Source organism: Sphingobium sp. IP1, from assembly GCF_002708645.1.
Lineage (GTDB): Bacteria > Pseudomonadota > Alphaproteobacteria > Sphingomonadales > Sphingomonadaceae > Sphingobium > Sphingobium yanoikuyae.
In genome coordinates, this window is record NZ_NOIW01000009.1 from 55,087 (window position 1) to 100,251 (window position 45,165).

43 protein-coding genes (1 of these 43 only partly in view) are annotated in these 45,165 nt (G+C 66.1%); 29 read left to right on the plus strand and 14 right to left on the minus strand.

The features are described from left to right. The 6 genes from CG471_RS04755 to CG471_RS04780 all read right to left on the minus strand — a co-directional run. Nucleotides 1-272, minus strand: the beginning of a protein-coding gene (locus CG471_RS04755; RefSeq protein ID WP_099230887.1) for an aldo/keto reductase family oxidoreductase. 625 nt of this gene lie to the left of the window's left edge; 272 of the gene's 897 nt are visible here — the first part of the coding sequence; it begins with the start codon at nucleotides 270-272; its stop codon lies off the left edge, out of view. Nucleotides 273-365: 93 nt separating this feature from the next. Beyond that, on the minus strand, nucleotides 366-914 hold the full coding sequence (locus tag CG471_RS04760; RefSeq protein WP_373562042.1) for a YkgJ family cysteine cluster protein: 549 nt from the start codon (nucleotides 912-914) through the stop codon (nucleotides 366-368). A 78-nt stretch (nucleotides 915-992) separates the two neighbouring features. Further along, nucleotides 993-1,745 (minus strand): peroxide stress protein YaaA, encoded by a 753-nt coding sequence (gene yaaA / locus CG471_RS04765; RefSeq protein WP_099230891.1) that lies wholly within the window; start codon nucleotides 1,743-1,745, stop codon nucleotides 993-995. Between the two features lie 66 nt (nucleotides 1,746-1,811). Further along, nucleotides 1,812-3,401, minus strand: a complete 1,590-nt coding sequence (locus CG471_RS04770) for an esterase family protein (RefSeq protein ID WP_099230893.1) — start codon at nucleotides 3,399-3,401, stop codon at nucleotides 1,812-1,814. After that, a complete protein-coding gene (locus CG471_RS04775; RefSeq protein ID WP_099230895.1) occupies nucleotides 3,401-3,886 on the minus strand; it encodes a hypothetical protein in 486 nt (161 codons plus the stop codon). The genes CG471_RS04770 and CG471_RS04775 overlap by 1 nt, the downstream gene beginning before the upstream one ends. 36 nt (nucleotides 3,887-3,922) lie before the next feature. Then, nucleotides 3,923-4,768, minus strand: coding sequence for an oxidoreductase (locus tag CG471_RS04780; RefSeq protein WP_099230897.1), 846 nt, complete (start codon nucleotides 4,766-4,768; stop codon nucleotides 3,923-3,925). A gap of 50 nt (nucleotides 4,769-4,818) precedes the next feature. On the opposite strand from CG471_RS04780, the gene CG471_RS04785 reads away from it, so the two are divergent. Continuing rightward, the gene (locus tag CG471_RS04785; RefSeq protein WP_099230899.1) at nucleotides 4,819-5,412 is read left to right on the plus strand and encodes a TetR/AcrR family transcriptional regulator; all 594 of its coding nucleotides are present in this window, start codon (nucleotides 4,819-4,821) and stop codon (nucleotides 5,410-5,412) included. A gap of 28 nt (nucleotides 5,413-5,440) precedes the next feature. Here CG471_RS04785 and CG471_RS04790 read toward each other — a convergent pair whose 3' ends face one another. Beyond that, entirely contained in the window at nucleotides 5,441-6,322 is an 882-nt protein-coding gene (locus CG471_RS04790) for a helix-turn-helix domain-containing protein (RefSeq protein ID WP_099230901.1), read from the minus strand. A gap of 151 nt (nucleotides 6,323-6,473) precedes the next feature. On the opposite strand from CG471_RS04790, the gene pobA reads away from it, so the two are divergent. Genes pobA through CG471_RS04805 form a run of 3 tightly spaced genes read left to right on the plus strand, consistent with a single transcriptional unit; the run spans nucleotide 6,474 to nucleotide 9,214 of the window. Further along, the gene (pobA, locus tag CG471_RS04795) at nucleotides 6,474-7,655 is read left to right on the plus strand and encodes a 4-hydroxybenzoate 3-monooxygenase (protein ID WP_099230903.1); all 1,182 of its coding nucleotides are present in this window, start codon (nucleotides 6,474-6,476) and stop codon (nucleotides 7,653-7,655) included. Between the two features lie 56 nt (nucleotides 7,656-7,711). Next, nucleotides 7,712-8,482 carry an NUDIX domain-containing protein gene (locus tag CG471_RS04800; RefSeq protein ID WP_099230905.1) on the plus strand — a complete coding sequence of 257 codons (771 nt, stop codon included), beginning with the start codon at nucleotides 7,712-7,714 and terminating at the stop codon, nucleotides 8,480-8,482. A gap of 3 nt (nucleotides 8,483-8,485) precedes the next feature. Then, entirely contained in the window at nucleotides 8,486-9,214 is a 729-nt protein-coding gene (locus tag CG471_RS04805; RefSeq protein WP_099230907.1) for an extensin family protein, read from the plus strand. A gap of 6 nt (nucleotides 9,215-9,220) precedes the next feature. Here the strand turns inward: CG471_RS04805 and trpE are convergent, their stop codons facing one another. Together trpE and CG471_RS04815 are read right to left on the minus strand one after the other, a co-directional pair. Further along, the gene (gene trpE, locus CG471_RS04810) at nucleotides 9,221-10,744 is read right to left on the minus strand and encodes an anthranilate synthase component I (protein WP_099230909.1); all 1,524 of its coding nucleotides are present in this window, start codon (nucleotides 10,742-10,744) and stop codon (nucleotides 9,221-9,223) included. 1 nt (nucleotide 10,745) lies between these two features. After that, nucleotides 10,746-12,695 (minus strand): peptidylprolyl isomerase, encoded by a 1,950-nt coding sequence (locus CG471_RS04815; protein WP_099230911.1) that lies wholly within the window; start codon nucleotides 12,693-12,695, stop codon nucleotides 10,746-10,748. 211 nt (nucleotides 12,696-12,906) lie between these two features. On the opposite strand from CG471_RS04815, the gene tpiA reads away from it, so the two are divergent. From tpiA to CG471_RS04830, 3 genes are all read left to right on the plus strand, one after another. Next, nucleotides 12,907-13,650, plus strand: coding sequence for a triose-phosphate isomerase (gene tpiA, locus CG471_RS04820; RefSeq protein WP_099230913.1), 744 nt, complete (start codon nucleotides 12,907-12,909; stop codon nucleotides 13,648-13,650). A 362-nt stretch (nucleotides 13,651-14,012) separates the two neighbouring features. After that, complete coding sequence (gene secG / locus CG471_RS04825; RefSeq protein ID WP_004211256.1) at nucleotides 14,013-14,390, plus strand: preprotein translocase subunit SecG; 378 nt, start codon at nucleotides 14,013-14,015, stop codon at nucleotides 14,388-14,390. 90 nt (nucleotides 14,391-14,480) lie between these two features. After that, entirely contained in the window at nucleotides 14,481-16,112 is a 1,632-nt protein-coding gene (locus CG471_RS04830) for a CTP synthase (RefSeq protein WP_010337427.1), read from the plus strand. 88 nt (nucleotides 16,113-16,200) lie between these two features. On the opposite strand, the gene CG471_RS04835 is transcribed toward CG471_RS04830, so the two are convergent. Then, on the minus strand, nucleotides 16,201-17,313 hold the full coding sequence (locus CG471_RS04835) for an NADH:flavin oxidoreductase/NADH oxidase (RefSeq protein WP_099230915.1): 1,113 nt from the start codon (nucleotides 17,311-17,313) through the stop codon (nucleotides 16,201-16,203). 202 nt (nucleotides 17,314-17,515) lie between these two features. Here CG471_RS04835 and CG471_RS04840 point away from each other — a divergent pair, with 202 nt between their 5' ends. Next, nucleotides 17,516-20,056: a TonB-dependent receptor gene (locus tag CG471_RS04840; protein WP_099230917.1), complete on the plus strand. Its 2,541-nt coding sequence runs from the start codon at nucleotides 17,516-17,518 to the stop codon at nucleotides 20,054-20,056. Further along, nucleotides 20,050-20,871, plus strand: coding sequence for a hypothetical protein (locus tag CG471_RS04845; RefSeq protein ID WP_099230919.1), 822 nt, complete (start codon nucleotides 20,050-20,052; stop codon nucleotides 20,869-20,871). Before CG471_RS04840 ends, CG471_RS04845 begins: the two co-directional genes overlap by 7 nt. Nucleotides 20,872-20,877: 6 nt before the next feature. Here the strand turns inward: CG471_RS04845 and CG471_RS04850 are convergent, their stop codons facing one another. Then, entirely contained in the window at nucleotides 20,878-21,564 is a 687-nt protein-coding gene (locus CG471_RS04850) for a pentapeptide repeat-containing protein (RefSeq protein ID WP_099230920.1), read from the minus strand. A gap of 8 nt (nucleotides 21,565-21,572) precedes the next feature. Continuing rightward, nucleotides 21,573-22,721, minus strand: a complete 1,149-nt coding sequence (locus CG471_RS04855; protein ID WP_099230922.1) for a PQQ-dependent sugar dehydrogenase — start codon at nucleotides 22,719-22,721, stop codon at nucleotides 21,573-21,575. Between the two features lie 162 nt (nucleotides 22,722-22,883). Between CG471_RS04855 and CG471_RS04860 the strand changes: the two genes are divergently transcribed. From CG471_RS04860 to rbfA, 8 genes are all read left to right on the plus strand, one after another. Then, nucleotides 22,884-23,999, plus strand: coding sequence for a GNAT family N-acetyltransferase (locus CG471_RS04860; RefSeq protein ID WP_099230924.1), 1,116 nt, complete (start codon nucleotides 22,884-22,886; stop codon nucleotides 23,997-23,999). A gap of 23 nt (nucleotides 24,000-24,022) precedes the next feature. After that, nucleotides 24,023-24,841, plus strand: a complete 819-nt coding sequence (locus CG471_RS04865; RefSeq protein ID WP_257211421.1) for a proline dehydrogenase family protein — start codon at nucleotides 24,023-24,025, stop codon at nucleotides 24,839-24,841. A 145-nt stretch (nucleotides 24,842-24,986) separates the two neighbouring features. Then, a complete protein-coding gene (gene rimP, locus CG471_RS04870) occupies nucleotides 24,987-25,511 on the plus strand; it encodes a ribosome maturation protein RimP (protein ID WP_099230928.1) in 525 nt (174 codons plus the stop codon). Nucleotides 25,512-25,524: 13 nt separating this feature from the next. Next, nucleotides 25,525-27,099, plus strand: coding sequence for a transcription termination factor NusA (nusA, locus tag CG471_RS04875; protein WP_004211271.1), 1,575 nt, complete (start codon nucleotides 25,525-25,527; stop codon nucleotides 27,097-27,099). Between the two features lie 6 nt (nucleotides 27,100-27,105). Then, nucleotides 27,106-27,339 (plus strand): 4-oxalocrotonate tautomerase family protein, encoded by a 234-nt coding sequence (locus CG471_RS04880; protein WP_037517753.1) that lies wholly within the window; start codon nucleotides 27,106-27,108, stop codon nucleotides 27,337-27,339. A gap of 63 nt (nucleotides 27,340-27,402) precedes the next feature. Further along, entirely contained in the window at nucleotides 27,403-28,116 is a 714-nt protein-coding gene (locus tag CG471_RS04885; protein ID WP_099230930.1) for a DUF448 domain-containing protein, read from the plus strand. Between the two features lie 9 nt (nucleotides 28,117-28,125). Beyond that, on the plus strand, nucleotides 28,126-30,735 hold the full coding sequence (gene infB / locus CG471_RS04890) for a translation initiation factor IF-2 (protein ID WP_099230932.1): 2,610 nt from the start codon (nucleotides 28,126-28,128) through the stop codon (nucleotides 30,733-30,735). Between the two features lie 150 nt (nucleotides 30,736-30,885). Next, nucleotides 30,886-31,284, plus strand: a complete 399-nt coding sequence (gene rbfA / locus CG471_RS04895) for a 30S ribosome-binding factor RbfA (protein ID WP_037517763.1) — start codon at nucleotides 30,886-30,888, stop codon at nucleotides 31,282-31,284. Between the two features lie 35 nt (nucleotides 31,285-31,319). Here rbfA and CG471_RS04900 read toward each other — a convergent pair whose 3' ends face one another. Continuing rightward, nucleotides 31,320-31,607, minus strand: a complete 288-nt coding sequence (locus CG471_RS04900) for a hypothetical protein (RefSeq protein WP_257211422.1) — start codon at nucleotides 31,605-31,607, stop codon at nucleotides 31,320-31,322. A 135-nt stretch (nucleotides 31,608-31,742) separates the two neighbouring features. On the opposite strand from CG471_RS04900, the gene CG471_RS04905 reads away from it, so the two are divergent. From CG471_RS04905 to CG471_RS04915, 3 genes are read left to right on the plus strand one after another with little or no spacing between them, the layout of a single operon-like run. Beyond that, on the plus strand, nucleotides 31,743-32,639 hold the full coding sequence (locus tag CG471_RS04905; protein WP_099230936.1) for a S9 family peptidase: 897 nt from the start codon (nucleotides 31,743-31,745) through the stop codon (nucleotides 32,637-32,639). A 9-nt stretch (nucleotides 32,640-32,648) separates the two neighbouring features. Beyond that, nucleotides 32,649-33,227 carry a thymidine kinase gene (locus CG471_RS04910; protein ID WP_004211282.1) on the plus strand — a complete coding sequence of 193 codons (579 nt, stop codon included), beginning with the start codon at nucleotides 32,649-32,651 and terminating at the stop codon, nucleotides 33,225-33,227. After that, nucleotides 33,224-33,775: a GNAT family N-acetyltransferase gene (locus CG471_RS04915; RefSeq protein WP_180275605.1), complete on the plus strand. Its 552-nt coding sequence runs from the start codon at nucleotides 33,224-33,226 to the stop codon at nucleotides 33,773-33,775. The genes CG471_RS04910 and CG471_RS04915 overlap by 4 nt, the downstream gene beginning before the upstream one ends. A gap of 66 nt (nucleotides 33,776-33,841) precedes the next feature. Here the strand turns inward: CG471_RS04915 and CG471_RS04920 are convergent, their stop codons facing one another. Beyond that, nucleotides 33,842-34,537 (minus strand): HAD family hydrolase, encoded by a 696-nt coding sequence (locus CG471_RS04920; protein WP_099230941.1) that lies wholly within the window; start codon nucleotides 34,535-34,537, stop codon nucleotides 33,842-33,844. A 62-nt stretch (nucleotides 34,538-34,599) separates the two neighbouring features. On the opposite strand from CG471_RS04920, the gene truB reads away from it, so the two are divergent. The 9 genes from truB to CG471_RS04965 all read left to right on the plus strand — a co-directional run bounded on the left by truB (nucleotide 34,600) and on the right by CG471_RS04965 (nucleotide 45,081). Next, a complete protein-coding gene (truB, locus tag CG471_RS04925; RefSeq protein WP_099230943.1) occupies nucleotides 34,600-35,508 on the plus strand; it encodes a tRNA pseudouridine(55) synthase TruB in 909 nt (302 codons plus the stop codon). Nucleotides 35,509-35,525: 17 nt separating this feature from the next. Then, complete coding sequence (gene rpsO, locus CG471_RS04930; protein ID WP_010337408.1) at nucleotides 35,526-35,795, plus strand: 30S ribosomal protein S15; 270 nt, start codon at nucleotides 35,526-35,528, stop codon at nucleotides 35,793-35,795. A 202-nt stretch (nucleotides 35,796-35,997) separates the two neighbouring features. Then, entirely contained in the window at nucleotides 35,998-38,313 is a 2,316-nt protein-coding gene (pnp, locus tag CG471_RS04935) for a polyribonucleotide nucleotidyltransferase (RefSeq protein WP_069336743.1), read from the plus strand. Between the two features lie 146 nt (nucleotides 38,314-38,459). Beyond that, a complete protein-coding gene (locus tag CG471_RS04940) occupies nucleotides 38,460-39,479 on the plus strand; it encodes a sensor histidine kinase (RefSeq protein WP_099230959.1) in 1,020 nt (339 codons plus the stop codon). Between the two features lie 67 nt (nucleotides 39,480-39,546). After that, on the plus strand, nucleotides 39,547-40,335 hold the full coding sequence (locus tag CG471_RS04945; RefSeq protein WP_037492082.1) for an outer membrane protein assembly factor BamD: 789 nt from the start codon (nucleotides 39,547-39,549) through the stop codon (nucleotides 40,333-40,335). Between the two features lie 52 nt (nucleotides 40,336-40,387). Beyond that, nucleotides 40,388-42,052, plus strand: coding sequence for a DNA repair protein RecN (gene recN / locus CG471_RS04950; protein WP_099230945.1), 1,665 nt, complete (start codon nucleotides 40,388-40,390; stop codon nucleotides 42,050-42,052). A gap of 92 nt (nucleotides 42,053-42,144) precedes the next feature. Further along, entirely contained in the window at nucleotides 42,145-42,519 is a 375-nt protein-coding gene (locus CG471_RS04955; protein WP_099230947.1) for a putative quinol monooxygenase, read from the plus strand. Nucleotides 42,520-42,540: 21 nt separating this feature from the next. Then, entirely contained in the window at nucleotides 42,541-44,652 is a 2,112-nt protein-coding gene (gene ligA / locus CG471_RS04960; protein WP_099230949.1) for an NAD-dependent DNA ligase LigA, read from the plus strand. Nucleotides 44,653-44,763: 111 nt separating this feature from the next. Continuing rightward, nucleotides 44,764-45,081 (plus strand): hypothetical protein, encoded by a 318-nt coding sequence (locus CG471_RS04965; protein WP_004211293.1) that lies wholly within the window; start codon nucleotides 44,764-44,766, stop codon nucleotides 45,079-45,081. The last annotated feature ends 84 nt before the right edge of the window (nucleotides 45,082-45,165 follow it).

Consider the following 45,165-nt stretch of genomic DNA (forward strand, 5'->3'; position numbering starts at 1 on the left):
GCGATGATCATGCGGTGCCGCAGTTCAGGGGCATCCGCCAATATCTGGCCGAACAGCGTTTCGGCCGATCCGAAACCGGCGGGTGTGTCGCAGCCATAGATGTCCGCCGTGTCGAGCAGGGTGATGCCGGCGTCCAGTGCCGCCTCCACCCTGGCGCGGGCCTCGGCGATATCCTCGCCGGCCAGGCGCCACATGCCCCAGGCGATCGGAAAGACGGAAATGCCGCTCTTGCCGAGCGGACGTGGTTCGGCGGAGAGGCGCAGCGTCGTCATGGATCGATCAATGGCACAAGCAATGTGCCGGCGGTAGGGGCCATCCGCGTCCCACATGACCGGCCGGGCGACCGGCGCTTGCCGGGGCCGGTGTCACGCCTTGGATGAAAAGCTCATGTAACGCGCGCGCCAGGCGGCGACTTCGGCGCGCAGGTGGGCGGGGGCGGCGTCCCCCGACAGGACGAGGGCGGCGACCTCATTGTCGGGATGCATCAACATCTTCCGCGATCCGTCGCTGAACCAGACGGGCACCAGCTGATCGCAAAGACTGTCGAGGATCGCGCCGGCCATGCCATTCTCGATCGCAGCGCTGCCGGGCAGCATGCGAACCATGATCGATACGCCTTCGAAGCAGTTGCGCGGTTCGCGGACGAAATCGATCGATGCCAGGATGCCGGACCGGTCCGGACGGGCTTCATCGGGCATGGCCTGGACCCGGCGCCATGCGCAAAACCATGTCCGGCAGATATGCGGGCGCACCGCATGGATGCTGCATCCCTGCTCGCCCAGATGCGCGCAGGGCGCGCCCGCCGCTTTCTTGAAATCGGGCGTGTCGACGGTCAGAATGGTGCAATCGCCGCAGGACCGGTCAGGGATGACAGGGCCCAGCAGAGCGGTTTCCAGATCTGTATCCATGTGCATCCGGGCGGCGTGCCTTGGCCTTGTCGGGAATGCAAGCGGCATCATGCGCGCCGCCTCGCGGCAGATGCCCTGCGCCGGTCAGGCGCGCATGAAGCGCCAATGATCGGCGTCGCTCTCGGCCGGATCGAAGCGATATCCGTCACTGTCGAACCCCTGCATGGCCTCGACATCGGCGACATGATGTTCGCACATCCAGCGCGCCATCATGCCGCGTGCCCGCTTCGCGTTGAAGCTCACGAAGCGCGGGCCGTTCGGCCCCGGCTCGCGAAAGTCGACATGGATCACGCGCAGGCCGTCCAGCCTGTTCTCGACCGCCGCGAAATATTCCTGGCTGGCAAGGTTGAGGACGACGCCCGATCCCTCTTCCGCGGCCTGTGCGCGCAGCAGCGCGGCGATGCGATCGCCCCACCAGTCGGTCAGCTTCTTGTGCCGCGGTGCCCAGCGCGTGCCCATTTCCAGCCGATAGGGACGGATCGCATCCAGCGGACGCAGCAGCCCGTAAAGGCCCGACAGCATGCGCACATGATCCTGCGCGAAGGCCACCGCCGCCTCGTCCAGCGTGTCCACTTCGAAACCGGAATAGACGTCGCCGGCAAAGGCATAGAGCGCCTGCCGTTCGGGCAATTCGGCAAATTCCCGGAACCGGTCGGCATTGAGCTTGGCCAGGCGCGGCGAGATATGCATCAGTTCTGCCAGTCGCTTCTGCGAGAGGTTGGCGGCCGACTTGGCGAGCCCGCGCGCTTCTTCGGCGAAATGCGGCGTGGTGACGGCAAGGGGCGGCAGCGCGCGCTCGAAGTCGAGCGTCTTGGCGGGAGAGAGCAGAACGATCATGCCCCGCGCGGTAGCCGCGCCTCGTCCGGGCGTCAAACACCCTCCCGCCCGCCGACGGATTTCGCTTCAGCGCCCGCCTGTGGCCCCTGATGGCCGCGCCACCGCATACATGGCCTGCGCCATTTCCCGGTAATAGGCGTTGCGATCGCCATCCCGCGCATAGACTTCGTTGATGCTGTGCGACGCGCCGGGGACATAGATGAATTCCGCACGACCTCCCACCTTGCGGAACGTGGCCTCCAGATCATGGACGGCGCCGTCGAGATAATAGGAATCGGCGGTCCCGACCACGACATGGACCTTGCCGTCCAGGTCATGGCGCAGGCGTGGCCATTGGGTCTCGATCCGGTGGCCGATATCATAATTGTCCCGCCAATAGGCCGCGACCTGCGCATCGACCGCGCCCGTCACCCGGTCGAAGAGTGGCGCCGGCGTCCCGTCCGCACGGCGCGGCGAGAAGGTCCAGTCGAAGGATCGCAACTGGCCGCCATCGCGGCCCAGCACCGTCTCGACCCCCGCCACCTGCGCGATCGTCGTCTTCACCTCGCCATGGGCGCGCTCCAGCGGACGGGCCGCGCCCTGGGCATCGCGATACATGTTCACGCCTGGCTGATAGAGGTCGACGCCGATGAAATGCCGGAAATCCACCGGATCGGGTGACGAGGCCCAACTTCCGCCGAAGAAGGCGGGATAGCGCACCATCGCCCAGAGCGCGAACCAGCCGCCCGAACTATGGCCGGTGAGGAACCGGCCCGAGGGCCTGGCATCCATCCGATAGCGGCTTTCGAGCGCCGGGATGATCTCGCGCGTCAGCGCTTCGCCCCAGGGGCCATTATTGACGCTGTCGGCAAATTCGGTCGTGCCGGTGGGCGAGGCAAAGTCCAGCGTCACCCAGATCATCGGCGGAATGGCCTTTGTCTCCATCAGGTGCCAGATGCGCGACAATTGCTGCCCGTCTACCCGGTGGTTCGTGCCGAACGCACCGGCGGTATAGACCGTGGGATAGGTGACGCGGCCGTTGGGATCATAGCCCGGCGGGGTCAGCACCCAGGCGGCGACGCTCTGCGGCATGCCGCGAAAGCGAGTCAGCACTTTCGATGCGACCTGTTCGTCGTGCAGATGCGGGCGCGACGCGGTGATCTGTTCGGCGGCGCGCGGCGGCAGGCCGGTGACGTCGAACTGCGCGGGCGCCGGCGGCAGCCTGTGATCAAGCGGAATTGAAGGCCTGGCGCCCAGCGGCAGGCGCAACGTCACCACCTTCGAGACCAGGTCGCCCGGTCCCCGCCCGCCATAATTATAGTCGCCGTCCCGATCGAGCACGACCTGTACCCGATAGTCCCCCGGCGCCAGGGCTGCGAGCCCCTTGGGGAAGGCGCTTTCCCCGGCATCGATGCTCACGGTGCGATCGGGCCCGAAACCGGCGACATCGCGACCCGCCACGAAGATGCGGGCGTCGTCGGGGCCATAGATGTCGATATCCTCGCTCTTGCCATTGTCGGCGCTCAGCGGCGCCGCAAAGAGCAGCAACCGCCCCGATGCGTCATCGCCCAGCGCAGCCGGCAGGCTGATATCGAAGCGCGTTTCGGGTGCAGCCGAGCCGATCAGCGCCAGCGCAGACAGGGGAAGTGCAAGCAAGCGGGCGATTGCGGTCGACATCAGGCGTCCCCGCCATTTTGCCGGCGCAGGGCAATGAACTGGGCGGCAAGGCCCAGGATCAGCATAGCCAGAAGCGCGGCCTGCGATCCCAGCAGCAAGGGCGACTTGAGGTCGGTGACGAGAGGATGACCGTCCGGCACGCGGCGCAGGATTTCGGTCACGGTCGGCACCATCAGCAGAAACGCCGTGAGACTGAGGAAGACGGTTTCCAGATAGCGCCGCGCCCGCCCGAGAAAGCGGATGCGGTCCACGCAATAGCCCGCGATCAGCAGCAGGAGCGTCACCGTGCCGATGCCGTAGCTGACCGGCTGATGCGCCACCAGGAACACGGTGCCGGCACCGATCAGCATGAAGATGAGATAGGCGATGCCCGGTGCCGTTCGCGGCATGATCCGGCCATGGCGCGCAAGCATATAGGCCGCCAGTGGAATGGCGGGCAGGCTGCCGAGCGTATGCACCCAGCCCAGGGGCGTTATTCCAAACATGGTCTGTGTCTTTCTGTTGGCGGGGGATCGCCGCGCTTATGCGGCAAAGCTGGTGGAGCGGGACAATGCGCGCCATTGCGCGATCTCCGCCTCCATGGCGGCCATCTTGCCTTCGACCAGGCCCAGCGCATCGTCGCCCAGGAACAGGCGGGTCGGCGGTGTCGACGCCTCCACCAAAGCCAGCAAGGCCTGCGCCGCGCGCGCGGGATCACCCGGCTGCTGCCCGCTCTTGGCCTGGCGCGCTGCCCTTATCGGGTCCATGACCGCGTCATAGTCGGCGATGCTGCGCGGCGTGCGGTCCATCGACCGCCCGGCCCAGTCGGTGCGAAACTGGCCGGGCGCCAGCGCCGTCACATGGATGCCGAACGGCGCCACTTCCTTGCCCAGCGCTTCGGAAATCCCCTCCAGCGCGAACTTGCTGCCGCAATAGAAGCTGATGCCGGGCATGGTGATGAACCCGCCCATGGAGGTGATGTTGACGATATGGCCATGCCGCCGTTCGCGCATGCCGGGCAGCACCGCCTTGATCATCGCCACCGGGCCGAACACATTGGCGGCGAACTGGCGCTGCAGATCGTCGATCGACGATTCCTCCAGCACGCCCTCATGACCATAGCCCGCATTGTTCACCAGCACGTCGATCGACCCAGCGCGGCGCTCGGCGTCCGCCACGGCCGCCGGAATCGCGTCCAGATGCGTCACGTCCAGCAGTAGCGGATGCGCGCGTCCGGGCGCGAGCGCCGCAAAGGCTTCGGCATCCTTGGGGTTGCGCACAGTCCCGACGACGGCATGGCCGGCGTCCAGCGCGCCCTCGGCAAAGGCCCGGCCCAGGCCGGAACTGACGCCGGTAATCAGGAAAGTCTTGGGGATCAGCGCCGACATGGCCTACTCCATGATTTGAACATCAATTATATCATGATATAGATATCGACATGACGTCCATCAAGCCCCCCTCGACCGGTTCGCGTGGTGAACCCGTGCGCAATCGTGTGATCGACGCGGCCGAACGCCTGCTGCGCGACGGCAAGGCGGAATTTTCGATGCGCGATCTGGCGACCGAAGCGGGCGTCAGTTTCGCCACGCCCTTCAACCAGTTCGGCAGCAAGGCCGCGATCATGCACGCTCTGTCGGCGCGGCGGATCGCCACCGCGACCCAGCGCTTCGCGGACAAGCCGCGGCGCGACGATGCCGGCCAGCGCGTGCTGCTGGCGGTCGCCACGGTGGTCGAGCTGATGCTGGAAGAACCGCGCGTGAACCGGGCGGTGATGGGGTGGCTCGGCACGCCGGGGCCGACCCATGGCGAAGTGCTGGCGCAGTCCACCGCGCTTTGGACCCTGGCGATCGGTGCTGGCGAAGGCCTGGTTGAAGGACACCCGGCGCTGCCCGCTCTGGCACGGCATCTGGCCTTCGGCTTTCGCGGTGTGCTGTCCTTCTGGACGGCCGGTGAATTGCCTGATGACGAACTTGCTGCCAATGCTCGCGACGTGGCGAACGCCTTGCTGGGCGGCGCAGCCAGCCAGTCCTGATCGTCATGCCTAGGGCGGGCGGCGTGTCTTATCCGTTCGCGCCCTGCTGCGCCTCGCGATAGGCGCGGGCGGACAGGCCCATGTTGCGCTGGAAGAAGCGGCTGAAATAGGCCGGGTCGGCAAAGCCGATCGAAAAGCCGATCTCGGCAATCGACAGGTTGGAATAGAGCAGGGCCCGCTGCGCTTCGAGCAGGGCGCGCTGGTCCAGCATCTGCGCCGGCGATCGTCCCGCCATCCGCGCGCAGGCGACGCGCAGCGCGGTCTGGCTGACGCCCAGCGCGGCGGCATGGACCGACACCGGTTCGCGCAGGCGGAAGCGCTGTTCGATCCGTTCGCGCAGCCGCGCGACGATCGTCGCATGCGGTCCGGCGCGCGGGGCGGCATGGACGGCGGCGCTGCGATGGCGCAGCGCGGTGACCAGCAATGACAGCATCGCCGCATCGACCGCTGCCCGGTGGCCCGGCGCCGACCAGCTGAGTTCGCGCATCAGATCGGCGACGAGCCGTTCGACCGGCGGCAATTGCGCCGCGCTCATCTCGATCGCGTCGGGCCGCTCGAACAGGCCGGTCAGTTCCGGGCCATGGCGGCCCAGATCCTGCAGATAGGCGTCGGCCATGGTGATGACGAAGCCGGCGGTTTCCTCCAGCCATTTGAAGCCATGCACGGCGGTGGCCGGCACCAGCAGGAAGCTGGGCGCGACGAAGCGTAGTTCCGCGCCATCCGCCTCCATCGCGCCGCCGCCCGAGGTGATGAGGAAGATATGGCTCAGCTCGCTATGGGCATGCGGTTTGATCGTCCATTCGCTGGGACGTGAGCGATCGTCCAGCGTTTCGACATGGACGAAGCCCTCCGCCACCAGCCTGTGGGGTTCCCCGTAAAGGTAGAAGGTCGGGAAGGACTGTTTCGACATCGGCTATGGTCCCGTCGGGGTGCGCTGGGGCTGATGAATTGTCCAATTAATAGGCTGGTGCGCCCATGTCCATCGCCGACCGTGCGGATAGGGTGGGCGCATCGGACAAACAGGGGCGCCATCAGCGCGCCCGGATCATGAGAGGATGCGAATGCGCACCAGCATAGCCATTATCGGCGCCGGCCCGGCCGGCATGTTCCTGGCCCATCTGCTCGCGGCGGAGGGCATTGCCGCCGTCGTGCTGGAACGGCGTGACCGGGCCTATGTCGAGGGGCGGGTGCGTGCCGGTGTGCTGGAACAGGTGACGACCGACCTGATGCATCGGCTGGGCCTCGGCAGCCGGCTCGATCGCGAGGGGTTGGTCCATGGCGGCACCCAGATTTCGCTCGACGGTTCGCTGTTCCGCATCGACATGGCCGCGCTGACCGGCGGCAGCGCCGTCACCGTCTATGGCCAGCAGGAGGTGATGCACGACCTGTTCGAGGCAGCGCCGGAGCGCGGCGTCGAGATCGTCTGGAATGCGCAGGATGTGACGCTGGAGGGGCTGGACGGCGATCACCCGGTGGTCCGCTGGCGCCAGGATGGCGTCGCGCAGGAATTGCAATGCGACTATGTCGTCGGCTGCGACGGCTATCATGGCGTCAGCCGCAACAGCATTCCTGCCCATGTGCTGCGCACGTTCGAGCGTGTCTATCCGTTCGGCTGGCTCGGCATATTGGCCGATGTGCCACCCGCCGACCATGAACTCATCTACGCCAATCATGAGCGCGGCTTCGCGCTCGCCTCGATGCGCTCGCCCACGCGCAGCCGCTATTATATCCAGTGCGGCCTCGACGAGCAGGTCGAGGACTGGTCCGACGATCGTTTCTGGGACGAGCTTTGCCTGCGCCTTGGCCCCGACGCGGCACCGCGCGTCACCCGTGGGCCGAGCTTCGAGAAGTCGATCGCGCCGCTGCGCTCCTTCGTGTCGGAACCGATGCGCTGGGGCCGGCTGTTCCTGGCCGGCGATGCTGCCCATATCGTGCCGCCGACCGGCGCCAAGGGACTCAACCTCGCCGCGTCGGACGTCATCATGCTGAGCGAGGCGCTGGTCGACCATTATCGCGGTGGATCGGATGTCGGGCTGGATGGCTATTCCGCCCGCGCTTTGGCCCGTGTCTGGAAGGCGGAGCGCTTTTCCTGGTGGTTCACCTCGATCACGCACCGCTTCCCCGACATGGACGGTTTCGCCCGCCGCATCCAGGCGGCCGAGATCGACTATATTCGCGGGTCGCAGGCGGCGCAGCGCACGCTCGCGGAAAATTATGTCGGCCTTCCGCTGATGGCCGCCTGACGCCTTTGGCCGGCGCGGGGCTTTACCACCCCGCCGGATGCGGCCTAGACCGGGGCATGAGCCAAGAGAATGACGCGGGGCGCCCCGCAGCGACGATCGTGATCGTGCGCGACCGGCCGGGGGCAGCGCCCGACCTGCTGATGATGGAACGGGCCGCGACCATGGCCTTTGCCGCCGGTGCGCTGGTCTTTCCGGGCGGCGGCGTCGACGATGGCGATCGGGCGCTGGCCGCCCGTATGTCCAGCGACCTTGCCAGTGACGAGGTCGCTGCACGGATCGCGGCCATTCGCGAGACGATCGAGGAAAGCGGTTTGGGCGTCGGTCTGGCGGGTTCTGTCGATGCCGCGACCGTGTCGGCGATTCGCGCGGGCCTGCTCGACGGAGCGCCGCTGGGCGATCTTCTGGCGCCGCGCGGCATCGCCCTGGCGCTGGATGCGCTGGTGCCGTTCGCCCGCTGGCACCCATCGGCGCGGGAAAAGGCGATCCGCGTCTATGATACCCGCTTCTATCTCGCCCGTGCGCCACTGGGGCAGGAGGCAAGCGTCGACGCGACTGAGAATGTCCGCCTGTTCTGGAGCAGCGCCGCCGCGACCATCGCCCGCGCCGATGGCGGCGACGGCCATGTCATCTTCCCCACCCGCCGCAATCTGGAACGGCTGGCGCAATATGACAGTTTCGACGCGCTCGCCGCCCATGCCCGCAGCATCCCCGTGGAAAAGGTGCGCCCCTGGTTCGAGGAGCGCGACGGCGAGCCGCATCTCTGCATCCCGGCGCATCTGGGCTATCCGGTCACGTCGGAACCAATGCGGCAGGTCCGGCGTGGTTAGGGGATGCGCCGCCTTCATCTGACCCTTCGTGCCTTTGTCATCATCGCTGTCATCCTTGGCCTGCTCTGGGTCGGATACGCGCTGCTGCGCCAGCGGCCGCAGGATCTGCCGTGGACCGGGCTGGACCTGTCGCAGCCGGTCGGCCTGTTCACCGGTCGCAAGCTCGCCACCCTGACCGGCGATCGGGCGCAATGCCTGGCGCTGCTCGACCGGGCCGGCATTGCCTATACGCCGATGAAGCCGGGCGGGGGCGGGGGGCAGTGCGGCTATGCCGACGCGGTCCGGCTGAAGGCGGAAAAGGGGATGATCGCCTTGTCACCCGCCGGGGTGGCGCCATCCTGCCCGGTGGTTGCCGCCCTGCGCGTCTGGGAATGGCAGGTGGTGCAGCCCGCCGCCCAGCGCCTGTTCGGCCAGCCGGTGCGCAGCATCACCCATTTCGGTTCCTATAGCTGCCGGCGCATGTATGGCCGCAGCCAGGGCGACTTCAGCGAACATGCCACGGCCGATGCGATCGATGTCGCGGGCTTCGTGCTGGCCGATGGCCACCGGATCAGCGTGGTCGGCGACTGGAAGGGGAAGGGCAGGGACGCCACCTTCCTGCGTGAGGTGCGCGATGGCGCCTGCGACCTTTTCTCGACCGTGCTCTCGCCCGACTATAATGCTGCCCATCGCGACCATTTCCACCTCGACCAGGCGGAACGCGGGGCGACGGGCTGGCGGGCGTGTCGCTAGCGGCGGTTACTGCCCGTAGCCGGCTTGCTTGGCCAGGCTGACAGCTTCGCGCGCGGCGGCGAGCAGGGCGCCGCTCTTGGCCTCGCATTCGCGCTGCTCATATTCGGCGGTCGAATCGGCGACGATGCCGGCGCCGGCCTGGACGTGCATCACGCCATCCTTCAGCACGGCGGTGCGCAGCACGATGCAGCTGTCCATATTGCCGTCCGGGCCGAAATAGCCGACGCCGCCGGCATAGGCGCCGCGCGTTTCCGGCTCCAGTTCGGCGATGATCTCGCAGGCGCGGACCTTCGGTGCGCCCGACACGGTGCCGGCGGGGAAGCCCGCGAACAGCGCGTCGATCGCATCCTTTTCGGGCGCCAGCCGGCCGACCACGTTCGACACGATGTGCATCACATGGCTGTAGAATTCGACCGTATAGCTTTCCGTCACGGTGACGCTGCCGGCGCTGGCGACGCGGCCGACATCGTTGCGGCCCAGGTCCAGCAGCATCAGATGCTCGGCGCGTTCCTTGGGATCGTCGAGCAGGCTGGCGCGGTTGGCGGCGTCTTCCACCGCATTCTTGCCGCGCGGGCGGGTGCCGGCGATCGGCCTGATCGTTACTTCGCCATCGCGGGCGCGGACCAGGATTTCCGGGCTGGACCCGATCAGCGCAAAGCCGGGCAGGTCGAGATAATAGAGGAAGGGCGACGGGTTGATCCGGCGCAGCGCCCGATAGAGCGCGATCGGCGGCAAAGTGAAGGGGCTGGTGAAGCGCTGCGCCAGCACCACCTGGAAGATGTCGCCCGCGACGATATAGTCCTTGGCGCGATCGACCATCTGGGCATAGCGGCCCGGTTCCAGCACCGGCGTCACGTCGATCTCGGCAATGTCGGCCGGGGCGGGCACGGCCGGCAGCGGCGCAGCCAGGCGCGCGGCGGTCGCGTCGATCCGCTCCAGCGCCTGCGCGATGGCCTTTTCCGCGTCGGCGGCCTGATCCTTCCACACCGGGGCGACCAGGAACAGGGCGTCGGCCAGGCGATCGAACACCAGGATGACGGTCGGCCGCACGAACAGCATGTCGGGCAGGGCGATGTCGTTGGCGGCCGGGCGGGGCAGCTTTTCGACCAGGCCCACCGTCTCATAGCCGAAATAGCCGACCAGACAGGCCAGCGCGGCCGGCAGGGCGGGGTCCAGATCGGCGCGGCATTCGGCGACCAGTGCGCGCAGCGCCTGCAACGCATCCAGTTCGGCGGGGATGAAGGCGTCGCGATCGGTCGCCCATTGGCGGTTGATCTCGCCCTTTGCCCCCTCGGCGCGATAGACGAGGTCGGGGGCCAGGCCGATCAGGCTGTAGCGGCCACGCACCGCGCCACCCTCGACCGATTCCAGCAGGAAGTCGCCGCGGTCCGGCTCGAACAGCTTGAGCGCAGCGGAGATCGGTGTGTCGGTGTCGGCAATCTGCCGCCGCCACACCAGACCCGAACGGCCCTGGGCCAGTGCCGCGCGAGCGACGGCCGTGCCGTCCGCCATTCCCCCCTGCGCCGCCATCTTACTGCTCGCCGCTATTGGTGGCGGACAGCGCCTTCCGGGCTTCGGCCACGGCGTTCGCCTTGCGGGTCACGCCCATGTCCTTCTCGATCGCGCGCTCGAACTGGGCGCCATATTCCTCGCCCACGACGTCGCCCAGCTGGGTGCGGACCTGGTTCAGCAATTCGGGCTGACCGGCGGCGTCGCCACGCTTGATGGCGTTCAATTGCACCACGAAGGTGCCGCGATCCTGGCCGATCGGCAGGGTCTTCACGCTGTTGGCCGCCATCGAGAAGAGGATGGCGATTTCCGCCGGCGGGCGCTGCTGGCCGCGCATCAGGTCGGCGCGACGCCCACCCACGACCTGCGGCGCCGGCAGCTTGACGCCGGCCTGGGCCAGCGCATCGGCCAGCTTGGTGCCCTTGGCGACCTTGGCGCGGATGTCCTCGGCGACCTTCTGCGCTTTCTCATAGCCCTGGCTCAGCTTGTACTGGGCCACGACCAGCGGCTTGATCTTGGCGAGCGGCGGCGGGGCGGGGGCGACGATGTCGCCCGGCGCGGCCAGCGCATAGCGCTTGTCGGCGGTGATCGGCACCAGCTGGGCGTCATCGTCGGCGCTCATCGCGAAGACGGGGGCCAGCAGCGGCTGCAGGTCGCTGTTGGGCTGATAGGTTTCGTCCTCGACCTGCTTGCCGGTCGACACCAGCAGCGGCGAGGTTTCCAGCTTCAGGCCATTATCCTTCGCGACTTCCTCGAAGGTGCCGCCATTGGCGATCTGGTCCTCGATCTTGCCGGTGAAGTCGGTCAGCAGCTGCTTTTCCTTCTGGGTGCGCAGCGTGGCGATGATCTCATCGCGCACCGACGCCAGCGCACGGGCCGGGACATTGTTGAGCGCGGTGACGCGCAGCACGATCCAGCCGAGCGAACCACGGACCGGGCCGACCAGTTCGCCCTGCTTGGCGGCAAAGGCGGCGTCGGCGATCGGCTTGGACGCGGTGGCGGCCAGCGCCTCGCGGCTCTGGTCGGTCAGGGTCGACACGGCAAGGCCAGCACCCTGCGCCGCAGCGGCCAGCGTCTTGCCGGCCTTCACCTGGTCGGCGATCGCCTTGGCAGCGGCCTGGGTCGGCAGCACCAGCTGTTCGACGCTGCGATTTTCCTTGGCGGCATAGGCCGCCTTGTTCTGGTTGTAGGCGGCGGTGATTTCCGCCTCGGTCGGCTGCGCCGCCTGGGCGAAACGCTCGCTGTCGATCACGGCATAGCGGATGCGGCGCTGTTCCGGGATGGTGTAGCGCGCGGCATTCTTCTTGTAGAAATCGGCGACCTGCGCGTCGGTCGGCTCCTTGGCGTCCAGGAAGGCGGCGGCCGGGATCGCGGCGATCGTGCCCTGGCGTTCCTCCAGCAGCAGCGACGCATAGGGCAGCGCCACGCTGTCGGGCAGCTTCACACCCAGGCCGACCGGGGCCAGCAGCTGGCGCTGCAGGATTTCACGGCTGATATCGTCGCGCAGCGACTGTTCGCTGATCCGCTCGCGCTGCAGCAGGGCGCGGAAATTATCCTGGCTGAAATTGCCGGCCGCGTCCTGGAAGGCGGGGATCTGCGCGATCTGCGCATCGACCAGCCGCTTGCTGATATGGACGCCCTGATCGCTGGCGAACTGCTTGAGCGTCAGCGCCGCGACCAGCTGGTCGAACACCTGCTTGCCGCCACCCTGGGCGAAGAAATCGCCGATCTGCATGCCGGGATTTTCGCGGCGCGCATTTTCGAACACGCGCTGGATGCGGTCCTGCAACTCGCTCATGCGCAGCTTGGAACCGCCGGCCTTGGCGACGGTGTCGCCGCCGCCCAGGCCGCTCCCGAACTTGCCGCTGGAAATGTCGCCCAGGATAAACGCCGCCGCGATCAACCCCAGAAAGAGGATCGCGAAAAAGGCGCCGAATTTGGAACGGATGAAACTGCGGAAGACAGAGAGCATGAGAATGTCCGGTTTTTATGCGGCGATATGGCGGCCCGCTTTAGGGGCGGATCGACCCGGCGGCAAGTGCGGCAGTGGCGGACGGTCTGGACAAATGCTGCATCGCCGTCCATCGGCTTGATTGCCTGAAAGCGGAACCAGGAGACGCGGCGCATGCCGTGGGGACCCGCTGCGGGCACGTGCAGCAATAATCACAAGGGGACATGGACCGATGAGCAGGCGCAAGCTGGTGGTCGGCAACTGGAAGATGAACGGGATGCGCGCGCATCTCGACGAGGTGGAGGCGATCGGCAAGCTCGCCGCGCAGCATCCGGCGGTGGAAGTCGGGCTTTGCCTGCCGGCCACGCTGATCATGGCCGGGTCGCAGCTGAAGGGCGCAGCCTTCATCGGCGCCCAGAATTGCCATATGGAATTGAGCGGCGCCTATACCGGGTCGCTGTCGGCCGAGATGCTGATCGAGGCGGGGGCGACCTGGGTCATCACCGGCCATAGCGAACGGCGCGAGACGCGCGGCGAGACCAACGCCGATGTCGCCGCCAAATCGGTCGCCGCCCATGCCGCGGGCATGAAGGTGATCCTGTGCGTGGGCGAAACGCTGGCCGTGCGCGATGCGGGCGATGCCGACGAAGTGGTCACCGCCCAGTTGCTCGCCTCGCTGCCCGAAGGCGCAAGCGCCGACTGGCTGGCCGTCGCCTATGAACCCATCTGGGCGATCGGCACCGGCCGCATCCCGACGCTGGAGGCGATCCAGTCGATGCACGCCACCCTGCGCGCCGCGCTCGCCAGCCGGATCGGCCAGGACCAGGCCGATGCCATGCGCATCCTCTATGGCGGATCGATGAACGGCGACAATGCCGCCGAGATCATCGCCCTGCCGGACGTCGACGGCGGTCTGGTCGGCGGCGCCAGCCTGTCGGCCGCCAAGTTCGAACCGGTGATCGCCGCCGCAGATTGATGCAGAACGCCCTCTCTTCGTGCGGAAGAGGGGGCGTCCTGGCTTGATGCGAGTCGGCGGTTGCTTGCCATACCCCTCCCGCAGGCGGGAGGGTGCAGCGAGACTTGCGCGCGCAGCGCGTTAGTCGCAGCGGGGTGGGCTTTCGCGACGTCCAGCCCACCCCCTGACCCCCTCCCGCAGGCGGGAGGGGGAATATGTCTGAAACCAATCGCAATCGACCCTGGAAGGCCAGCCGCGGCACCCTCTGCACGCGCCCTCATCCATGCCTTCGTTCATATCGACAGGCTCGCCGGTTGCCCCGGCGGCCCATCATCGCTATGTGCGCGCCAACGCATTCCTTCATTGGACAGAAAAGAACCCGCATGTTCACCTTCCTTCTCGTCGTGCAGGCGATCGTCGCTGCCCTGCTGGTCACCGTCATTCTGATGCAGAAGTCGGAAGGTGGCGGTCTGGGCGTCGGTGGCAGCCCGGCCGGGCTGATGTCGGCGCGCGGCGCGGCGGATTTCCTGACGCGTTCGACCACGATCCTGGCGACCATCTTCGTCCTGCTGTCGATCACCCTGGCGGTCATCGCCTCGGTCCGTCATGCAGGCGGCGACATCGACACCTCGCTGGTCAAGTCGGCCCCCGCCACGCAGGCCCCGGCGCCCGCGACCGGCAACGCCGACCCGCTGGCCGGTGCGGCCAGTGCCGCCGGCAATGGTTCGGCAGCGAACGGCGCAGTTCCGCTCGCTAACTGACCTTTTCGTCGTTCATCGCCATATTTTTTGCGAGCGTGCGGATTCGCGCGCTTGCTCAACTCGTTTGTATAAGGCTAAGCCTCTTCTCCCATGACGCGGTATATTTTCATCACCGGCGGCGTGGTCTCCTCGCTTGGTAAGGGCCTCATGGCCGCATCCTTGGCAGCGCTGTTGCAGGCGCGGGGCTATCGCGTGCGAATCCGGAAATTCGACCCCTATCTCAACGTCGATCCGGGCACGATGTCGCCCTATCAGCATGGCGAAGTCTATGTGACCGACGACGGGGCGGAAACCGACCTCGATCTTGGCCATTATGAACGCTTTACCGGCGTGTCGGCGCGCCAGTCGGACAATGTCACGCAGGGCCGGGTCTATCAAACCATCATCCAGCGCGAACGGCGCGGCGACTATCTGGGCGCGACCGTCCAGGTCATCCCGCACGTCACCGACGAGATCAAGGCGTTCGCAACGGCGGAGACCGACGATCTCGACTTCGTGCTGTGCGAAATCGGCGGCACCGTCGGCGACATCGAATCGCTGCCCTTCATGGAAGCGATTCGCCAGCTCCATAATGATCTGGATCGCGGCCAGTCGATCTTCGTCCATGTGACGCTGGTGCCCTATCTCGCGGCGGCGGGCGAACTGAAGACCAAGCCGACCCAGCACAGCGTGCGCGAACTGACTTCGCTCGGCATCCAGCCCGACATCCTGCTGTGCCGCGCCGAGCATCCGCTGCCCGAAAGCGAGCGCAAGAAGATCGCCCTCTTCTGCAATGTCCGTCCCGAGGCGGTCATTCCGGCGCTCGACGCCAAGAGCATCTATGCCGTGCCCGAGCAATATCATGCCGAGGGTCTCGACAATGAAGTGCTGCGCGCCTTCGGCATCACCGATGCGCCCGCGCCGTCGATGGACCGCTGGACCGACATCATGGATCGCCAGCTCAACCCCGAAGGTGAAGTGACGATCGGCGTGGTCGGCAAATATGTCGGCCTGCTCGACGCCTACAAGTCGCTGCACGAAGCGCTGCACCATGGCGGCCTCGCCAATCGGGTGAAGGTCAACATCAAGTGGATCGACGCCGAACTGTTCGAGAAGGGCGACGACCTTGCCGCCAGCCTCGAACCGATGCACGGCATTCTTGTCCCCGGCGGCTTCGGCGTGCGCGGATCGGAAGGCAAGATCGCATCGGTCAAGTTCGCGCGCGAACGCGACGTGCCCTTCTTTGGTATTTGCCTGGGCATGCAGATGGCCTGCATCGAAGGCGCGCGGAACACGGCGGGGATCGAGAATGCCTCGACCACCGAGTTCGGCGAAACCAGCGAGCCGGTCGTCGGCCTCATCACCGAATGGATGAGCAAGGAAGGCCTGCAGAAGCGCACCGCCGAGACCGATCTGGGCGGCACCATGCGTCTGGGCGCCTATCCGGCCAAGCTCGCGGGCAACAGCGTCGTCGCCGGCATCTATGGCAGCAACGACATCAGCGAGCGTCATCGCCACCGCTATGAGGTCAATGCCGGCTATCGCGAACCGCTGGAAAAGGGCGGCCTGATCTTCTCGGGCATGTCGCCGGACGGCACGCTGCCCGAAATCGTCGAGCGGCCTGACCATCCCTGGTTCGTGGGCGTGCAGTTCCACCCGGAACTCAAGTCCAAGCCGTTCGACCCGCACCCGCTCTTCGCCAGCTTCATCGAAGCGGCGGTCAAGCAGAGCCGGTTGGTATAAAGCGTTTTCGAAGCAGGCGGGATCGCCTGCTGACTCGGAAAACGCGAAAAAAAAGGATAAACGGGGCCGAAAGGCCCCGTTTTTCGTTTCAGTCCTTCGGCGCGTCGAACAGGTGCCGATACTGGCGCGGCTGGCAGCGCAGATATTGCGGCGCCGCCTTCACGCTTGCGCCCAGATGCGCGGCGGCATGCCAGGGCCAGCGCGGATCATAGAGGATGGTGCGGGCGATCGCGATCAGGTCGGCGTCGCCGGTGCCGATGATCGCTTCGGCCTGCTCGAAATCGGTGATCAGGCCGACGGCGATCACCGGCATATCCACCGCCTGCTTGACCGCGCGGGCCAGCGGCACCTGATAGCTTGGCCCCACAGGGATATCCTGCCGCGGGTCTAGCCCGCCGCTCGACACATGGATGGCGCTGCAGCCGCGCGCTTCCAGTGCCCTGGCGAAAGCGATCGTCTGTTCGATGTCCCAGCCGCCATCGACCCAGTCGGTGCCGGATACCCGCATCGTCACCGGCTTGTGCGCCGGGAACGCGGCGCGCACTGCATCGAAAATCTCCAGCGGCAGGCGCATCCGGTTTTCCAGGCTGCCACCATACTCATCGTCGCGCTGGTTGGAGAGCGGCGAGAGGAACTGGTGCAGCAGATAGCCATGCGCGCCATGCAGCTGGACCGCGTCGATGCCGATCGCGTCAGCCCGCTTCGCCGCCGCGACGAAGGCGTCGCGCAGCCGGTCGATCCCGACCTTGTCCAGCGCCATCGGCGCGTTGGTGCCCGGCGTGAAGGGCAGGGCGGAGGGGGCGACCGTCTGCCAGCCATTGGCCGCATCGGGCGCGATCTGCGCGCCGCCCTGCCATGGCACTTCGGTGGATGCCTTGCGCCCGGCATGGCCGAGCTGGATTGCGATGGGCATATCGCTGTGGCGCCGCACGCCGTCCAGCACGCGCTGCATCGCCGCCTGCGTCGCATCGTCCCACAGGCCGACATCGGCATGGCTGATCCGCCCCTCGGGCAGCACGGCGGTCGCCTCGATCGTCAGCAGCGCGGCACCGGACAGGGCAAGCTGGCCCAGATGAATGAGGTGCCAGTCGTTCATCTCGCCGTCGACGGCGGAATATTGGCACATCGGCGCGATCACGATGCGGTTGTCGAGGGCAAGGCCGCCGACATCGAAGGGCTGGAACAGCTTGGGAGCGCTCATGCAGGTCTCCAGATGAGGGAGAGGGAGGAGAAGGCCCGCAAGATAGGAAACAGGGCGGGCGGCCGAAAGGGGGCGTCTCTCGCGGTGGCAAGATGGTCCGGTCTTCAAAATGTCATCAATCGGTCATCGCGGTGCAGCGCTTCGGAAACGCCGCTGTCGCGCAGCTTTCCTAATCGCGACCCCGACCAGAGGGGACTCGATCATGACCAGGATTTTTGCGGCATCCATCAGCCTGTTCGCACTCGCGATCGCCGGCACCGCCCATGCGCAGCAGCCGCTGCCCGAGGAGGATGGCGGCATCGTCGTCACCGGCCAGCGCGCGCAGTTGCAGCGTTCCATCGACCAGAAGCGGGCGGCGCTGGGCATCGTTGATGTGACCGCGTCCGACGATATGGGCCAGCTTCCCGACAAGAATGTGGCCGAAGCGGCCGAACGCCTGCCCGGCGTCGGCGTCCAATATGACCAGGGCGAGGGGCGCTATGTCGCGGTGCGCGGCGTGCCCTCCAGCCTCAACGGCTATACCATCAACGGCTTCGAGATCGGCAATCCCGACGGGCTCGACCGGCGCCTGCCGCTCGACATCCTGTCGGGTCAGCTCCTGAAGCAGGTGGAGGTCGCCAAGGTGAAAACCGCCGACCTGACCGGCCAGGGCATCGGCGCGACCATCAACCTCGTCACCCAGACCGCCTTCGACTTCGACGATCGCTTCATCTTCCAGGCGAACGGGCAGGTCGGCTATCAGGAACTGCGCAAGGGCGACCAGCCGATCAAGGGCGATGTCACCATCGGCACCCGCTTCGGCGCGGACGAACAGTTCGGCATCCTGCTGGGCGCCAGCTATTCCGACCGCACCTATACCAGCTATGGCATCTATCCCGATGACTGGACGCCCGACGCCGATGCCGCGCGCGGCGCCGTGCCGGTCAACATCAAATATAACGACTATCGCCTCAAGCGCGAGCGGATCGGTGCGGCCGGCTCGTTCGACTGGCGCGGCGAGAGCGTCCAGCTCTATGTCCGCGGCATCTATTCCAAATTCTCCGAGGATGAATATCGCCAGCGCTTCCGGCTCGATTTCTCCGATATCGACTGGGACGCCAACGGCCTGACCGGCATTGCCTCCACCAGCGAGCAGCGTTCCGACCTGCGGCTGGAATATAAGGAAAAGTCGGTCCTGTCCTTCATGGCCGGCGGCACGGCGGACCTGACCGACAACTGGTCGCTCGATTTCGGCGCGGCACGCACCCGCAACGAAGTGATCGAACCCAATCAGCTCTGGCAGTTCCGGGGCAATCCCGGCGCGGTCGCGGTCGATTTTTCGGACAAGCTGTTCAGCGCCGTGCCGGTCGACGGCTATCTCGATCCGTCGGACCTGGGCTTCCGCCAATATTCGGCGCAGGATGAATATGGCCTGGAAAAGACCTGGCAGGGCCGGCTCGACCTGACCGGCAAGCTGCCGACGATCGGCCAGAACAGCTTCGTCAAGTTCGGCGCCAATGGCCGCTGGACCGACAAGCGCTTCGATTCCTCCAATGACGTCTATGGGCGCGGCAGCAGCGCCAACCGCTTCACCCTGGATGGCCTGTCTGGCGACACCGTCATCGTGAAGCTGGGCGATGGCCGCAATTATTTCCTCGGCCCGGTGATCGATGCCGACCTTGTCGATGCCTATACCCAGGGCAAGCTGGGCGGCGCGCAGTTCGTGCTCAACGAAGCGACCAGCCTGGCCAATGAAACGCTGAGCGATTTCGACCTCAGCGAGAATGTCTATGCCGGCTATGCCATGGCCAATCTGGACTTTGGCGCGCTGTCGGTCACGGGCGGCCTGCGGGTCGAGCGGACCGAACTGGACATTGACGGCTATCTGCTGGAAGGCGACGTCGTCCGCCCGACGTCGGGCCGCACCCGCTATACCAACTGGCTGCCCAGTCTGGTGGTGCGCGTGACCCCGTCGCACGACACCGTCTTCCGCCTTGCCTATTCGCGCAGCATCGGCCGACCCAGCTATGCCGACCTGTCGCCGGGCGGCACCGTCACGGTGGAGGGCGCGGACGAGATCAGCGTGTCGAGCGGCAATCCGGCGCTCAAGCCCTATGTCGCGGACAATCTCGACATGTCGGCCGAATGGTATTTCGCGCCCGGCGGCCTGATCAGCGTCGGCGCCTTCGCCAAGTTCATCCGCAACCCGATCTTCACGCAAAGCTATACCATCAATGACGGCAGCTTTGGCGGTGTCGCCTATGACCGGATCAATTTCAGCCAGACGCTCAACGCCGACAAGGGCGATATCATCGGCCTGGAAGCCGCCTGGCAGCAGCAGTTCACCTTCCTGCCGGGCCTGCTCTCGGGTCTTGGCATGAACCTCAACCTCACCCTGATCGACTCCAGCCTGCGCATGCCGGACCGTGGCACCGTTGCCTTCCCCGAACAGTCCAAGCTGCTCTGGGGCGCGCAGCTCTTCTACCAGAAGGGTATCGTCGAAGCGTCGGTCGCCTATCATCATACCGGCCGCGCCTTGCTGTCGGCGGGTGATATCCGCCTCAATGACCAGTATAATGACGATCTGCGTCGTCTGGACGCGAAGATCGGGGTGGATGTGACGAAGAATGTGCGCCTCTTTGCCGAAGGGCAGAATCTGACCGACGAGCCGACCCGCCAATATCAGGGCGGCGTGCGCGACTGGGTGATCCAGAATGAACGCTATGGTCGCACCTTCTACGTCGGGGCCTCGGTCAAATGGTAAGGGCGCTGCTTGTCGGCACCGCGCTGCTGGGGCTGGCGGGCGGGGCGATCGCCCAGGCGCCGGCGGAAGCGCCATCGCCGCCGCCATCCCCCGTCAGCCTGCGGATCAAGGCGCCGGAAGCGCATCAGGGTGCGGCGTCGGACGGCACTTATGTCTATGCGATCGATAATAACCGGATCGGCAAATATCGCATCGCCGACGGCCGGCGCGTGGCGCAGTGGCAGGGGGAGCGCCGCCTCTATCCGCACATGAACAGCTGCACCGTGGTCGGCGCCGAACTGGTCTGTGCCGCGTCCAACTATCCGGCCGTGCCGCAGACCAGCGCGGTCGAGATTTTCGACACGAAGACGCTGAAACATGTTCGCAGTGTCAGCCTGGGCTTTGGCCCCGGATCGCTGACCGTCATGGATCGGCATGCCGGCAAATGGTGGGCGGTCTTCGCCAATTATGAGGGCAAGGGCGGCGAGCCGGGCCGCGACTATCGCTATACGCTGCTGGTGCGGATGGACGACGCCTTCCGGGCGGAGGCAAGCTGGGCCTTCCCGGCCGACGTGCTGGCCCGTTTTGCCCCCAAAAGCTGTTCCGGCCTCAGTTGGGGCGCCGACGGGCTGATCTATGCCACCGGTCATGACCGGCCCGAAGTCTATGCGCTGAAACTGCCCGAGGCGGGATCGGTGCTGGAGCATGTCGGCACGATCGGGATTGCCACGCCGGGCCAGGCGATCGACTGGGATCCCAAGGCGCCCCGGCGCCTCTGGTCGATCGGCCGGGGTGCTGGCGAGATGGTGGCGAGCGAAATGCCGCCGGTCCGATAGGACGGCTCAGCACACCTTGAGCCCCAGTTCCGCGAGCAGTTCGCCGGCCTGGTCGCGGGAGATGGTGGCGCCGCGAAAGCGGCTGGCATCGCCCAGATGCACGCCGCCTATGTCCGCGCCGCGCAGGTCGGCGCCCTCGAACCGGGCGCCGTCCAGCATCGCCTCGCGCAGGCTGCAGCCTTCGAAACTGGCCATGCGGAAATCGCATTTGCGCAGGTCCGCCTGCGAAAAATCGATGCGGCTTAGCCGTTGCTTGCGGAAGGACAGGCCGGGCAGCCGTGCGTCGATCAGTAGGCATTCCGCCATGTCGATCTCCAGCGCGCGCAGGTCCGACAGGTCGGCGCCGGTCAGCTTGCACTGGGCCAGCTGGGCGCCCTCCAGCCGCGCCCGCCGCAGCACGACATTGTTGAAGTCGCATCCGGTCAGCACCGCGTCGCTAAGGTCGCAGCCGGTGAAATCCGCGCCGCCGCCCCGGCAGCCCTGCCAGCGCGTGCGCTCCAGCACGGCGCCGGCCAGATCGGCGTTGCGCAGGTTGCAGCGCTCGAACTGCCAACCGGTAAGGTCGAGCTGCGCCAGCTCCGCCGCCTCCAGGTCGCAGTCGATCAGGGCGTGGGGTGTTCCCGCCAGGGCAATGATGTCGGCGCGCGCCAGTTGCTGCCCGTTGCGCGCGGGCAGGGCATCCATATCGGTCATGCCGCCGTCTATGCCTTGGGCGTCAGCTTGAGCAGGCGGCCCTGCGACTTGCCGCCATCCTCCAGCAGCCACAGCGCGCCGTCCGGCCCCTGTTCGACTTCGCGGATGCGCGCGCCCATGTCCCACTGGTCGGCCTTTTCCGCATTTTCGCCGTCCAGCTTCACCCGCACCAGCGACTGGCTCGACAGGCCGCCGATGAACAGCGATCCCTTCCATTGCGGGAACAGGTCGCCCGAATAATAGATCAGGCCGCCCGGCGAGATCACCGGATTCCACCAGACCTTCGGTGCCTCATAGCCGTCGCCGGGCGTGTGATCGGGAATGTCGCGGCCGTCATAATGGCTGCCGTTCGACACGCGCGGATAGCCATAGTTGAGGCCGGGCTTGATCAAATTGACCTCGTCGCCGCCCTTGGGCCCCATTTCCTGTTCCCACAGGCGCCCGTCCTTGTCGAAGGCGATGCCCAGCAGGTTGCGATGGCCATAGGACCAGACCGCCGGGTTGAAGCCCTTGGCGCTGAGCGGATTGCCCGCCGCCGGCGTGCCGTCCAGATTGAGGCGCAGCACCTTGCCCAGGGTCGATTTGGGATCCTGCGCCGGCTCGAACTTCTGTCGCTCGCCATTGGTGAAGAACAGATATTTGCCGTCCGGCGAGAAGGCGATGCGGCCTGAATAATGGCCATTGCCCTCGACATAATCGCTGGCACGGAAAATGACCTTCACGTCGGCGAGCCTGGTCGTGCCGTCGCTCGCCTGGTCGAAGATGCCGGTGGCCAGCGCCACGCCCTTGCCGCCGGCGCGATCGCCCTGGCCGACTTCGGAAAAGCTGAAATAGACCTTCTTGTCCTGCGCGAATGTGGGCGAGGGGACGATGTCCATCAGCGCGCCCTGACCCTCGCTATCGACCTTGGGGATGCCGGCGACCGGGATCTTGGTGCCGTTCTTCGGATCGAACAGGATCATCTCGCCGGCCTTTTCGGTGATCAGCATCCGTCCGTCGGGCAGGAAGGTCATCGCCCAGGGCGATTCGAAATCGGCAATCACCGATGTCTTGAACGGCGTTTCCCCCGCGGTCGCACCAGCATTCTGGCCGGTCGCATCGTCGGCTGAACAGGCCAGCAGGGCGAGGGGGAGAGTGACGGCCATCACGCGCAGCATGGGAAACTCCTGTTATAATATTCGCGGGGGAAAGCCGATTATTCGGCGGGGGTTCCATGCCCGCATCCTCCACCGGATGCGGGCATGGATGCAAGCCTCATCGGCGATCTGCCGATTTCTTAAGCTTCTGCCGCTAGAGACCGGGGCGGCAAGAGGGGGAATATGGTGCTGCACGGCGTATCGGATTTCGATGCTGCGTGCGCGCAGGCAGGCGCCTTGCGCGTCGAGCCGCTATGCCTTGCCGACGCGCTGGATTCGACCGTGCTTGCCCGCGCCTGGGAAAGGCTGGAGGCGCGCGCCGACTGGCCGACCCAGACCCGCCTGTTCGCCTTCACGCTGAACGACCTGATTGCCGCCGGGCCAAGCCGCATCATGACAGTCTGGGCGGGGAGCGATCTGGTCGCCCTGCTGCCGCTGTGCCGGGATGCTGGCGCGCTCGCCCGCTGGCGGATGATCGGCGCGCGCGAAACCTATGAACCGGGCGACATGCTGTGCAACGGGACGGCGGCGGCCGATGCGCTGGCCGGCGCGATCGCGCGCCTGCCCCATCCGCTGCTGCTCGATCGCATCTCCGCCGGGTCGCCCCTGATCCCCGCATTGGCGCGGGCGGTGCGGCGGCGCGGGCGGCTGGTCGTGCGGCCGGCTATGGCTTGTCCCCATATCGCGCTGGATGAGGGCTGGCGCGACCCGGAAAGCCGCTTCAACGCCGGTCGCCGCTCCGACTTCCGTCGCGCCCGGCGCAAGGCGGAAGGGTGCGGCCTGCTCCAGTGCGAGACGCTGGCGCCCGACACCGACAATTTCGACGCTTTGTTCGACGAGGCTGTCGCGGTCGAGGCGCTGGGCTGGAAGAGCGAGGCGGGCACCGCCATCGCCACCGACCCGCGCCAGGCGGCGATCTTCCGCGCTTTCTTCCGCGCGGTGGCGCAGCGCGGCGATCTGCGCATCTCCTTCCTGCGGATCGACGGTCGCGCCATCGCGATGCAGATGGCGGTGCTGTGGAACGGCCGCTACTGGCTGTTCAAGATCGGCCATGACGCGGCCTTCAACGCCTGTTCGCCCGGCGGGCTGCTGATGCTCCATGCCATCGGCTGGGCGGCGCAGGCGCGGCTGCACAGTTTCGAATTTCTCGGCGTCGCCGAACCCTGGATTCGCAAGCTCTGGACCCAGACGGAGCATGACTGCGTCCAGTTGCGCACCTATCCCTATAATCTGCGCGGGGCGGCGGCCTTTGCGGCGGACGCTATTGTCTGGTCGCGGCAACGGCTGTTGCGGCGGTGAGGGGCGGGGCGGCCTGGCGCCTGTTGCGGGACACGCGTTATGCCCTGCCCGGCGCGCTGGGGCGGGTCATCCCGGCGCCCGACGCCCCCCATGCCGTGGCGATCGCCCGGCAACAGGCCCGCGCCGGCGCCGCCACCACGATCGGCTATTTCGAAGGGGTGGGGGGCGATCCCTCGTCGATCATGGCCGCCTATGCGCGGGTGGCACAGCGGGCGCGCGGCCTGGACCTCAGCCTGTCGGTGAAGGCGCCGCCCCTGCGTTTCGATCCGGTCAGCCTGCGCGAACTGGCGCAGATTGCGCGCCAGTCCGGCCTGTCGCTGGTGTTCGACGCCCATGGTCCGCTGGATGCGGACGAGACGCTGGCGGCGGTCGAACGGCTTCTGCCCGACTTTCCCGATACCGGCATCGTCCTGCCCGCCCGCTGGCAGCGCAGTCAGGCCGACGCGGTGCGACTGCGCGACAGCAGCGCGCCGGTCCGGGTGGTGCGCGGGGAGTGGCCCGATCCGGCGGGCGATCCGCTCGATCCCGATGCCGCCTATCTGACGCTGGTCGAGGCGCTGGCCGGCCGCGCGGCGCCGGTCGCGATCGCCACCCATCGCCCCGCGCTGGCCGACCGGGCGCTGGCCCTGCTGCGCGACGCCGGCACGCCGTGCAGCCTGGAGCAGTTGCGGGGCCTTCCGGGTCGCCGTTGCCGGAAGGTAGCGCGGGGGCAGGGGGTGCCGGTGCGCCTCTATGTGCCCTTCGGTCCCGGCTGGATTCCCTATGCGCTGGACCGGGCGCTGGCCCGGCCCTATCTGCTGGCGTGGATGTGGCGCGACTGGACGGGGCGGGCAGACCCCTGAAATAGCGCATTTTACGAAACATGTTGCAGGTCATTGGCAACCTGCCTATATGGATATTGCTTCCTTACATCGTCACACATGTCAGGGTCGCAGGCACCAAGCCTGCGGCGGCAACAAGCAGACCTGTCTATTTTCTGGAGTATCCATGGCGGACATCGCCGAACTGACCGCATTGATCGAGCCCGAGGTAAAGGCCCTGGGGTTCGACCTCGTGCGCATCAAGCTGTTCGGATCGGGTGACGAATATACGCTGCAGATCATGGCCGAAAACCCGAAGACCAAGCAGTTGGTCATCGAGGATTGCGCCGCGATCTCGCGCCGCCTGTCCGACGTGATGGATGAAGTCGACCCGATCGAGGAAGCCTATCGTCTGGAAGTCAGCTCGCCCGGTATCGACCGGCCGCTGACCCGCCTGCACGATTTTCTCGAATGGGCGGGCCATGAAGCGAAGATCGCTGCGACCGAAGTGGTCGAGGGGCGCAAGAGCTTCCGTGGCATCCTCAAGGGCGTCGAGGGTGAGGATATCCTGTTCCAGGATGCCAAGGCCGGCGATGTCACCATCCCGTTCGCGCTGGTCGGCGATGCCAAGCTGATGCTGACCGATGCACTGATTTCTGCTACCATGCCGCTCTCCTCCGATGGGGCGGACGAGTTCGAAACCGAGGAATAAGGGTTTTATCGTCATGGCCAACGCCATTTCCGCCAATAAGGCCGAGCTGATCGCGATCGCCAACAGCGTCGCCAGCGAGAAGATGATCGACAAAGCGATCGTCATCGAGGCGATGGAAGATGCGATCCAGCGCGCCGCCCGTGCCCGTTACGGCGCCGAGAATGACATCCGTGCCAAGCTGGACCCGGACAGCGGCGACCTGCGCCTGTGGCGCGTCGTCGAAGTCGTCGAGGTGGTCGAGGATTATTTCAAGCAGGTCGACCTCAAGCAGGCCGCCAAGCTGAAGAAGGACGCCGTGGTCGGCGACTTCATCGTCGATCCGCTGCCCGCGATCGACTTGGGCCGTATCGACGCCCAGTCGGCCAAGCAGGTGATCTTCCAGAAGGTCCGCGACGCCGAGCGTGAACGTCAGTTCGACGAGTTCAAGGACCGTGTGGGTGAAATCATCACCGGCGTCGTCAAGTCGGTCGAATTCGGCCATGTCGTCGTCAATCTGGGCCGCGCCGAAGGCGTGATCCGCCGCGACCAGCAGATCCCGCGCGAAGTCGTCCGCGTCGGCGACCGTATCCGTTCGGTCGTGCTGAACGTGCGCCGCGAAAATCGCGGTCCGCAGATCTTCCTCAGCCGCGCGCACCCCGAATTCATGAAGAAGCTGTTCGCGCAGGAAGTGCCCGAAATCTATGATGGCGTCATCACCATCATGGCCGCCGCCCGCGATCCGGGTTCGCGCGCCAAGATCGGCGTCATCAGCCGCGACAGCAGCATCGATCCGGTCGGCGCCTGCGTCGGCATGAAGGGTAGCCGCGTCCAGGCCGTCGTGCAGGAAATGCAGGGTGAAAAGATCGACATCATCCCTTGGTCGGAAGATACCGCGACTTTCGTCGTCAACGCGCTGCAGCCGGCCCAGGTCGCCCGCGTCGTCATCGACGAGGAAGAAGAGCGCATCGAAGTCGTCGTTCCCGACGATCAGCTGTCGCTCGCCATCGGCCGCCGCGGCCAGAATGTCCGCCTCGCCAGCCAGCTGACCGGCAAGGCGATCGACATCATGACCGAGGCCGACGCCAGCGAGAAGCGCCAGAAGGAATTCGTCAGCCGTTCGGAAATGTTCCAGAACGAGCTGGACGTCGACGAGACGCTGTCGCAGCTGCTGGTCGCCGAAGGCTTTGGCGAACTGGAAGAAGTCGCCTATGTCAGCGTCGAGGAACTGGCCGGGATCGAAGGTTTCGACGAGGATCTGGCTGCCGAGCTGCAGAGCCGTGCGCAGGAAGCGCTCGACCGTCGCGAACAGGCCGCCCGTGAAGAGCGTCAGGCACTGGGCGTCGAGGACGCGCTCGCCGACATGCCGCACCTCACCGAAGCGATGCTGGTCACGCTCGGCAAGGCCGGCGTCAAGACGCTCGACGATCTCGCCGATCTGGCCACCGACGAACTGGTGCAGAAGAAGCGCGTCGACCAGCGTCGTCGCAAGTCGGACAGCGGCAATGAGGACAAGGGCGGCATTCTGGCCGCTTATGGCCTGAGCGACGAGCAGGGCAATGAGATCATCATGGCCGCCCGCGCCCACTGGTTCGAAGGCGAGGAAGCGTAAGCCAACATGCCTTTCGTCGACATCCGCCTGGCCGGTAGCGCGACTCGCGAGCAGAAAGCCGCGATCGTTGCTGACGTCACCCAGTCGCTCGTGGAGCGGCTGGGAAAGCCGGCGGCTGCCGTCCAGATCGTGATCTCGGAAGTCTCGACCGAAAATTATGCGGCCGGCGGTCAGTTGATCGCCGACCGCGCCCTTTCTCCAGCCAGGGAGGACGCCAATGCTGCGGACACTCCCCGATGAGAGAATAAGTCTACTCGACAGCGTTGGTCTTGCCCTTTTGTCCGTTTTGGCGGAGGGGCGCGCATGACCGAACGCAAATGCATATTGAGCGGCGACCGCGCCGATCCCGAAACGCTGATCCGCCTGGCCATTGGCCCCGAAGGACAGGTTCTGCCCGACGTCCGCGCCAAGGCGCCGGGCCGGGGCGCCTGGATCGGCGTGTCTCGGGCCGAGCTGGAAACGGCGCTGGCCAAGGGCAAGCTCAAGGGTGCGCTCGCCCGCGCCTTCAAGGAAGGCGCTCTTGAAATTCCCGACAATCTTCCCGATCTGGTGGAGGCCGGGCTGCGGCAGGATCTGCTCAGCCGCCTGGGGCTGGAGGCTCGCGCCTCCATGCTGCTGACCGGATCGGAAAAGATCGACGTCGCATGCCGCAAGGGCATGGTGAAAATGCTGCTCCATGCCGCCGATGCGGGCACGGACGGCAATCGAAAACTGGACCAGGCCTTGCGCGTGGGACAGGAAGCGGAAGGCACGGATCTTGCGGGCATCGTCTTGCCTGTGGACCGGCACGCCCTATCTATGGCAATGGGGCGCGACAATGTCGTCCATATCGCGGTGACCGACTCGCGGGCGACAGTGCGCCTGCGTGCGGCTCTGGGCCGCTTGGAAAGCTATCTGGGATGCGCTACCGGGGCGCCGGTGCATGGGGAGCAGGACTCCGCCGATGCGCAGGCGCATGAGGCTGCATGGAATGATGCGTCGGCGGCTGCGCCGGCTGATGATGATGTGAAGGGTTAAACATAGTCGATGAGTGACAGCAACGAAGACAAGCCGGTTCTGGGCCGCAAGCCGCTGGGGATCAAGCGCACGGTCGAGTCCGGTCAGGTGCAGCAGCAGTTCAGCCATGGCCGCAAGAACACGGTCGTGGTTGAGGTGAAGCGGCGCCGCGTCCCCATGGGCAAGCCGGGTGAAAGCACCGGCGGCGCCCCCGCTGCTGCGCCCCAGGCTGATCCGACGCCGGCCGCGCCCGCAGCGCCGGCCGCACCCCGTCCCGCCGCGCCTGCGCCGCAGCAGCGCGCGCCGCAGCCCGCCCCCGTGCGCCAGGCGCCGCCGCAGAGCCTGATGTCGCGTCAGGAACTGCAGGCCAAGCTGCTGCGCGAAGCCGAGGAAGCCCGCATGGCCGCGCTGGAAGATGCGCGCCGCCGTGAGGATGCTGCACGCCTTGCCGCCAGCGAGGAAGAAAAGCGCCGCGCCGAGGAAAATCGCCAGGCTGCCGAAAATGCCGAGGTCGAGGCCGCCAAGGCTGCCGAAGCCGCCGAGCAGGCCAAGGTCGCCGAAGCTGCCAAGCCGGCTGCGCCGGTCGAAGCGCCGGCCGCGCCGGCTGCTGCAGCCGAGCCTGCCCCCGCCGCACCGGCGACGACCAGCTCGACCATGCCGCCGCCGCGCCGCTTCACCCCGGTCGCGCCGGTCAAGCGCCCCGAGCCGGCGAAGCCCGATCGTGCCAAGCGCAACGATGACAATCGCCGCCAGTCCGGCAAGCTGACCGTCACCCGCGCGCTTGCGGACGACGACAGCGCCCGTGCCCGCAGCCTCGCCGCGCTCAAGCGCGCTCGCGAGAAGGAACGTCGTGCCCATTATTCGGGCGGCAGCCAGCCGCGCGAGAAGCAGAGCCGCGATGTCGTGGTGCCCGAAAGCATCACCGTGCAGGAACTGGCCAACCGTATGGCCGAAAAGGGCGCGGACCTGGTCAAGGCCCTGTTCAAGATGGGCACGGCCGTCACGCTCAACCAGCCGATCGATCAGGATACGGCGGAGCTGCTGGTCGAGGAATTCGGCCACCGCATCCAGCGCGTGTCGGATGCCGACGTTGAAATCGGCATGGAAGGCGAGGCTGACGCACCCGAAACGCTCAAGCCGCGTGCCCCGGTCGTGACGATCATGGGCCATGTCGACCATGGCAAGACCTCGCTGCTCGACGCGCTGCGCGGCACCGACGTGGTGGCCGGCGAAAGCGGCGGCATCACCCAGCATATCGGCGCCTATCAGGTGAAGACGAAGAGCGGTGATCTCATCACCTTCCTCGACACGCCGGGCCACGAAGCCTTCTCGGAAATGCGTGCCCGTGGCGCCAACGTCACCGACATCGTCATCCTGGTGGTGGCGGCCGATGACGGCCTGATGCCGCAGACGATCGAAGCCATCAACCACACCAAGGCTGCCGGCGTGCCGATGATCGTCGCGATCAACAAGTGCGACAAGCCCGACGCCAACCCGCAGAAGGTGCGTGAGCGCCTGCTGAGCGAGGAAATCGTGGTCGAGGACATGGGCGGTGACGTCCAGGACGTGGAAGTGTCGGCGCTCAAGAAGACCGGCCTCGACGAACTGATCACCAAGATCCTGCTCCAGGCCGAGGTCATGGAACTGACCGCCAACCCCGATCGCGATGCCGAAGGCAATGTGATCGAGGCACAGCTCGACAAGGGCCGTGGTGCGGTTGCGACCGTGCTGGTCCGCAAGGGCACGCTGAAGATCGGTGACACCTTCGTCATCGGCTCGGAAAGCGGCAAGGTCCGCGCGATGATCAACGACAAGGGCCAGCAGGTGAAGACCGCCGGTCCCTCGACCCCGGTCGAGGTTCTGGGTCTGTCGGGCGTGCCGATGGCCGGCGACCAGCTCACCGTCGTCGAGAATGAAGCCCGCGCCCGCGAAGTCGCTGCCTATCGTCAGGAACAGGCGACCAAGAAGCGCACCACGGCTGCCCCGACCAGCTTCGAGCATATGTTCTCGGCGCTGAACACCAAGGTCATCGAATATCCGGTGGTGGTGAAGGGCGACGTGCAGGGTTCGGTCGAAGCGATCGTGTCCTCGCTCAACCGCATCTCGACCGACGAGATCAAGGTCCGCATCCTGCATTCGGGTGTCGGCGCGATCACCGAAAGCGACGTCACGCTGGCCGCTGCCAGCCGCGCGCCGCTGATCGGCTTCAACGTCCGTCCCAATGCCAAGGCCCGTCAGCTCGCCGAGCGCGAGAAGATCAGCCTGCGTTACTATGACGTGATCTACGACCTGCTTGAGGAAGTTCGCGGCGAAATGGCTGGCCAGCTCGCCCCCGAACGGATCGAGACGATCGTCGGCCGCGCCGAGGTGCTGCAGGTCTTCCCGGCCGGCAAGAAGGACAAGGCCGCCGGTCTGCTCGTCCTCGACGGCATCATCCGCAAGGGTCTGGCCGCGCGCCTTACCCGCGACGATGTCATCGTGTCGCGCACCAACATCGCGTCGCTGCGTCGCTTCAAGGACGATGTCTCCGAAGTCCGCGCCGGCATGGAGTGCGGTGCGGTCCTGCAGGACACCAACGACATCAAGCCGGGCGACACGCTCGAACTGTTCGAAGTCGAAGAGCGCGCACGCACGCTGTAAATCAAGGCGAACGATCTTCCCTTCTGGGAAGGACCGGGGGTGGGTGCGATTGTGCAAGCAATCGCTTCCACCCTTTCGCTATTCGGCCGTGCCCGCTACGCTCACCATCCAACCTGCACCCTCCCGGCCGGGGAGGGGGAGTTATTGACTATGTCCAACCAGCCCGAAGGCCCCTCTGTCCGCCTGCTGCGCGTCGGCGAACAGGTGCGCCATGTCCTTTCCGACATTCTCCAGCGCGGCGACGTGCATGACGATGTGCTGAGCCAGCATGTGGTCAGCGTCACCGAAGTGCGCATGTCGCCCGACCTGCGCCACGCCACCGTCTTCATCAAGTCGCTGCTCGGCAAGGATGAGGAAGCGGTGCTCAAGGCGCTGCGCACCAACACCGCCTATCTCCAGCGCGAAGTCGCGCACCGCATCCGTCTCAAATATGCGGCGAAGCTCAAATTCCTGTCGGACGAAAGCTTCGACGAGGGCAGCCATATCGACAAGCTGCTCCGCGATCCCAAGGTCGCCCGCGACCTGGAGCAGGACGAGAGCGAAGATTGAAAGGCTGGCCCCCGGAGCGCTGTTCCGGGGGAGGACTAGGCCATGGCTGCGATGGAATTTTGAGCGCGTAAACGCGCGATCGCCTCGTCGGGCGTTTTACCTGTAGCAATCCAGGCTGGATGAGCCTGCCAGAACGCAGCTGCCTCCAGGTCATTACCGCTGGGGCCGTGGCTCATGATCCAGCCTATCCGCGAAGCCTGCTCGCAGGAGTGATCGCCCTCGGCCAGTGCAAGCCATGCCCCGCCACTATAGGCACCGCTATACCGGTCCTGCACGAGGACGATGGGATAGAGACAGGCTTCACTGGTTTGCGCGTTCGCCATGTGCTTGCTCCAGAGAAGGTGCGAAGCATCTTGCCACATTTCGTCCGGTCGCGGAATGTTTCCAGCGTCGACGCGACGGTGCGGCAGCGCTAACAGCGTCTTTCCCGGAACCGGAAGATAAAGAGGGGCAGACGCATGAAAACGAGCGGGATAATCAGTATGACCGCCTTGGCATTGGCTACACCCGCCATCGCCCGCGAACCCGCCATCCATCCCGCCGTCACCACCGATCCCGCGCCCGACGCCGCCAATCCCGCGCGGATGGACGCGTTCGTCATTCCCTCGGGCGAGGGGGCGATGAATGCGGTCATGTATGTCGCGGCCGGCAGCGGCGTGCATCCGACCCTGCTGCTGCTCCACGGCTTTCCGGGGAATGAGCAGAATCTGGACCTGGCCCAGGCCGCGCGTCGTGCCGGCTGGAATGTCCTGACCCTTCATTATCGCGGATCATGGGGCAGCCCCGGCATCTTCTCCTTCACCAACGCGGCGGAGGATGCGTTCAACGCGCTGCTGTTCCTGGAGGAAGCCTCGACCGTCGCCAAATATCGCATCGACACCAGCGCGATCGTGGTCGCCGGCCACAGCATGGGCGGCTTCATGGCGGCGGAGGCGGCCGCCGCCGAACCGCGCGTCGCCGGCCTGTTCCTGATCGATCCCTGGGATCCGGCCCAGACCGTCGCGTCGCTGGCGACGCCACAGGGGGAGGCAGGGTGGAAGGCCGAGGTGGCGGGCGACCTGCCGCCGCTTGCCGGCGCCAGCTATGAAAGCCTGACCGCCGAGATCAAGGGCGATACGCAGAAGTTCGACCTCGGCCGCAAGCTGGTCGGCTATGGCCGCCGTCCGCTGATCATCATCGGTGCGGATCGCGGTATCGGCGCGATGGCGCGCAAGGTGGGGGCGGATGCCCAGTCGGCCAATCCTAACACCCGCCTGATGGTCTGGCCGACCGATCACAGCTTCTCCGACAAGCGGATCGCGCTCGCCGATGCGCTGGTGCGTTTCCTGGCTGGCGTTGCGCCCACGCTGCGCTAAAGCGCGGCCATGGCGAAGCTCTATTTCTATTATAGCTCGATGAATGCGGGCAAATCGACGACCCTGCTGCAATCGAGCTTCAACTATCAGGAACGCGGCATGGCGACGATGCTGTGGACTGCGGCGGTCGACGATCGCTTCGGCCATGGTCGGATCGCGTCGCGCATCGGGCTGGAGGCGCAGGCCCATCTGTTCGAGCCGGGCGTCGACATGCTTGCCGCTATCGCCGCCCAGCATGACGCGACGCCACTCTCCTGCGTGCTGGTGGACGAGGCGCAGTTCCTGACCCGCGATCAGGTCTGGCAACTCGCCGCGGTCAGCGACAGCCTCGGCATCCCCGTTCTCTGCTACGGCCTGCGCACCGATTTTCAGGGGGAATTGTTCGAGGGCAGCGCCCATCTGCTCGGCCTTGCCGACGCGCTGACCGAGATCAAGACGGTGTGCGACTGCGGTCGCAAGGCGACGATGAACCTGCGCGTGGATGCGTCGGGCAGGGCGATCCGCCAGGGCGCCCAGACCGAGATTGGCGGCAATGACCGTTATGTGGCGCTGTGCCGTCGCCATTTTGTCGAGCAGATGCGCGGATGAGCCGGATGGACGATCTGCTGGCGCCGATCGAAGCGCCCGGCCTCTATCTGGAGCAACTGGCGAACCATCATCGCGAAGCCTTGCGCGCGATCTGCCCGATCGACGATCCGGTATGGGAGATTTACCCCAACCATCTTGCCGGCGCGGATTTCGATCCGACCTTCGACGCGATCCTGGCGACGCCCAATCGCCACACGTTTCTCATTCTGGCCGATGGCGAGCCGGTCGGCATGTCGGGTTATCTGAATGTCGATGCCGCGCATAATGGGCTGGAACTGGGCGGCACCTATATGACGCCGTCGGTGCGTGGCACCGGGCTCAATGGCCGGATCAAGCCGCTACTGCTGGCCCGTGCCTTTGCCTGTGGCTTCACCCGCGTCCAGTTCTGCATCGATGCGCGCAACATCCGCTCGCAAAAGGCGGTGGAGAAGCTGGGCGCCGTGCGCGAGGGCGTATTGCGCAAGCAGCGCATCACCTGGACCGGCCATGTCCGCGACACGGTGATCTACTCGATCCTCGCCGACGAATGGGCCGCCCGCGCCGCCTGACTTTTCGTCATTGCGAGCGCAGCGAAGCAATCCATGGATCGCCACGCTTCGCTCGCGATGACGATATCAATCTAAGCCGGCAATCCAGTCGGGCAGTTCGCCCAGCCGTTCCAGCTGGGTATAGCGCGCCGCGCCGATCGGCGGCTGGGCCCGCTCGTGCGACCAGGCGCCCTCCTGCGGGATGAACGCCGCCCAGGCGCCGGCCTCCAGCGCCGGCAATATGTCCGACCGCATCGAATCCCCGGCCATCACCGCCTGTTCGGGGGCGATACCATGGCGTGCGAACAGGGTGCGGAAGGTGTCGACCTTCTTGTCGCTGACGATCTCGATCCCGGAAAACAGGTCGCCCAGGCCCGACGCCGCCAGCTTGCTTTCCTGGTGCAGCAGGTCGCCCTTGGTCACCAGCACCAGCGGGCCGATGTTCGCCAGCCGCTCCAGCGTCTCCTCCACCCCGTCGAACAGCTCGACCGGATGCGCCAGCAGCGCGCGGCCCGCCGCCAATATGTCCTGGATCATCGCGGTCGACAGCTGGTCGCCCGCCAGCTCCACCGCCGCCTCGATCATCGAGAGGGTGAAGCCCTTGGCGCCATAGCCATAGAGCGGCAGGTTGCGGATTTCGCAGGCGATCAGCCGCTCGCGCGTCACATCGACATCGGCAAAGGGCTGCAGCATGTCGGTCAGCGCGTCCTGGGTCGCGTTGAAATGGCGCATATTGTGCCACAGCGTATCGTCGGCATCGAGGCAGATGAGCTTGATCGTCATGGGGGCGGGAATAGCGCATTAAAGGCTGACACGCCAAGGCGGGACATATAAGGCCCGCCGCCATGCACGGTTGGCTTATCCTCGACAAACCCCATGGCCTTGGCTCGACCCAGGCGGTCAGCGCAGTGAAGCGCGCGCTGCGGACCCAGCGCGAGGTTCTGGGCGGCACGGAGAAATGGAAGGTCGGCCATGGCGGCACGCTCGATCCGCTGGCGACCGGCGTGCTGCCGATCGCGATCGGCGAGGCGACCAAGCTGGCCGGCCGGATGCTCGACAGCGACAAGATCTACGACTTCACCATCGCCTTCGGCGCACAGACCGACACGCTCGACCTGGAGGGGAAGGTGATTGCGGAAAGTGACGTGCGCCCGACGCTGGCCGAGCTGGAAGCCATCCTGCCGCGCTTCACCGGCCCCATCGAGCAGGCGCCCCCCGCCTATAGCGCGATCCTGATCGACGGCCAGCGCGCCTATGACCTCGCCCGCAAGGGGGAGCAGGTGGAGATGAAGACGCGATCGGTGACGATCCATGCGCTGGCGATCGCGGGGCAGGAACAGGAGGAGGGCGCGCTCGCCTCCGTCACCCTCACTGCCCATGTCTCCAAGGGCACCTATATCCGCTCCCTCGCCCGCGACATCGCGCTGGCGCTCGGCACGGTCGGCCATGTCACCATGTTGCGGCGGATCAAGGCCGGGCCCTTCACCCTGGAAACCGCGATTTCGCTGGACAAACTGGACGAAGCTGCTAGGGGCGGCGACATCGGCGAGCTTATGCTCCCGTTGACGGCAGGGCTGGACGATATCCCGGTTCTTGCAGTCTCTCCCGATGAAGCATTGGCACTCCGACAGGGGAAGATGCTCATGGGGAAACCGCACACCGGTCTCCTGCTGGCGATGTTGGGCGATACGCCCGTCGCGCTGGTGGAGTCCAGTGGCCCGGAGATCCGGGTGGTGCGCGGCTTCAATCTCTAGATACGAAAGGAAGCCCGATGTCGATCACTGCAGAGCGCAAGGAAGCGCTGATCAAGGAACATGCCCGCGTCGAAGGCGACACCGGTTCGCCGGAAGTCCAGGTTGCGATCCTGTCGGAGCGCATCTCGAACCTGACCGAGCATTTCAAGGGTCACCACAAGGATAACCACAGCCGTCGCGGCCTGCTGATGCTGGTCAACAAGCGCCGTTCGCTGCTGGACTATCTGAAGAAGAAGGATGCGGCTCGCTACACCGACCTCATCACCAAGCTGGGCCTGCGCAAGTAAGCCTGCTAATAAGGGACGGCCCCATTCGGGGCCGTTTCCGATTCTAACGGACGTCCTTTTGGGGATGTCATTCGGGACGGGCGCAATCCGGCGCCCCGTTTCGTTTCAGGGGCCACACGATGCTCCACAACCGCCGCGGACCGGTTTCGTCCGCATATGAGGCCCCGCCCGGCAATAGGGCCAGGTGGGCAAAGGAACATATATGTTCGATGTAAAGAAAGTTTCGATCGAGCTGGCCGGCAAGACGCTGACCCTCGAAACCGGCCGGATCGCGCGTCAGGCCGACGCCGCCGTGCTGGCAACCTATGGCGAAACCGTGGTGCTGTGCGCCGTGACCGCTGCCAAGTCGGTGAAGGAAGGCCAGGACTTCTTCCCGCTGACCGTCCACTATCAGGAAAAATATTCGGCCGCCGGCCGCATTCCGGGTGGCTTCTTCAAGCGTGAGCGTGGCGCCACCGAGAAGGAAACCCTGGTTTCGCGCCTGATCGATCGTCCGATCCGTCCGCTCTTCCCCGAAGGCTTCTACAACGAAATCAACGTCATCGCCCAGGTGATGTCGTTCGATGGCGAGAGCGAGCCCGACATCGTCGCGATGATCGCTGCTTCCGCTGCCCTGACCCTGTCGGGCGTGCCCTTCATGGGCCCGATCGGCGCTGCCCGCGTCGGTTACAAGGATGGCGAATATCAGCTGAACCCGTCGCTGGACGAAGTGAAGACCGGCGAACTCGACCTGGTCGTCGCTGCCACCAGCAACGCCGTGATGATGGTCGAATCCGAAGCCAAGGAACTGTCGGAAGACGTCATGCTCGGCGCCGTCCTGTTCGCCCATGAAGCGAGCAAGAAGGTCGTCGACGCGATCATCCAGCTGGCCGAAAAGGCCGCCAAGGATCCGTGGGAAATGGCCAAGGGCGACGATCTCGGCGCGCTCAAGACCAAGCTCAAGGACCTGATCGGTGGCGACATCGCCGCCGCCTACAAGCTGACCGACAAGTCGGCCCGCTCGAACGCCCTGAACGAAGCCCGCGCCAAGGCGAAGGCGATGTTCACGGAAGACGGCCTCGACGCCCAGACCGTGATGGCCGGCATCAAGCTGACCAAGAAGCTGGAAGCCGAGATCGTCCGTGGCGCCATCCTGAAGGACGGCCAGCGCATCGACGGCCGCACCACCACCCAGATCCGTCCGATCGAGGCGATGGTCGGCTTCCTGCCGCGCACCCATGGTTCGGCCCTGTTCACCCGTGGCGAAACGCAGGCGATCTGCACCACCACGCTGGGCACCAAGGACGCCGAGCAGATGATCGACGGCCTCACCGGCCTGCACTATGAAAACTTCATGCTGCACTACAACTTCCCGCCCTATTCGGTCGGTGAAGTGGGCCGCTTCGGTGCGCCGGGTCGTCGTGAAGTCGGTCATGGCAAGCTCGCCTGGCGTGCGCTGCACCCGGTGCTGCCGACCAAGGACGAGTTCCCCTACACCATCCGCGTTCTCTCGGACATCACCGAGTCGAACGGTTCCTCGTCGATGGCCACCGTCTGCGGTGGTTCGCTCTCGATGATGGACGCGGGCGTTCCGCTCAAGCGTCCGGTGTCGGGCATCGCCATGGGCCTGATCCTGGAAGGCAGCGACTTCGCCGTCATCTCGGACATTCTGGGCGACGAAGATCATCTCGGCGACATGGACTTCAAGGTCGCCGGCACGGAAGCCGGCATCACCACCATGCAGATGGACATCAAGGTTGCCGGCATCACGCAGGAAATCTTCGAGACCGCGCTGCGCCAGGCCAAGGAAGGTCGCGCCCACATCCTGGGTGAGATGAACAAGGCCCTGTCCTCGACCCGCACCGAACTGTCGGCGCACGCCCCGCGCATCGAGACGATCCAGATCGACAAGTCGAAGATCCGTGACGTCATCGGCACCGGCGGCAAGGTCATCCGCGAGATCGTCGCCGAAACCGGCGCCAAGGTCGACATCGACGACGAAGGCATCATCAAGATTTCGTCGTCCGACACCGCCCAGATCGAAGCTGCCAAGAAGTGGATTCTCGGCATCGTCGAGGAAGCGGAAGTCGGCAAGATCTACACCGGCAAGGTCGTCAACATCGTCGACTTCGGTGCGTTCGTGAACTTCATGGGTGGCAAGGACGGCCTCGTCCACGTCAGCGAAATGAAGAATGAGCGCGTCGAAAAGCCGACCGACGTCGTGTCGGAAGGCCAGGAAGTGAAGGTCAAGGTTCTCGAAATCGATCCGCGCGGCAAGGTTCGCCTGTCGATGCGCGTCGTCGACCAGGAAACCGGCGAGGAACTGGAAGACACCCGTCCGGCCCGCGAACCGCGTGAACCGCGCGGCGACCGTGGTGATCGCGGCGATCGTGGTCGCGGCCCGCGCCGTGACGGCGGCGACCGTGGCGGTCGTGGTGGCGATCGTGGCCCGCGCCGCGACCGTGGCCCGCGCAGCGAAGGCAAGGGCGACGATGACGGCTCCAACGCCGGCCTGCCCGACTTCCTGACCCAGGACTGATCGGCAGCATCATCGCTGACAGGAAAAGGGGGCGTCCGGTTCGACCGGGCGCCCTTTTTCGTGACGAATCCCGTCAGGGCTGATTTCGATCAAGGCGCGGGGGGCAACATCTGATACGGTCGCGTCACGGTTCCGGGGGAATGTCCATGCAACGCAGGAATGAGCGGTTTGTCGAGCGCCTGCCGCTCGTGCTTCCAAGACCGGTCTATGGCTATGCCCTGAGCCTGCTGCTCTGCATGCTCGCCTGGCTGGCACGTGTCGCAGCGGAAACGCTGCTGCCGGTCGGCTATCCTTTCGTCACCTTCTTCCCGGCGGTCATCCTCTCCTCCTTCCTGTTCGGGGTGCGTCCGGGCATCTTTGCCGCCATCGTCGGCGGGCTGCTGTCCTGGTATTGCTTCATCCCGCCCTTCTATGCGCTGGCCTTCAATCCCGGCGTCGCCATGGCGCTGGTCTTCTACACGATGGTCGTGGCCGTCGACATCTTGCTCATCCACTTCATGCAGCGCGCCAATTTCAACCTGGCGGTGGAGCGGGAGCGCAGCCGCGCCCTGGCCGAGAATCGCGAATTATTGTTCCGCGAACTCCAGCACCGCGTGTCGAACAATCTTCAGGTGGTGGCCGCCATGCTCTCGCTCCAGCGGCGCCAGATCGACAATGATGTCGCCCGTCGCGCGCTGGACGATGCCGCCGCGCGCCTCGCCCTGATCGGCAAGATCAGCCGCGCCCTCTATGATCCGTCGGGGCAGGGGCAGGAACTGCGCGCCTTCATGGTCATGCTCTGCGCCGATATCGTCGATGCGTCGGGCCGCACCGATATCGATTGCACCATCTGCGCGCCCGATGGCCTGTCGCTCGAACCCGATGTCATCGTGCCGCTGGCGCTGATCGTGGCGGAATCGGTCAGCAACGCGATCGAACATGGCCTGCCCGATCGCGCCGGCCGCGTCGCGGTGACGCTGGAGCAGCAGGCGGACGGCGCGCTCCACCTGCGCATCGTCGACGATGGGCGCGGCCTGCCCGACGGGACCATGCCCGACGGACCGACCAGCATCGGCCTGCGCATCGCCGTCGCGCTGGCGCAGCAGCTTGGCGGCCGATTCCGGCTGGAACCCGCGCCGGATGGCGGCGCCATGGCCTGCCTCGACCTGCCGCAACAGACGCGCTGACACGGCTTAGCGTTCTGCAACATTCTGGCGCTTGGCGACGGCGATCCGCTCGGCTATGACCCGGCGCATGCTGACGAAAACCCTGACGCGCATCGGCGCGGCCACCACTCTGGTCCTGATCGCCTCGCCTGTGCTGACCGGCTGCTCCACATCGAAGAACAAGGCCGACACCCTCTACGTCGCCCGCGACGTGTCGACCCTCTACAACAGCGGCAAGGCCCGCCTCGATCGCGGCCAGTACAAGCTCGCCGCCGCGCTGTTCGATGAGGTCGAGCGCCAGCATCCCTATTCGCCCTGGGCGCGCCGCGCGCAGCTCATGTCGGCGTTCAGCTATTATATGAACCGCGACTATCCGGAATCGATCGCGGCCTCGCAGCGCTTCCTGTCGATCCACACCGGCAACAAGGACGCGCCCTACGCTTATTATCTGATCGCGCTGTGCTATTATGAGCAGATTGCCGACGTCACCCGCGACCAGAAGATCACGCAGCAGGCGATGGATGCGCTGGGCGAACTGATCCGCCGCTATCCCGACACCCGCTATGCCGCCGACGCCCGTCTGAAGGTCGACCTGGTGAATGACCACCTTGCCGGCAAGGAAATGGAGCTGGGCCGCTTCTACCAGCGCCGGGGCCAGTGGCTCGCCGCCACGCTGCGCTTCCGCACCGTGATCGACAAGTTCCAGACCACCACCCACACGCCCGAAGCGCTGGAGCGTCTGGTCGAATCCTATCTCTCGCTCGGCATCCCGGCCGAAGCGCAGAAGGCGGCCGCCGTGCTGGGCCGCAACTATCCCGGCACCAAATGGTATGAGCGCAGCTACAAGCTGATGCAGCAGCATCCGGTCAAGAGCTGAGGCGCACGCTTTATTTGTTCCCCTTTTGTGCGATGGCAGGTAGACAGGCGCCATGCTGACCTCGCTTGCCATCCGCAATGTCGTGCTGATCGAGGCGCTGGACCTGGAGTTCGGCGCCGGCCTGTCCGTCCTCACCGGTGAAACCGGCGCGGGCAAGTCGATCCTGCTCGATTCGCTGGGGCTGGCGCTCGGCGCTCGCGCCGACAGCGGCCTCGTCCGGGCAGGGGAGGCGCAGGCCAGCGTCACCGCCAGCTTCGATCCGCCGCCCGCCGGTCATCGCGCTGCGCTGCTGCTGGCCGACAATGGCATCGAGATCGAAGCCGGCGAACCGCTGCTGATCCGCCGCACGGTGAAGGCTGATGGTGGCAGCCGCGCCTTCATCAACGACCAGGCCTGTTCTGCCGCGCTGCTGCGCGATCTGGGCGGCGCGCTGGTCGAAATCCATGGCCAGCATGACGATCGCGGTCTGCTCAACGCCCGCGGCCACCGCGCGCTGCTTGACACCTATGGCCGCTGCGAGGCGGAGGCGGTCGCTATCGCTCATGCCGCCTGGCGCGCCGCCGCGGCCGATCTGGCGCAGGCGCGCGATACCGTGGCCAATGCTGCGCGCGACCGCGATTATCTCGACCATGCCGTCGCCGAACTGTCGAAATTCGCGCCCGAAGCCGGCGAGGAAGCCACTCTGGCGGAGGAGCGCGCGACCATGCAGAAGGGCGCGCGCCTGTCCGATGACCTGTCCGCCGTCACCGATTGCCTGACCGGCTCGGACGGTGGCCTTGCCCAGTTGCGCCAGGCCGCCCGCCGGCTCGACCGGATCGCAGGCGAATATGAACCGCTCTCCGCCGTGCTGGAGGCGCTGGACCGCGCCGTGATCGAAGCGGGCGAGGCTGAGGACAAGCTGGCCGAGGCGGCCGAGGCGCTCAGCTTCGACCCCGCCCGGCTGGATACGATCGAGACCCGGCTGTTCGATCTGCGCGGCCTGGCCCGCAAGCATCAGGTCGCGCCTGACGATCTTGCCGCGCTGCGCGACGAGATGGCCGCGCGCCTCGCCGCGATCGAGGGTGGGGAGGAGCATATCGCCGCGCTCGAAGCCGATGTCGCGCGCAAGGCGGCAATCTATCGCGCCGCAGCCCAGGCGCTGTCGGCCGAGCGTCAGCTCGCCGCCGGCCGGCTCGATGCGGCGGTCGCGGGCGAACTGGCGCCGCTGAAGCTGGACGCCGCCCGCTTCCGCACTGTCGTAGCCCCGCTCGACGAAGCGCAATGGAGCAGCGCCGGCATGGACCGGGTCGAGTTCGAGATTTCGACCAATCCCGGCGCGCCCTTCGCGCCGCTCGCCAAGATCGCCTCGGGCGGCGAACTCTCCCGCTTCATCCTCGCGCTCAAGGTCGCGCTGGCGGAGCAGGGCGGGGCCGACACGCTGATCTTCGACGAGATCGACCGGGGCGTCGGCGGCGCGGTGGCCGATGCGATCGGTGAGCGCCTGTCGCGGCTGGCACAGAGCAACCAGATTCTCGTCGTCACCCACAGCCCGCAGGTCGCGGCGCGCGGTGCCGGCCATATGCTGATCGCCAAGTCGAGTGATGGCACGGTGACGCGCACCGGCGTCCACGCGCTCAGCGATGGCGAACGCCGCGAGGAAATCGCCCGCATGCTCTCCGGCGCGGAAATCACCGCCGAAGCACGGGCGCAGGCGGAACGGCTGCTGGAACGAGCCTAAGACATTTCGTCATTGCGAGCGTAGCGAAGCAATCCATGTTGCGGCATTGGATTGCTTCGCTACGCTCCCAATGACGAGGATAGGATAGCCGCATGACCCATAATCGCAGAGACATGCTTGGCCTCACCGCCGCGACGCTGGCCGCCAGCGCCATGCCCGCGGCCGCGCAGGAGGCGACACCGCGCTACGGTCTGATCGGCCAGATGCTCAGCACGCCGGGCAAGCGCGACGAACTGGTCGGATATCTGAAAGACGCGATCGGCGCGATGCCCGGCTGTCTCTCCTATATCGTGGCGCTCGACACCGCCAATCCCGACGCGCTCTGGATCACCGAAGTCTGGGACAGCCGCGAAAGCCACGCCGCTTCGCTGAAACACCCCGCCGTCCGCGCCGCCATCGCCAAGGCCCGCCCGATCATCGCCGGCTTCCCCCAGCATTTCGAAACTGTGCCGGTGGCGGGAATCTGAAGGGGGCGTTAAGGCATCCCCATGACCGATCCCGCCAGCCTTACCGAAGCCGAAGCCGCCAACCGCCTGATGCGCCTTGCCAGGGAGGTGGCGAAGCATAACCGCCTCTATCATGACCAGGATGCGCCGGAGATCAGCGACGCGGACTATGATGCGCTGATCCGCGAGAATAACGCGCTCGAAGAGGCCTTCCCGCACCTGATCCGCGCCGACTCACCCAACCGCCAAGTCGGTGCCGCCGCCACCTCGACACTGAAGAAAGTGCCGCACGCGGTCCGCATGATGAGCCTCGACAATGGCTTTGCCGACGAGGATATCGCCGAGTTCGCCGCCCGCGTCCGCCGCTTCCTGGCGCTGGCCGAAGACGCGCCGGTGGCGATGACCGCAGAACCGAAGATCGATGGCCTGTCCTGTTCGCTGCGCTATGAGAAGGGCGAACTGGTGCTGGCCGCGACCCGCGGCGACGGCACCACGGGCGAGGATGTGACCGCCAATGTCCGCACCATCGCCGACATTCCGCAGCGCCTGACCGGCGAAGCTATCCCCGACCTGTTCGAGATACGGGGCGAGGTCTATATGGCCAAGGCGGATTTCGTTGCCCTCAACCAGCGGCTGCTGGACGAGGCGGAGGATGCCGACAAGGCGCGCCAGTTCGCCAATCCGCGCAACGCCGCCGCCGGATCGCTGCGCCAGAAGGACGCCAGCGTCACCGCCAGCCGGCCGCTGCGATTCCTGGCCCATGGCTGGGGCGCCCATAGCGCGCTGCCCGCCGACACCCAGTTGGGTGTGATGCAGGCGATCGCGAGCTGGGGCCTGCCCGTGTCCGACATGCTGGTCTGCGTCGATAGCATCGACGCGATCCTGGCCCATTATCGCGCGATCGAGCGTGCCCGCGCCGACCTGCCCTTCGATATCGACGGCGTGGTCTACAAGGTCGATCGGCTCGACTGGCAGCAGCGGCTCGGCTTCGTGGCCAAGGCGCCGCGCTGGGCGATCGCCCATAAATTCCCGGCCGAACGCGCCCAGACCACGCTGGAGGCGATCGACATCCAGGTCGGCCGCACCGGCAAGCTGACCCCGGTCGGGCGCCTGACGCCGGTGACGGTCGGCGGCGTCGTCGTCTCCAACGTCACGCTCCACAATGCCGACGAGATCGAGAGGCTGGGCGTGCGGCCGGGCGACCGCATCGTCGTCCAGCGCGCCGGCGACGTCATCCCGCAGGTGGTCGACAATCTCACTCGCGACGAAGTGCGCGAACCCTTTCCTTTCCCCACCCATTGCCCGGTCTGCGGATCGGAAGCGGTGCGCGAGGAGGAGGAAGTCGATTATCGCTGCACCGGCGGCCTGATCTGCGCCGCCCAGCGGTTCGAGCGGCTGCGCCATTTCGTCAGCCGTGCCGCGCTCGATATCGAGGGGCTGGGCGAAAAGACGATCGAGGAATTTCTCGACCTTGGCTGGATCAAGGAGCCGGCCGACATTTTCCGCCTGCGCACCCATGCCGGCGAATTGCTGGGGCGTGAGGGCTGGAAGGAAAAGTCGGTCGACAATCTGCTCGCCGCGATCGAGGCGAAGCGCGCGCCAGACGCCGCCAAGCTGCTGTTCGGCCTTGGCATCCGCCATATCGGCGCCGTCACCGCGCGCGATCTGCTCAAGCGCTACACCACGCTTTCGGCGCTGCGCACCCTGGCGGACGAGATCATCGCCCTGCGCGATCAGGAGCATGAGACGCAGGCGAAGAAGGACAAGGCCATCGCCGAGCATATCGGGGTCGAGAATGTCGGCGCCGCCGTCGGCCATGCGCTCGCCGATTTCTTCCATGAACCCCATAATGTCGAGGCGTGGGACGATCTCCTTTCCGAAGTGGCGCCGCCCGATTATGTCGTCGAGACCACCGCCAGCGCCGTCACCGGCAAGATCGTCGTCTTCACCGGCAAGCTGGAAACGATGAGCCGTGACGAGGCCAAGGCGCAGGCCGAGCGGCTGGGCGCCAAGGCGGCGGGATCGGTCAGCGCCAAGACCGACCTGGTTGTCGCCGGCCCCGGCGCGGGATCGAAGCTCAAACAGGCGACGGCGCTCGGCATCGAGGTGATTAGCGAAGAAGCCTGGGCTGACATCGTCAGGGCGGCAGGCTAGAGCATTTTCGAAGCAGATGGTATCATCTGCTGGCTCGGAAAATGCGGAAAATAAAAGGAAAGTAGAGCATAATCCATTCAGAATGAATGGATTATGCTCTATAGGGCGATCATGTCAAACAGCAACAACAGCGGCACCGTCCTGGTCGACGGCGCGCATTATGATTGGGAAGTGCGGCGCGAACCGCAATGGAGCGATGCCGATGGCTGGCGGGGCATGACCGTCGCCCTGCAGCAGCAGGGGACGCAGCGCGGCGCCGTGCTGGAATTTCCGCCGCCCAAGCGCCTGCTCAAAGGACTGGCCCGCGGCCGGCTCCAGATCAACGACGCCATCGTCGCGCGCGGCGTGCGCGCGGCGCTGGCGGCCGGCTGGGAACCGGAATCGCGCGGCAAGCCGATGCAGTTCATGGTCGACGCCGACGGCAATTGATGCCGGCGTCCCAGGGCGGGCGCTATCGTTCACGCAAATTTACCCAATCTTATCGCGTGGGGGCGTAGGGCAGGGGGATGATGG

Bases quoted from the DNA above. Each gene is read 5' to 3' on its own strand.
- CG471_RS04760 (WP_373562042.1), bottom strand. From the start codon at position 914: ATGCACATGGATACAGATCTGGAAACCGCTCTGCTGGGCCCTGTCATC.
- yaaA (WP_099230891.1), bottom strand. From the start codon at position 1,745: ATGATCGTTCTGCTCTCTCCCGCCAAGACGCTCGACTTCGAGCGCGCG.
- CG471_RS04770 (WP_099230893.1), bottom strand. From the start codon at position 3,401: ATGTCGACCGCAATCGCCCGCTTGCTTGCACTTCCCCTGTCTGCGCTG.
- CG471_RS04775 (WP_099230895.1), bottom strand. From the start codon at position 3,886: ATGTTTGGAATAACGCCCCTGGGCTGGGTGCATACGCTCGGCAGCCTG.
- CG471_RS04780 (WP_099230897.1), bottom strand. From the start codon at position 4,768: ATGTCGGCGCTGATCCCCAAGACTTTCCTGATTACCGGCGTCAGTTCC.
- CG471_RS04785 (WP_099230899.1), top strand. From the start codon at position 4,819: ATGACGTCCATCAAGCCCCCCTCGACCGGTTCGCGTGGTGAACCCGTG.
- CG471_RS04790 (WP_099230901.1), bottom strand. From the start codon at position 6,322: ATGTCGAAACAGTCCTTCCCGACCTTCTACCTTTACGGGGAACCCCAC.
- pobA (WP_099230903.1), top strand. From the start codon at position 6,474: ATGCGCACCAGCATAGCCATTATCGGCGCCGGCCCGGCCGGCATGTTC.
- CG471_RS04800 (WP_099230905.1), top strand. From the start codon at position 7,712: ATGAGCCAAGAGAATGACGCGGGGCGCCCCGCAGCGACGATCGTGATC.
- CG471_RS04805 (WP_099230907.1), top strand. From the start codon at position 8,486: ATGCGCCGCCTTCATCTGACCCTTCGTGCCTTTGTCATCATCGCTGTC.
- trpE (WP_099230909.1), bottom strand. From the start codon at position 10,744: ATGGCGGCGCAGGGGGGAATGGCGGACGGCACGGCCGTCGCTCGCGCG.
- CG471_RS04815 (WP_099230911.1), bottom strand. From the start codon at position 12,695: ATGCTCTCTGTCTTCCGCAGTTTCATCCGTTCCAAATTCGGCGCCTTT.
- tpiA (WP_099230913.1), top strand. From the start codon at position 12,907: ATGAGCAGGCGCAAGCTGGTGGTCGGCAACTGGAAGATGAACGGGATG.
- secG (WP_004211256.1), top strand. From the start codon at position 14,013: ATGTTCACCTTCCTTCTCGTCGTGCAGGCGATCGTCGCTGCCCTGCTG.
- CG471_RS04830 (WP_010337427.1), top strand. From the start codon at position 14,481: ATGACGCGGTATATTTTCATCACCGGCGGCGTGGTCTCCTCGCTTGGT.
- CG471_RS04835 (WP_099230915.1), bottom strand. From the start codon at position 17,313: ATGAGCGCTCCCAAGCTGTTCCAGCCCTTCGATGTCGGCGGCCTTGCC.
- CG471_RS04840 (WP_099230917.1), top strand. From the start codon at position 17,516: ATGACCAGGATTTTTGCGGCATCCATCAGCCTGTTCGCACTCGCGATC.
- CG471_RS04845 (WP_099230919.1), top strand. From the start codon at position 20,050: ATGGTAAGGGCGCTGCTTGTCGGCACCGCGCTGCTGGGGCTGGCGGGC.
- CG471_RS04850 (WP_099230920.1), bottom strand. From the start codon at position 21,564: ATGACCGATATGGATGCCCTGCCCGCGCGCAACGGGCAGCAACTGGCG.
- CG471_RS04855 (WP_099230922.1), bottom strand. From the start codon at position 22,721: ATGCTGCGCGTGATGGCCGTCACTCTCCCCCTCGCCCTGCTGGCCTGT.
- CG471_RS04860 (WP_099230924.1), top strand. From the start codon at position 22,884: ATGGTGCTGCACGGCGTATCGGATTTCGATGCTGCGTGCGCGCAGGCA.
- rimP (WP_099230928.1), top strand. From the start codon at position 24,987: ATGGCGGACATCGCCGAACTGACCGCATTGATCGAGCCCGAGGTAAAG.
- nusA (WP_004211271.1), top strand. From the start codon at position 25,525: ATGGCCAACGCCATTTCCGCCAATAAGGCCGAGCTGATCGCGATCGCC.
- CG471_RS04880 (WP_037517753.1), top strand. From the start codon at position 27,106: ATGCCTTTCGTCGACATCCGCCTGGCCGGTAGCGCGACTCGCGAGCAG.
- CG471_RS04885 (WP_099230930.1), top strand. From the start codon at position 27,403: ATGACCGAACGCAAATGCATATTGAGCGGCGACCGCGCCGATCCCGAA.
- infB (WP_099230932.1), top strand. From the start codon at position 28,126: ATGAGTGACAGCAACGAAGACAAGCCGGTTCTGGGCCGCAAGCCGCTG.
- rbfA (WP_037517763.1), top strand. From the start codon at position 30,886: ATGTCCAACCAGCCCGAAGGCCCCTCTGTCCGCCTGCTGCGCGTCGGC.
- CG471_RS04900 (WP_257211422.1), bottom strand. From the start codon at position 31,607: ATGGCGAACGCGCAAACCAGTGAAGCCTGTCTCTATCCCATCGTCCTC.
- CG471_RS04905 (WP_099230936.1), top strand. From the start codon at position 31,743: ATGAAAACGAGCGGGATAATCAGTATGACCGCCTTGGCATTGGCTACA.
- CG471_RS04910 (WP_004211282.1), top strand. From the start codon at position 32,649: ATGGCGAAGCTCTATTTCTATTATAGCTCGATGAATGCGGGCAAATCG.
- CG471_RS04915 (WP_180275605.1), top strand. From the start codon at position 33,224: ATGAGCCGGATGGACGATCTGCTGGCGCCGATCGAAGCGCCCGGCCTC.
- CG471_RS04920 (WP_099230941.1), bottom strand. From the start codon at position 34,537: ATGACGATCAAGCTCATCTGCCTCGATGCCGACGATACGCTGTGGCAC.
- truB (WP_099230943.1), top strand. From the start codon at position 34,600: ATGCACGGTTGGCTTATCCTCGACAAACCCCATGGCCTTGGCTCGACC.
- rpsO (WP_010337408.1), top strand. From the start codon at position 35,526: ATGTCGATCACTGCAGAGCGCAAGGAAGCGCTGATCAAGGAACATGCC.
- pnp (WP_069336743.1), top strand. From the start codon at position 35,998: ATGTTCGATGTAAAGAAAGTTTCGATCGAGCTGGCCGGCAAGACGCTG.
- CG471_RS04940 (WP_099230959.1), top strand. From the start codon at position 38,460: ATGCAACGCAGGAATGAGCGGTTTGTCGAGCGCCTGCCGCTCGTGCTT.
- CG471_RS04945 (WP_037492082.1), top strand. From the start codon at position 39,547: ATGCTGACGAAAACCCTGACGCGCATCGGCGCGGCCACCACTCTGGTC.
- recN (WP_099230945.1), top strand. From the start codon at position 40,388: ATGCTGACCTCGCTTGCCATCCGCAATGTCGTGCTGATCGAGGCGCTG.
- CG471_RS04955 (WP_099230947.1), top strand. From the start codon at position 42,145: ATGACCCATAATCGCAGAGACATGCTTGGCCTCACCGCCGCGACGCTG.
- ligA (WP_099230949.1), top strand. From the start codon at position 42,541: ATGACCGATCCCGCCAGCCTTACCGAAGCCGAAGCCGCCAACCGCCTG.
- CG471_RS04965 (WP_004211293.1), top strand. From the start codon at position 44,764: ATGTCAAACAGCAACAACAGCGGCACCGTCCTGGTCGACGGCGCGCAT.